At 60.2% G+C, this 57671-nt stretch carries 48 protein-coding genes (2 of these 48 only partly in view); 26 read left to right on the top strand and 22 right to left on the bottom strand.

Going from position 1 to position 57671, the window contains the following annotated elements; genetic code table 11:
- The 5 genes in view from DHV10_RS11665 to DHV10_RS11645 are tightly spaced (at most 60 nt apart) and all read right to left on the bottom strand, a layout consistent with a single transcriptional unit that may run on beyond the window.
- Positions 1 to 177, bottom strand: the start of a protein-coding gene (locus tag DHV10_RS11665; RefSeq protein ID WP_109486482.1) for a hypothetical protein. 552 nt of this gene lie to the left of the window's left edge; the window shows 177 of its 729 coding nt (coding positions 1-177); the start codon lies at positions 175 to 177; the stop codon falls past the left edge of the window.
- Positions 178 to 201: 24 nt separating this feature from the next.
- Entirely contained in the window at positions 202 to 1524 is a 1323-nt protein-coding gene (locus DHV10_RS11660) for an MFS transporter (RefSeq protein ID WP_109486481.1), read from the bottom strand.
- Between the two features lie 60 nt (positions 1525 to 1584).
- Positions 1585 to 2094, bottom strand: coding sequence for a DUF2062 domain-containing protein (locus tag DHV10_RS11655; protein ID WP_109486480.1), 510 nt, complete (start codon positions 2092 to 2094; stop codon positions 1585 to 1587).
- 59 nt (positions 2095 to 2153) lie between these two features.
- Positions 2154 to 2552, bottom strand: coding sequence for a hypothetical protein (locus tag DHV10_RS11650; protein WP_109486479.1), 399 nt, complete (start codon positions 2550 to 2552; stop codon positions 2154 to 2156).
- 3 nt (positions 2553 to 2555) lie between these two features.
- Positions 2556 to 3278, bottom strand: a complete 723-nt coding sequence (locus DHV10_RS11645; protein WP_109486478.1) for a hypothetical protein — start codon at positions 3276 to 3278, stop codon at positions 2556 to 2558.
- A 92-nt stretch (positions 3279 to 3370) separates the two neighbouring features.
- Here DHV10_RS11645 and DHV10_RS11640 point away from each other — a divergent pair, with 92 nt between their 5' ends.
- The 9 genes from DHV10_RS11640 to DHV10_RS11595 all read left to right on the top strand — a co-directional run bounded on the left by DHV10_RS11640 (position 3371) and on the right by DHV10_RS11595 (position 17076).
- Entirely contained in the window at positions 3371 to 4372 is a 1002-nt protein-coding gene (locus DHV10_RS11640; protein ID WP_162601449.1) for a LysR family transcriptional regulator, read from the top strand.
- A 166-nt stretch (positions 4373 to 4538) separates the two neighbouring features.
- On the top strand, positions 4539 to 5411 hold the full coding sequence (locus tag DHV10_RS11635; RefSeq protein ID WP_109486476.1) for an NmrA family NAD(P)-binding protein: 873 nt from the start codon (positions 4539 to 4541) through the stop codon (positions 5409 to 5411).
- Between the two features lie 33 nt (positions 5412 to 5444).
- Positions 5445 to 6353 carry an NADP-dependent oxidoreductase gene (locus tag DHV10_RS11630; RefSeq protein ID WP_109486475.1) on the top strand — a complete coding sequence of 303 codons (909 nt, stop codon included), beginning with the start codon at positions 5445 to 5447 and terminating at the stop codon, positions 6351 to 6353.
- Positions 6354 to 6416: 63 nt separating this feature from the next.
- Positions 6417 to 7646, top strand: a complete 1230-nt coding sequence (locus DHV10_RS11625) for an MFS transporter (protein WP_109486474.1) — start codon at positions 6417 to 6419, stop codon at positions 7644 to 7646.
- Between the two features lie 145 nt (positions 7647 to 7791).
- Complete coding sequence (locus DHV10_RS11620) at positions 7792 to 9441, top strand: DHA2 family efflux MFS transporter permease subunit (RefSeq protein WP_239461520.1); 1650 nt, start codon at positions 7792 to 7794, stop codon at positions 9439 to 9441.
- A gap of 199 nt (positions 9442 to 9640) precedes the next feature.
- The gene (locus DHV10_RS11615) at positions 9641 to 10669 is read left to right on the top strand and encodes a TolB-like translocation protein (protein ID WP_109486472.1); all 1029 of its coding nucleotides are present in this window, start codon (positions 9641 to 9643) and stop codon (positions 10667 to 10669) included.
- A gap of 347 nt (positions 10670 to 11016) precedes the next feature.
- A complete protein-coding gene (locus tag DHV10_RS11610) occupies positions 11017 to 13152 on the top strand; it encodes an alpha-galactosidase (RefSeq protein ID WP_109486471.1) in 2136 nt (711 codons plus the stop codon).
- Between the two features lie 1547 nt (positions 13153 to 14699).
- Positions 14700 to 15392 carry an RDD family protein gene (locus tag DHV10_RS11600; RefSeq protein WP_162601448.1) on the top strand — a complete coding sequence of 231 codons (693 nt, stop codon included), beginning with the start codon at positions 14700 to 14702 and terminating at the stop codon, positions 15390 to 15392.
- 103 nt (positions 15393 to 15495) lie between these two features.
- Positions 15496 to 17076 (top strand): PQQ-dependent sugar dehydrogenase, encoded by a 1581-nt coding sequence (locus tag DHV10_RS11595; protein WP_109486468.1) that lies wholly within the window; start codon positions 15496 to 15498, stop codon positions 17074 to 17076.
- Positions 17077 to 17165: 89 nt separating this feature from the next.
- On the opposite strand, the gene DHV10_RS11590 is transcribed toward DHV10_RS11595, so the two are convergent.
- From DHV10_RS11590 to DHV10_RS11575, 4 genes are all read right to left on the bottom strand, one after another.
- Positions 17166 to 17687 carry a hypothetical protein gene (locus tag DHV10_RS11590; protein WP_204101392.1) on the bottom strand — a complete coding sequence of 174 codons (522 nt, stop codon included), beginning with the start codon at positions 17685 to 17687 and terminating at the stop codon, positions 17166 to 17168.
- An 82-nt stretch (positions 17688 to 17769) separates the two neighbouring features.
- Positions 17770 to 18171, bottom strand: a complete 402-nt coding sequence (locus DHV10_RS11585) for a hypothetical protein (protein WP_204101391.1) — start codon at positions 18169 to 18171, stop codon at positions 17770 to 17772.
- An 84-nt stretch (positions 18172 to 18255) separates the two neighbouring features.
- A complete protein-coding gene (locus tag DHV10_RS11580) occupies positions 18256 to 18840 on the bottom strand; it encodes a TetR/AcrR family transcriptional regulator (RefSeq protein WP_109486467.1) in 585 nt (194 codons plus the stop codon).
- 81 nt (positions 18841 to 18921) lie between these two features.
- Positions 18922 to 19398, bottom strand: coding sequence for a hypothetical protein (locus DHV10_RS11575; RefSeq protein ID WP_109486466.1), 477 nt, complete (start codon positions 19396 to 19398; stop codon positions 18922 to 18924).
- Positions 19399 to 19418: 20 nt separating this feature from the next.
- Here DHV10_RS11575 and DHV10_RS11570 point away from each other — a divergent pair, with 20 nt between their 5' ends.
- Positions 19419 to 19712, top strand: coding sequence for a hypothetical protein (locus tag DHV10_RS11570; protein ID WP_162601447.1), 294 nt, complete (start codon positions 19419 to 19421; stop codon positions 19710 to 19712).
- 32 nt (positions 19713 to 19744) lie between these two features.
- Here the strand turns inward: DHV10_RS11570 and DHV10_RS11565 are convergent, their stop codons facing one another.
- The 3 genes from DHV10_RS11565 to DHV10_RS11555 all read right to left on the bottom strand — a co-directional run bounded on the left by DHV10_RS11565 (position 19745) and on the right by DHV10_RS11555 (position 24643).
- Positions 19745 to 22735, bottom strand: coding sequence for an FAD-binding and (Fe-S)-binding domain-containing protein (locus DHV10_RS11565; RefSeq protein ID WP_109486464.1), 2991 nt, complete (start codon positions 22733 to 22735; stop codon positions 19745 to 19747).
- A gap of 394 nt (positions 22736 to 23129) precedes the next feature.
- Complete coding sequence (locus DHV10_RS11560) at positions 23130 to 23702, bottom strand: hypothetical protein (protein WP_162601446.1); 573 nt, start codon at positions 23700 to 23702, stop codon at positions 23130 to 23132.
- Between the two features lie 152 nt (positions 23703 to 23854).
- Complete coding sequence (locus DHV10_RS11555) at positions 23855 to 24643, bottom strand: enoyl-CoA hydratase/isomerase family protein (protein ID WP_109486462.1); 789 nt, start codon at positions 24641 to 24643, stop codon at positions 23855 to 23857.
- A 76-nt stretch (positions 24644 to 24719) separates the two neighbouring features.
- Between DHV10_RS11555 and DHV10_RS11550 the strand changes: the two genes are divergently transcribed.
- A complete protein-coding gene (locus DHV10_RS11550) occupies positions 24720 to 25337 on the top strand; it encodes a cysteine hydrolase family protein (RefSeq protein WP_109486461.1) in 618 nt (205 codons plus the stop codon).
- Positions 25338 to 25446: 109 nt separating this feature from the next.
- On the top strand, positions 25447 to 27126 hold the full coding sequence (locus DHV10_RS11545; RefSeq protein ID WP_239461517.1) for a sensor histidine kinase: 1680 nt from the start codon (positions 25447 to 25449) through the stop codon (positions 27124 to 27126).
- A gap of 53 nt (positions 27127 to 27179) precedes the next feature.
- Here DHV10_RS11545 and DHV10_RS11540 read toward each other — a convergent pair whose 3' ends face one another.
- The 4 genes from DHV10_RS11540 to DHV10_RS11525 all read right to left on the bottom strand — a co-directional run bounded on the left by DHV10_RS11540 (position 27180) and on the right by DHV10_RS11525 (position 32868).
- Positions 27180 to 29741, bottom strand: coding sequence for an ABC transporter permease (locus tag DHV10_RS11540; RefSeq protein WP_109486460.1), 2562 nt, complete (start codon positions 29739 to 29741; stop codon positions 27180 to 27182).
- 627 nt (positions 29742 to 30368) lie between these two features.
- A complete protein-coding gene (locus DHV10_RS11535; protein WP_109486459.1) occupies positions 30369 to 31205 on the bottom strand; it encodes a hypothetical protein in 837 nt (278 codons plus the stop codon).
- Positions 31206 to 31468: 263 nt separating this feature from the next.
- Positions 31469 to 31924 carry a gamma-butyrobetaine hydroxylase-like domain-containing protein gene (locus DHV10_RS11530; RefSeq protein ID WP_109486458.1) on the bottom strand — a complete coding sequence of 152 codons (456 nt, stop codon included), beginning with the start codon at positions 31922 to 31924 and terminating at the stop codon, positions 31469 to 31471.
- Positions 31925 to 32052: 128 nt separating this feature from the next.
- Positions 32053 to 32868: a sulfite exporter TauE/SafE family protein gene (locus DHV10_RS11525; RefSeq protein ID WP_109486457.1), complete on the bottom strand. Its 816-nt coding sequence runs from the start codon at positions 32866 to 32868 to the stop codon at positions 32053 to 32055.
- A gap of 470 nt (positions 32869 to 33338) precedes the next feature.
- Between DHV10_RS11525 and DHV10_RS11520 the strand changes: the two genes are divergently transcribed.
- The 3 genes from DHV10_RS11520 (at position 33339) to DHV10_RS11510 (ending at position 39081) form a co-directional block, all read left to right on the top strand.
- Positions 33339 to 33836 carry an Hsp20/alpha crystallin family protein gene (locus DHV10_RS11520; RefSeq protein ID WP_109486456.1) on the top strand — a complete coding sequence of 166 codons (498 nt, stop codon included), beginning with the start codon at positions 33339 to 33341 and terminating at the stop codon, positions 33834 to 33836.
- Positions 33837 to 34042: 206 nt separating this feature from the next.
- Complete coding sequence (gene clpB / locus DHV10_RS11515; RefSeq protein WP_109486455.1) at positions 34043 to 36667, top strand: ATP-dependent chaperone ClpB; 2625 nt, start codon at positions 34043 to 34045, stop codon at positions 36665 to 36667.
- Between the two features lie 149 nt (positions 36668 to 36816).
- Positions 36817 to 39081, top strand: a complete 2265-nt coding sequence (locus DHV10_RS11510; RefSeq protein WP_204101390.1) for a carbohydrate binding family 9 domain-containing protein — start codon at positions 36817 to 36819, stop codon at positions 39079 to 39081.
- A 78-nt stretch (positions 39082 to 39159) separates the two neighbouring features.
- On the opposite strand, the gene DHV10_RS11505 is transcribed toward DHV10_RS11510, so the two are convergent.
- Positions 39160 to 39714 carry a glutathione peroxidase gene (locus tag DHV10_RS11505; RefSeq protein WP_420818743.1) on the bottom strand — a complete coding sequence of 185 codons (555 nt, stop codon included), beginning with the start codon at positions 39712 to 39714 and terminating at the stop codon, positions 39160 to 39162.
- Between the two features lie 148 nt (positions 39715 to 39862).
- The gene (locus DHV10_RS11500) at positions 39863 to 40486 is read right to left on the bottom strand and encodes a superoxide dismutase (protein WP_109486453.1); all 624 of its coding nucleotides are present in this window, start codon (positions 40484 to 40486) and stop codon (positions 39863 to 39865) included.
- Positions 40487 to 40768: 282 nt separating this feature from the next.
- Between DHV10_RS11500 and DHV10_RS11495 the strand changes: the two genes are divergently transcribed.
- The 4 genes from DHV10_RS11495 to DHV10_RS11480 all read left to right on the top strand — a co-directional run bounded on the left by DHV10_RS11495 (position 40769) and on the right by DHV10_RS11480 (position 46460).
- On the top strand, positions 40769 to 43216 hold the full coding sequence (locus tag DHV10_RS11495; protein ID WP_109486452.1) for a glycoside hydrolase family 15 protein: 2448 nt from the start codon (positions 40769 to 40771) through the stop codon (positions 43214 to 43216).
- 45 nt (positions 43217 to 43261) lie between these two features.
- On the top strand, positions 43262 to 45259 hold the full coding sequence (gene tkt / locus DHV10_RS11490) for a transketolase (protein ID WP_109486451.1): 1998 nt from the start codon (positions 43262 to 43264) through the stop codon (positions 45257 to 45259).
- An 18-nt stretch (positions 45260 to 45277) separates the two neighbouring features.
- Positions 45278 to 45772, top strand: coding sequence for a ribose 5-phosphate isomerase B (gene rpiB / locus DHV10_RS11485; protein ID WP_109486450.1), 495 nt, complete (start codon positions 45278 to 45280; stop codon positions 45770 to 45772).
- Between the two features lie 76 nt (positions 45773 to 45848).
- Entirely contained in the window at positions 45849 to 46460 is a 612-nt protein-coding gene (locus DHV10_RS11480) for an HAD-IA family hydrolase (RefSeq protein WP_162601444.1), read from the top strand.
- Positions 46461 to 46534: 74 nt separating this feature from the next.
- On the opposite strand, the gene gnd (DHV10_RS11475) is transcribed toward DHV10_RS11480, so the two are convergent.
- A complete protein-coding gene (gnd, locus tag DHV10_RS11475) occupies positions 46535 to 47995 on the bottom strand; it encodes a decarboxylating NADP(+)-dependent phosphogluconate dehydrogenase (RefSeq protein WP_109486448.1) in 1461 nt (486 codons plus the stop codon).
- A 179-nt stretch (positions 47996 to 48174) separates the two neighbouring features.
- On the opposite strand from gnd (DHV10_RS11475), the gene gnd (DHV10_RS11470) reads away from it, so the two are divergent.
- On the top strand, positions 48175 to 49080 hold the full coding sequence (gene gnd, locus DHV10_RS11470) for a phosphogluconate dehydrogenase (NAD(+)-dependent, decarboxylating) (RefSeq protein ID WP_109486447.1): 906 nt from the start codon (positions 48175 to 48177) through the stop codon (positions 49078 to 49080).
- 53 nt (positions 49081 to 49133) lie between these two features.
- The gene (gene zwf / locus DHV10_RS11465; RefSeq protein ID WP_109486446.1) at positions 49134 to 50693 is read left to right on the top strand and encodes a glucose-6-phosphate dehydrogenase; all 1560 of its coding nucleotides are present in this window, start codon (positions 49134 to 49136) and stop codon (positions 50691 to 50693) included.
- 73 nt (positions 50694 to 50766) lie between these two features.
- Here zwf and DHV10_RS11460 read toward each other — a convergent pair whose 3' ends face one another.
- Together DHV10_RS11460 and DHV10_RS11455 are read right to left on the bottom strand one after the other, a co-directional pair.
- Positions 50767 to 52215, bottom strand: coding sequence for a DUF4382 domain-containing protein (locus DHV10_RS11460; RefSeq protein WP_239461514.1), 1449 nt, complete (start codon positions 52213 to 52215; stop codon positions 50767 to 50769).
- Between the two features lie 144 nt (positions 52216 to 52359).
- Positions 52360 to 52989: a ribonuclease HI family protein gene (locus DHV10_RS11455; protein WP_109486565.1), complete on the bottom strand. Its 630-nt coding sequence runs from the start codon at positions 52987 to 52989 to the stop codon at positions 52360 to 52362.
- Positions 52990 to 53231: 242 nt separating this feature from the next.
- Here DHV10_RS11455 and DHV10_RS11450 point away from each other — a divergent pair, with 242 nt between their 5' ends.
- The 3 genes from DHV10_RS11450 to DHV10_RS11440 all read left to right on the top strand — a co-directional run bounded on the left by DHV10_RS11450 (position 53232) and on the right by DHV10_RS11440 (position 56122).
- Positions 53232 to 53861 carry a sigma-70 family RNA polymerase sigma factor gene (locus DHV10_RS11450; RefSeq protein WP_109486445.1) on the top strand — a complete coding sequence of 210 codons (630 nt, stop codon included), beginning with the start codon at positions 53232 to 53234 and terminating at the stop codon, positions 53859 to 53861.
- 60 nt (positions 53862 to 53921) lie between these two features.
- Complete coding sequence (locus DHV10_RS11445) at positions 53922 to 54902, top strand: anti-sigma factor family protein (RefSeq protein WP_109486444.1); 981 nt, start codon at positions 53922 to 53924, stop codon at positions 54900 to 54902.
- Positions 54903 to 55006: 104 nt separating this feature from the next.
- Positions 55007 to 56122, top strand: a complete 1116-nt coding sequence (locus DHV10_RS11440; RefSeq protein WP_162601443.1) for a PDZ domain-containing protein — start codon at positions 55007 to 55009, stop codon at positions 56120 to 56122.
- 98 nt (positions 56123 to 56220) lie between these two features.
- On the opposite strand, the gene DHV10_RS11435 is transcribed toward DHV10_RS11440, so the two are convergent.
- A complete protein-coding gene (locus DHV10_RS11435) occupies positions 56221 to 56568 on the bottom strand; it encodes a winged helix-turn-helix transcriptional regulator (RefSeq protein WP_109486442.1) in 348 nt (115 codons plus the stop codon).
- Positions 56569 to 56716: 148 nt separating this feature from the next.
- Between DHV10_RS11435 and DHV10_RS11430 the strand changes: the two genes are divergently transcribed.
- Both DHV10_RS11430 and DHV10_RS11425 read left to right on the top strand, forming a co-directional pair.
- A complete protein-coding gene (locus DHV10_RS11430) occupies positions 56717 to 57130 on the top strand; it encodes an ester cyclase (protein ID WP_109486441.1) in 414 nt (137 codons plus the stop codon).
- A protein-coding gene (locus DHV10_RS11425) for an NAD(P)H-binding protein (protein ID WP_109486440.1) crosses the window boundary here: on the top strand, positions 57127 to 57671 show its 5' portion. The gene runs 7 nt beyond the window's last position; 545 of the gene's 552 nt are visible here — the first part of the coding sequence; the start codon lies at positions 57127 to 57129; its stop codon lies off the right edge, out of view. The genes DHV10_RS11430 and DHV10_RS11425 overlap by 4 nt, the downstream gene beginning before the upstream one ends.

The raw sequence follows: 57671 nt of genomic DNA, 5'->3' as shown, positions 1-57671 counted from the left end.
GAAGTGCGCCGGAAACTCCATCCGCACCACGGCCACATCATCTTGGGTGAGCTTCTGCTCTTCTCCCTGCTTCACCACGCCGGGGTTCTTGCGCTTGCTCGAAACATGCCAGATATAGAAACCGGCGATCAACAGCATGATCGCCGTAGGTATCAAAACAATCTTCCAGGGCTTCATCCAACCTCCGTTGAGTCCGAGTAGCTAGCCGACAGCGCTAACGCCCTCCGGTCCCTTCTGCTTGGGACGCAGAGCCTCAGCCGTCAACTCATCAGCTTGGCGCAGATCCCGGAACGAACCGGCCCAGATTCCCGCGATTGCCAGGGAAGCAATCCCTCCCCAGACCGTCGCCCGCACCGCACCCAGCCACTGCGCAGTCAGCCCGCTTTCGAACTCGCCAAGTTCGTTGGATGCGCCAATGAACAAAGAGTTCACCGCGCTCACCCGCCCTCGCATCTCCGGCGGCGTCGCCAGCTGCAGCAGCGACCCCCGGATGATTACGCTGATGGAATCCGCAGCCCCGCTCACCGCCAGCACAGCCAGCGACAGCCACAGACTCCGCGACAACCCGAACACCACAATGCACGCGCCAAAGATGCCCACGCACACAAACATCAGCTTGCCGGCCTTCCGGCTGATCGGAAATCGCGCCATCGTCAGTGACATCCCCAGCGCTCCTATGGCCGGCGCAGCCCTCAGGGCCCCCAGCCCCCGCGGCCCTGTGTGCAGCACCTCGTTCGCGAAAATCGGCATCAGCGCAACCGCCCCGCCCAGCAGCACCACAAACAAATCCAGCGACATCGATCCCAGCAGCAGCGGCGAGTTCCGCACATACTTGAACCCGGCCAGCACGACCTCGAGCGATGCCGCGCGATGCTCCATCCTCCCCAGCCGCACGCTCAGGCTCAGAATCAGCACCAGGAACCACACCAGGCTCAGCAACGTGAACACATACACAATCCCTGCGCCTTCCAGCCCCACCGCAACCAGCCGCTTTCCCAGCGGCAGCGTAAACAGCAGCCCGCCCAGCGCCGGCCCTGTCACGTTCGACAACTGCCAGATCGCGCCGCCCCACGTCACCGCGTTTACAAAATGCTTCTCCGGCACCAGGTGTGGAATCAGCGCCGAGCTCGCCGGCGCGGAGAACGCCCTCCCCGTCCCGATCAGAAACAGCACTGCATAGACATACAGAATGTGCTGCGTCCCGCGGATTGCCAGCGCCAGCAGCGCTGCCGTGCAAAACACCTGCAGCGTGTAGCACCACAAAATCACATGCCTGCGGTCGAACCGGTCCGCCACATGCCCCGCCGGCAGCAGAAAGAACAGCCCCGGCAGAAACAGCGCCAGTCCCGTATACCCAAGATCAATCGCCCTGTGCGTGATCGAGTAGACCTGCCACGCCACCGCGACCGCCTGCGCCTCCGCGCCCAGGATCACGGCTACCCGTGCCAGCTGATACCGTGTAAAGTCGCGCGAGGCAAATGCCTCCATCCCTCGTCGTGGAGGCCTCGTGGCAGGGGAATCCATCTCTCCTTCAGGGTAAATCGCCGCGGCGCTCACGATACAGCCCCGCTCCAACAAAGACCCTCAGCTCGCGGGCGGTATCGAGCGCATCAGCGTTCGATTCCTTCGCAGCAGCACAATCAATGCCCGTCGCAGGTAGAGCGCCAGAACCGGCATCGCCACCGCCGCCACGATTCCCCAGATCACCAGCGCGTGCCACTCCCACTGCCAGATTTCGTGAAACAGACGAAAAGGATGGTGGCTCAGATGCTCGATCTGTTTGCGCGTCATCGGCAGCTTGCCGGTGTGAAACACATGCACACCTAAATCGATGAACGGGATGAACAGAAGCAGGTGCAGCGGCGCCACAACGTGCGAGCCGATCAGCGATGCGAACTTGCTCAGTCCGAAGACCCACGCCACAAAGACAACCAGCAGCGTCGTCAGCCCTACAGAAGGATTGATGCCCACTACCATGCCTAGCGCCAGGCTCCACGCCATCCGCCGCGGTGTCACGCCTCCGCGCAGTGCGTGCAACACCGGCCGCAGTACGTGACAACGAAACCACTCGCGAATGGGCCCCGGCACCAGCACATAAGGTTCGACGCGCCCTGCAAATCCGGAGGTTGCTGAGGACTATGAAGACCGCCCGTTCACTCCCCCGGCGAATCGGTCAGAATCTTCGTCTCCGATCCGAATCTGCGGTAATCGCTGAACACCACATCGTTCAGATACATCTTCGCACCGCCTTTGTAGTTCGACCGTGATTGCGCGCCGGTCTGCTGCGCGGTATGCGCCTTCAGCGTCGATACGCTTCGCACCGGACACAGATAGCTCCGGCCGCCAATCTCCTCCGGCGCATACTCCACTGCGATCCCGGCCCCCGAAACCAGTCCCCCCGACGGCAAATCCGCTTCCAGCGTCAGCAGCCTGATCGATCCATCCGTCGGCTCGAAGACGATGTCGCCGTGATACGCGGCGCGCTCGTTGTAGACCTTCATCTGCGCCAGGTTGTTGGCGTCATAGCTCCCCACCACGCAGCAGAACTGCACGTGTTAATCCGATTTCTTTTCGGGCACCTGGTAGTGGAAGACAGCCAGTGTTCCGTCAGCGCCCTTCTCCCATCGCGCCCAGCTGATCGTTCCCTTCAAAGCGTCGGCCATAACGGTAGAGAGAAAGGGCCCGAACTCGCCTCTTGTCGTCAACCCTCCGAAGCCGGCTCCCTTTTTCTCGGGCTTCCCGCTCTTGTCTTCCACCTCTTGCCGGTCGCGGTAGGTCACCTGCATCTTCATGCTGCCCACCCACTGCAAAGACAAAGGCGAGAGGCTCACAATTCCCGTACTCGTGAGCCTGTCCTCTCCCGGACGATCTTCGTATCCATTTGTAAAGCGAGTAGCCATCAGATTCGGCAGTTGGCGAACGGTGGTGTTCACGTAGTTCACGATCTTCACCAGCATCTGCCGTGTCGCCGCTGCATCCGGCACCGGCTGCTCGGGGACTTCGTCTGCAGGTGCCGCAAGAAACAGCGACTGATCTGCCAGCAGCACCAGTTCCGTGCGCGACTTTTCTCCCGGAGCCTTCTTCAGCAGCTCCGCCAGCCGCGCATCGCTCAGCCGATCCGTCAGCACCACCGCCTGCAGCCTCTGCGCCATGTCAGCATCAGGCACGCTTTGCGCAGCCGCGACCATCTGCATCAGCTGTTCCGCGCCCACCTTCTTCGCAGCGTCGGTCGCCCCAACCGGAGGCGCCACAAACGTCAGGTAAATCAGCACAGCCAAGAAACATCGATGCACCGAACACCTCGCCGATGAAATCTCGCGGATAAGTATATTCCCCATCTTGAAACGCGTGACAACCGCGGATCCGCAGAGTGCGCATCGGTCAGAAATCCCGACACTCACTGCCGCCGCCATCCGACATAATGAAGCTTTACGTCACGCCGCACCTGACCACAGGGAATAACCGCATGCGCTTCCTCGCCGACCTCGCGCTCTTTGTCGAAGTGGCCAACACTCGCAACTTCAGCCGCGCAGCAGCAGCGCTCGGCATTCCCACGTCCACCCTCTCCCGGCGCATCAGCGCGCTCGAGCGGGACCTTGGCTTCCCGCTCATCCATCGCTCCACACGCGCCTTCAAGCTGACAGACGCCGGGCAGGCCTGCTACGAGCAATCCAAAGCCCTCGTTGCCGAAGCCTCGCGCATTCAGGAGGATGTTGCAGGCATCGCCTCCAGAGCATCAGGCCGCATTCGCGTCGGCGTGCCCTTCGATCTCGCGCAGACCCTCTTCATTCCCCTTTTCGCGCGGCACATCTCCGAACAGCCTGGCACCTCCATCGAAGTCCTCTCCATCACCAGTCACCCCAATTTGCTCAATGACAGCCTCGACCTTGCCATCATGGTGAGCCATCAATTGCGCCTGCCTGACTCCTCCTTCTCCTCGCGCCGCATCGGCACCTTCGCGCGCCGCCTCTTCGCTTCCGAGAGATACTGCATCGTCCACAAACGTCTTCAGCATCCCGAAGAACTCACTGAACACTCCTGCCTGTGCCTCGTCCATGGCCAGCCGCTTAATCAGTGGGAACTGCGTCGCGACCGCGATCACAGAACCATCAAGGTGCAGGGCGCCGCTACGGCAAACTCGGTCGGCATGCTCGCGAAACTCGCGAGCGAGGCGATGGGCATCGCGCTCCTCCCCGACTTCCTCGCCGCCCACCCCGGCTTCGGCGCCGGACTCGTGCGACTGCTTCCCGAGTGGGAAGGCACACCGGCACACGTATTCGCAGTCACCCCTTCTGAAATGCAGGTCCCCCGCGTCCGCAAGCTCGTCACTTTTCTGAAGGAAAACTTCGACGCCGCGTTGAACGACCTCTGATCGGCGAACGCCCGCCAACGAAAACGGCCTACCTGAGACGGGCAAGCCCCTTTATTCCAAATCCGCAAATCTGATTTCCAGATCATGTTGACTCGCGCAACCACGCCCGGGAGTCTCTTCTGTCGTACCGGCCGCATACAACGGCGGCACGAAGGAGAGATTGAGTATGAAAATCCTGGTAACAGGCGCAACCGGCAACGTAGGCGGAGAGGTCGTAAGATGCCTCATTGAGCGTGGCATCGAAGTCCGCGCCCTGGCGCGCAAACCCGAGTCCGTCAAATTTCCCACCGGCGTCGAAGTCGTCCCCGGCGACCTCACTGATCCCGACTCCATTCGCGCAGCAATGAACGGCGTCGAGAAACTGTTCCTGCTGAACGCCGTCGTTGCCGATGAGCTCACGCAGGCACTCATCACCTACGGCATCGCAAAGCGGGCCGCCATCAAGCACGTAGCCTATGTCTCCGTTTACAAGGCTGACCGCTTCCTCGACGTGCCCCACTTCGCCTCGAAAGTTGCCGTCGAAAACGCGCTGAAAGAGTTTGGCATTCCTTACACCATCCTGCGCCCCGGCTACTTCTTCCAGAACGACCTTTCCCTCAAGCCGCTGCTCGAGAACGTTGGCATCTATCCCATGCCGATCGGCAATGCGGGCATCTCGGCCATCGACTCGCGCGACGTCGCCGGAGCGGCAGCAGTCACCCTCACGCAGCCCGGCCACGAAGGCCAGACCTACAACCTCGTCAGCTCCTCCCAGATCACCGGCCCCGGAAACGCCGCCCTGTGGAGCAAGGCTCTCGGCAAGCCGATCGCCTATACCGGCGAGGACTTCGACGGCTTTGAAAAGCAGATGAGTTCGCAGATGCCCGCATGGATGGCCTACGACATGCGCACCATGCTCGAAGGCTACGTCCAGCGCGGATTCGCCTCGACTCAGGCCGACGTAGACCGCGTGACCAAGCTTCTCGGTCGCGCACCCCGAACCTACGAAGCACTCGTGCAGGAAGCCGCGGGCGAGTGGTCCAAAGCCAACCAGCGCTAATCGACCCATCAAGAGATCCGAAGGAGAAATACCATGAAAGCACTACGCATCAGCGACTACGGAGCACCACTGCACATCGACGAAGTTCCCGTTCCTAAGCCTGGCCCCGGACAGGTCCTCGTTGAAAACCACTTCACCACCTTCAACGGCGTCGACCCCGGCCGCGGACAGGGCTATCTCCGCCAGGTCTTCGAGCTCAAGTTTCCCTGGACTCCCGGAGGCGATGTTGCCGGGTGCGTAGCCGCCGTCGGTGAGGGCGTCACGGACTTCAATGTTGGCGACGAAGTCTTCGGCTACACCCGCGAAGCCGGCGCATATGCCGAGTTCGTCGTCCTCCCCGCCACTGCTATCGCGCACCGGCCCGCCTCCATCAGTCGAGAAACCGCAGCCGCCGTCGCACTCGTCGGGCAGACTGCAACGCAGGCGCTCGCACTCACCAAGGCGAAGCCGGGACAAACCTTGCTGATCCTCGGGGCCGCCGGCGGCGTCGGATCTCTCGCCGTCCAACTCGCAAAGGAAGCCGGCACTCGCGTCATAGCCACGGCTCGCCACACCCAGGCAGCTGCCCTTCAGCAACTCGGAGCCGACCAGATCATCGACCTGGCCCAGCAGCGCCTGGAAGACTTCCCCAAGGTCGACGCGGTGCTCAATCTCATCGGCGGCGACACCATCATCCCGTCGTACGCGCTGGTTAAGAAAGGCGGCGTTGCCGTGACATCCAACCGGCCGCCCCTCGCGGAAGAAGCAGCGCGCCTCGGCATTCAGGCCGCGTTCGTCGAGACCAACGTGAGCACCGAAGGGCTCAATGCATTCGCGAAGCTAATCGCCGAAGGCAAAATCAAGCCGCAGATCGCCTCCATCCAGACGCTCTGGTCTCCCGAAACCCTCTGGGCCGAACACCACAACGAGAAGCTCGGAAAAGTCGTCTTCGCAATTCGATGATCGGCTGCAGGCATCAGACCGGAGACCCAACGGCCTCTGGTCTGTGTCCCTGTATTCTGATTCTTGGAGTCAGCCGCACAGCTCGATCCGCCCTCCACGAAAGCCGCCGCAGCCGTCACCCTGTGCGGGGTCTGCGCTTTTCTCGAGCTCTATTGCACGCAGCCGCTGCTCCCCCTTCTCGCCCACATATTTCACGCATCGAAAACCGGCGTCGGCATGACCGTCTCCGCCGCCACCCTCGGAGTCGCCATCGCCGCGCCCGTCTTCGGAGCGCTCACCGAACGCCTCCCGCGCAAACGCGTCATCGTCTTCTCCATCCTCGGCGTCTCCCTCCCCACGCTTCTCGCCGCCACCTCCACATCTCTCGCGCAACTCATCTTCTGGCGATTCCTCCAGGGCATCATGGTCCCCGGCATCATCGCCGTCGTCGTTACATATATTGGAGAGGAGTGGCCGCCCGAACGCGTCGCCCTCATCATGAGCTTCTATGTCAGCGGAACAGCGCTCGGCGGCTTCATCGGCCGCATCTCCGCAGGCATACTCGCCGATCACTTCAGCTGGCGCGCCAGCTTCCTCGCCCTTGGCATCGCCTCGCTCGTCGGAACCGCCGCCGTAGCCGCATGGCTACCAAACAGCCGCCGCCGAACACCCCACAACCCATCCGCAGTCCGGGCCGCCTTCGTCGTTCAGGTCCAGCAGATGTTCCGCAGCCGCCGTCTGGTCGCCACCTTCGCCGTCGGATTCAACGTCCTTTTCTCCCTCGTCGGCGTCTTTACCTGGATCACCTTCTACCTCGCAGTTCCTCCCTTCTCGCTCTCCACCACGGCGCTCAGCTCGCTCTTCTTCGTCTACCTCATCGGACTCATCGTCACCCCATTCGCCGGATACCTCATCACCCGCATCGGCCTCCGCGCCGGAATCGGCGGCGCCATCTCCTGCGCCATCGCCGGAGTCCTGCTTACCCTTGCCCACTCCCTGCCCATCGTCATCCTGGGGCTCGCTGCCCTCTCCAGCGGTGTCTTCATCGCCCAGACCGCCTCCCAAAGCCATCTCCGCGTCGCCTCCCCTCCCGAAGCCCGCGTCACCGCCGCTGGCATCTACATCACCTGCTATTACCTCGGGGGTACCGCCGCCGGCGTCGTTCCAGGAGCCTTCTGGGCCTGGGGCAAATGGCCTGCCTGCGTCGCCTTTATCGTCTTCATGCAGCTCATCGCCCTCACCATCGCCCTCCTCGGCTGGCGAACTCTCTCGCCCGTGCAATCTCCCGCGCCTTCCGCAAGTTCCGTAATATGAGGCGTTCTCCGATTCCCTGAACCTCCTCCTGCTTCGCCCACATCTATAGGTGAGTGGCTGGCCGGACGCGTCGTTCGCCTAAGCCTCGAAATCTCAAGTTCCCGCAACCAATCAGGATTCGCAAACCCGATTAGGAGAGAGTTTTTTGCCTGAGTTGCAGACAGAACCGCCGATGACCCAGAGAGGCGCCGCGGAGACCACCGTTCAAAATCCGAACGTCGACGCGCACGCGCAGTGGAAGCCCCGCGTTAACCCCTGGCTCATCGCAGCCACCGTCGCGCTTGCCGCATTCATGGAGGTCCTCGACACCTCCATCGCCAACGTCGCCCTTCCCCACATCGCCGGCAGCCTTGGTGCCTCCACCGACCAGAGCACCTGGGTCCTCACCAGCTATCTCGTCTCGAACGCCATCGTCCTCCCCCTCGGCGGATGGGCCTCAAGCCTCATGGGCCGCCGCAACTTCTTCGTCTTCTGCATCACCGTCTTCACCATCGCCAGCTTTCTCTGCGGTGCAGCCCCGACCCTCCCCATGCTCCTCGTTTTCCGCGTCATTCAAGGCGCAGGCGGCGGCGGCATGCAGCCCATGGCCCAGGCCATCATGGCCGACTCCTTTGAGCCGCACAAACGCGGACAGGCCTTCGCCCTCTACGGCCTCGTCGCAGTCCTCGCTCCCTCCATCGGCCCCACCCTCGGTGGCTGGATCACGGATAACTACACCTGGCGCTGGATCTTCTTCATCAACATCCCCGTCGGCATCCTCGCCTTCATCCTCGTCACGCGCCTCGTCGAAGATCCGCCGTGGATCAAGCCCGACAAGTCCAAGCTCCGCCACATGGACTACATGGGCCTGGCCTTCCTCACCATTGCCATGGGCGGCATGCAAATCATGCTGGACAAAGGCGAAGAGAACGACTGGTTCGCCTCGGGCTTCATCCGCTTCTTCGCCTTCCTCTTCGTCGCCGGCATCATCGGGCTCGTCGTCTGGGAATGGCGTCAGAAAGATCCTCTGATCAACCTGAAGCTCTTCCGCTTTAAAAACTTCGCCATATGTTGTCTCCTCATGATGCTGGTCGGCGGAGTCCTCAACGCCAATACCGTGCTCCAGCCGCAATTCATGCAGGAGCTCCTCGGCTACACCGCCACCACGGCCGGCCTCGCTCTCACCGCCGGCGGCATCGCGCTCGTAATCGTCATGCCCCTCGCCGGATTTGCAACCGGCAAAATATCCGCGCGCACGCTCGCCGTCGTCGGTTTCATCATGTTCATCGTGACGTTCCGCTACGCCGCCTACGTCAGCAACCTGCAGATGAGCTTCTCGCAGGCCTCATGGTTGCGCGTCATCCAAATGCTGCCTCTCCCCTTCTGCTTCATCTCCATCACCAACGCCGCGTACGTCGGCATGCCGAAGGAAGAGAGCAACCAGGTCGCCGGACTCATCAACTTCGTCCGTAACCTCGGCGGCAGTATTCTCATCGCCATCACCAGCGCCCAGGTCACCAGCCGCGCCATGTGGCATCAGCAGCATCTGCAGAGTGCCATGCAATCCGGATCGAACGCCTTCACGCAGCACCAGCAGGCGCTCACCGGGTTCTTCAGCGGATCCGTGGGAGCCGCCAACGGCGCGACCATGGCCATCGCGTCCATTTACAACCAGCTCAACCAGCAGGCCCAGATGCAGGGCTACCAGGACGTTTACATGGAACTCTCATGGATGTCCTTCGGCCTCGTCTTCCTCGCCTTCCTGCTCAGCAAGAACCGCCCCGGCCAGGGCCCCGGCGCCGGCGCCATGCACTAAACGAATCGCCGTGTCACGGGTGCCCCGTCCAAGCTTCGCTTGGGCGGGAATCGAAGACCTCCGCAGATCGATGAACGCGGGTGCCCCATGTCTCCCGCTTTTGGAGCATGAGATACGACAACTCAACTGAAGACGACTCATCAGCGATCCGTATGCGCATTGCAAGCTGCGTTCGACGCCTCTATCATTGCGCTCGACAATGAAGGCCCTCATCTTCCTCTCCGTCTTCCTCATCGCCTCGGCCGCACCCGACCACAGAAGACAAACTAGTCCGTTAGATCAGCTTCCCCCCAACGAAGAACTCCTCACCCACTTCGGTGAGCGCGCCGACTTCTCCCCCGATAACCAGACCATCGCGTTCATGGACAAAAGCTTTGGCGACGCCTTCGTCATCGATCTCAAGACGCGCATCATTCACTGCCTCACGTGCAAAATCCCCGCCGCCGCATTCCTGCGCGTCATGCACCTCTCCAACGGTGACTACATCCTCATCGGCCCCGAAAAGTTCACTGACGTCAGCACCAGCCGCGACCGCGACAACGAGCTCTGGTATCTCAGCCGCCAACCCGGATCGAAACCGCAGCGCCTCAACGAGCACATGCACGAGGGCGCGGCAATCTCCAAAACCGGGATGCTCATCGCCTTCTCCGAAACCCGCGGCGATCACCCCGAGTTCCCGAAGAACTACTCGCGGTTGATGGTCGCCAACGTCGACTCTTCGAATGGAACCCCTCGTCTCACCAACGTTCACAAGGTGTACGAGAGTCTCGACGACAGCTGCAGCCTTGAAGCGCAGGACTTCTACGACAACAACTCCAAAATGACGTTCACCTGCTACGTGAACGAACACAAGCCAACCGATCCCATGGCCAAAGTGATGGGTATCGATCTCGCGACTGGCAAAGTCACCGATCTGTCAAAAGCACCCGGCTTCTATAACGAATGCGAAGGCATCTTCCCAGACGGCAGATACACCGCCGTCGAATCGGATCGCCAAGTCTCAGAATTGGGCGGCGACCACGGAATGCACAACATCGACATCTGGAAACTCAGGCTCGATGGCACCGGGCAAGACTTCACGCGCCTCACGCACTTCAACGACTACGAAGGCTGGAAGGCCTCCAACCCCGTCATCTCCACCGATGGCAAGCTCATGGCGTTCCAGGTGGCCCGCACCACCGACCGCGCCGGCGTCGGCTACGGCATCGTCCTGCATCACCTCGAATAACTCAATCCGACGAAGTACCCCACCACCGAGGAACGGGTGCTCCATCCTAAACGCGCTTTTGCGTTTAGGGTGGGAAGCGACAAAACCGCCCCCAATAGGAACGTGGGTGCCCCAGGTCTCGATTCTGAGACCTGGGAGACCACACAGCCACCGCAGATTCTAAGCTGGGGACCGGGGTGAGATCCACGCCTCCAACACTTGCAATACAACAGTCGTACCCAGGCCCGGATGGGCGCAGGAACCGTCGGAATACAGGAACGACCGCAAGGCCACCACTGCTTGCCCCCCCATCCACACGCCGCGTGATAGCATTGCGCGAAATCCTCCTGAAAGAACGAGAGAACGCGATGGCAGTAAGCAGAAGACACGTCCTCAAATCAGGCGCCGCAATCGCTGCCTCAATCGCCCGGTGCCCTCAATCCCTCGCATTTGGGGACCGGGAAAATGACGCTTCCGACACACCGGACAGTCAATCCTGGATCCTCGAAAACGATCTCATCCGCCGCACCATCAGCTTCCATCCCAGCCACGGACTCCTCACATCCCAACTCTTCGATAAAGCCACCAGCACCGACCTTCTTCTCCCCGGCAGAGACATCGCGAAAGCCCGCCCCGAGTTCTCCTTCAACTGCAACGGCACGCCCTGCGCCGGCAATACCGGCGACTTCGAACTCATCGACACAACACCCGCACGCACAGCAACCAGCAGCTCCTTCTCCGTACGCCTGGAGCACAAATCCCTCCCGATTGAAGTCACATCGATCTACACCCTCTACGCCGCCCAATGCGCCTGCCGAAAATCGCTCCGCTTCAAAAACACCGGAGCCGCCCCGCTGCGCATCACCCACCTCGCCATCGAAACACTGGAATTCGCTCTCGGCCCCGAGAACGAGCTGACTCTCTTCGCCCAATACGGCGCAGTGCCGCGCGAAATCTTCTACACCGGCCGCTCCGAAGATGCCGGCCTCATGATCCAGAACGCCCGCACTGGCCGCGGCCTTGCCATCCTCAACGAAGTCCCCGGCTACATGAAGCGCACCGAAGTCGCCGGCTGGGACGCGGATAACACCGCCCGCGTTAGCGCCATGTACGACACCGACATCATGTCCTTCGAGCGCCGCCTCGCTCCCGGCGAAGAATTCACCACCGCCTCCATCTCCATCCTCCCCTTCCGCCGCGACGACGGTTTGAATGACCCCCGCTGGCGCGTCCCCAGCTACACCTCCGCGATCCTCGAGCGCCGCATCAACAAGCAAGGCCCACCCTGGATCTACAACACGTGGGAGCCATTCGAGCGCGGCATCAACCAGCAAATCTCCATGGAACTCATCGACGCCGCCGGCACGATGGGCATCGACATTTTCACCATCGACGACGGCTGGCAGCAGGAGTACGGCGACAACGCCGTCAACCTCACCGCATTCCCCAGCGGCCTCGATCCCATCATCAAAGCTATCGAGTCCAAAGGCATGCGCCTGGGCCTCTGGATTCCGCCCGCCGCCATCGGCATGTCCACCGACGTCTACAAAGCCCACCCCGACTGGGCCGCGCTCGACCTCGAAGGCAACACCAAGACCACATGGACCATGGCCGGACAGAAAGCCGTCATGTGCATGGCCTCTCCCTTTCGCCACACCGCAGCCGCGCGCATCAACGACGCCATCGAGCGCTTCCGCCTCGCCTACGCCAAGCTCGACCTCACCACCATCTTCAATGCCTACGGAGAAGCACCGGGCTGCTGGGCCAAGGGCCACGACCACGGCGACTGGGCCGAATCTTTGATCAGAATCTACGAAGGGATCAAGGAGATGACCGCCGAGGTCTACGCCAAACACCCCGACGTGCTTCTCGATCTCACCTTCGAGCTGTGGGGACAGAAGCACATCATCGACGCAGGCCTTCTCGCCGCCGGCGATCTCGACTGGATGAGCAACGTCGACGACACCAAGCCCGACTCAGCCGGCCCGCTCCAGGTTCGCCAGCTCCTCTACGCCCGCGCCGGCTCCATGCCCGTGGAAGCCATGCTCATTGGCAATCTCCACGCCGAGCTGCCCACCATTCAGGAAAGCTTTGCCACGACCATCGGCTCCGCGCCGCTCCTCCTCGGAGACCTCCGCAAGCTCACCGCCTCCGACCGCAAGTGGTACGGGGAAAAGATCGCCTGGTTCAAACAGCTCAGAAGACGAGTCAACATCGCCGAGAGCTTTTTCCCCCTCGGCAGTTGGCGTCAGACATCCCCTACCGCATGGGACGGCTTCGCCCGTCTCGCAAAAACCGGCGAGGGCGTCATCGCTCTCTTCCGCAACAAATCCGGCGCAGCCGAAGCCCGCGTCCAACTTCCACTCATCCCCGAAGGCCGCTACCGCGCCCACTCCGTGATCACCGGCAAAGACTCCGGCACATTCGATCGCGCCGCATGGAACGTCGGCGTCCGCATCCCCTTCCCAGGCCAGGTCGAAATTCTCGAACTCCAGAGAATCTAATCCAACCCAACACTGTCATCCTGAGCGCACGGGGCCCCGCGTAGTCTTTCCGGGGTCCCCAACGACAGGTCTTCGTCGTTGGGGTGGAGGGTGGGGGTGGTAAGCGAAGGATCTGCTTCTGTTTGAATGTCCGCGTCTCTAAGCAAAACCATCCCCAAAAAGCGAAAACGCCAGAAACCTTGCGGCCTCTGGCGTCTTCTTGTCAGTAACCTGTAGCACTTCGGATCATCTATCGACCTGTCTAGCCTGTCGATCAAGCAGCGGGTTGGCCGCATTCTCTTGATCTTCCCGCTCCGCCCGGGTCTCGGTTCCAGGTTGCCCCTTCCCCGCTCCCTTTCTGCTGAGCCGGCGTCCGAGCTCCGATGGTTTGCGCCATCTTCCTCGTCCCTTCGGCTGTGCCGGCGATCTCCGCTTGGGTTTCCCCGCGCTTCTGATGCCTTTGGCGCCGCCGGTTTCCGCAGGGTTCCGGGTTTCCCCAGTTGCGCCTGCTTCCTCCTGCCTCGCCTCTGATACGAACCTCAGGTTGCCCCTCGTTTCGTACCTCCGGCTTTACCGGTGATCGATCGTCGAGTCGCCTCGATTCTCTCTCTTTCGGCGGTGCCGGTTGTGAAAGCTCCAGGTTGCCCCTTCGCTTCGCGCCCCCGGTATCGCCGACGATCAGCTTCTGAGTCGCCCCAGATGCTCATCCTCCGGTCCCGGCTGACTTCCGTTCCGAGTCGCCTCGGAGTTCCGTGCCATCCGGTCGCCCTTTTCGAATCTACGGATTGCTCCGTCCACTCGCTTCGGGCTTCATCGCTCGATCTGTACCCAAGTCGCCCTGGTTCCTTCTCGCTCGATGTCGCCGATTCCGTCCGCCTCAGGTTGCCCCGAAACTTCCTTCCTCGGCTGATCCGCATTTGCTTCCGCAGGTTGCGCCTGCTTCCGCATCTACGGCTGGGTCGATGATTACTCCCTGGCTGATTCGAACTTTGCATCCTCGGCTTGCGCCGCGGATGAATCTTCGGTACCAATCAGGTACCAGCATTCCTGGTCCGGCTTCCAGCGCAATCTTAATCTCAATCCACAGTCCGCAATCGGCCGATCACGAACTCCAAACTAAAACCGTTGTCTGCGCCTTTCACTAGGCCGGAGCTGCTGTTCCAATCAGCTACAGAGTCACCAGCTAGTTAGAGACAGTAGGCCCGATCGATCTGTGGATGCAAGTGCAAAACCCTAGTAGATTCTGTGGATATCACCATTCATAGTGCATTCACATACAAATTGTGCGTAGCCAGGCCTCACCCTTACTTACTAAGTCAGAACTCAGCACTGATCGCAACTTATTGCCAACCTATTTGCACTTGTAAGTGTGCCCGTTCACATCTAAGTGTGCCTTTCGCCACCAATCGCAACTTCTTCCTGAATCGCCGCGCACGCCAAACCTGAGTGTCATTCCGAGCGACCAACGGGAGCCGAGGAACCCGCAGTTGCTACTGGCATTCCGGCTTCATCGATGCAGCATACCGTCCAACACTCGTATTCTCTTCAGTCGATTAGCATTGGTGCACATGAAAGTTCAATCACTGCGATGGCCTCTGCTCTCGTACCTCATCCTGCTCCTCTCAGTGATCGCCATCAATTCCACCTCCGATGAACTTGGAGTCGGCGTCAGCATGAACTGGACGTCCGACGATTATTCATTTTCGGCCGGTGCACCTCCCTGGGTAGTCGCATTCGCCTTCGTCGGTATATGCCTGTGCGTACTCCTGTATCGATGCCAGATCCCCGTCCCGACAGAACCAATGCCTCATCTGATCCGCAGATATTTGGCTGGCCTCGCCGATTGGGCCATCGCTCTGATGCTTGCCGCATCCGTCGTTGGCTTGCTCAATGTACTCGTCGAGTATGCGCAGACTGGCAACTTGGAGTGGGTGATTGATCGCCAAGAGCATCGTCCATGGGACGCATTACGAGCTTTTGGAGGAGTTTTGTCGATGTTCGCCGTCATGCCTCTTTTCGTGGCGGTCCCAATGGCAACGGGAAGACCCACACCCGGCGCGTGCATTTTCGGTTATTGCGTAAGGCCAGACACCGGATCGAGATTGACACTCTGGTCCGCATTTCTGCGCGCACTTTTGGGAGCATTCGCCCTTTTTGCCTGGCCCTGCTGGATCATGGCCTACTTCTTCAAGCGAGAAAAGAATCTCGGGAAATTTTGGCTGGATGCTGTCTTCGAGACACACGCCGAGTTCCTGAAGTAAACGCAGCCATCCTTGCCCGTTATTCTGATCTCAGCACCACACCCAGCACTGCGTTCCCGTTCCTCGACCAAATCCCTGTCCGTTCGTAAAGGAAGTCTCCCTGATGATGCATCGCTACATCGCCGCCTGGTTTCTCGCCCTCATCGCCGCCTGCGCATCCGCACAAATAAACGCGGGAAACCAGCCATCGAGCACGAACGTTCCCTTCACCATCACGCAGGTCGCGTCTTTGCGCCTCCCCTGGAGAATCGCCTTTCTCCCCGACGGCCGCATGCTTGTCACCGAAAAGGTCGGCGGCCTCGTACTCGTTACTCCTCAGGGGGACAAGACTGCCGTCGCCAACGTCCCTGCCGTTCTCTGGGAAGGCCAGGGCGGCATGCTCGGTGTCTTCACCTCGCCGCACTACGCGCAAGACCACAGCATCTACCTCACCTATGCCGAGCCCGGCGTCGACGTCAACAACGACGGCTCCAGCCTCGCCCTCGCCCGCGCCCAACTCAAGATCTCCGCCGCCACCGCTAGCCTCGAAAACCTGAAGGTCATCTGGCGCGATGGCGAGCGCGGCCTTGGCGGCCAGTTCGGCGCAGCCATCGCCTTCTCTCCCGACAGCAAGTACCTCTATCTCGCCGTCGGCGAACGCCAGCGCATGACGCCCGCGCAGGATCCCAACCAGCCCCTCGGCAAAATCCTCCGCCTCACACTTGACGGCAAACCCGCACCCGGCAATCCCATGGCCGGCAAGCTCGGAGCTTCACAGGTTCCCATCATCGACCCGCCCGGCGATACCGAAGCCGCCAAAACCGCGCCCGTCGTGCGCACCTACACGTTCCCCGGCCCGAACCTCACGCCTTCTGAAACATGGGCCACCGGCTTCCGCACTCCATACGGACTCGCCTTCGCGCCCGACGGCCGTCTCTGGGAACTCGAGCACGGCCCGCGCGGCGGCGACGAACTCAACCTTATCGAGCCCGGCAAGAACTACGGCTGGCCGCTCGTCTCCTACGGCATCAACTACAACGGCGTCCCCATCCCCAGCCACGACACCCGCTCCGACCTCGCCAAGCCCGTGATCTACTGGGCGCCCGTCATCGCGCCAGGCAATCTGATGTTCTATCACGGCTCCATGTTCCCGCAGTGGAAGGGCTCAGGCTTCGCCAGCGGGCTCGGCTCCCAAGCCATCATCCGCATGACGTTCGACAGCAACGGCGGCGCCAAAGCGGTCGACCGCTGGGATGTGAAATGCCGCGTCCGCGACATCGAAGAAGCCCCGGACGGCTCACTCTGGATGGTCGAAGACGCCAACCCCGGCGGACTCTTCCGCCTCACGCCGATCGGTATGGCCGTCTCTGCTCCAACGCCAAAATCCGATGCTCTCGCCACCAAACCCGCAAGTTCGCTCCCCGCAAACGCCACCCCGGCGCAGCGCGTGCAAAGCATCATCCAGAACAACAACTGCCTCTCCTGCCATCGCATCGGAAAGACCGGCGGCGACCTCGCTCCGTCTCTCAACGGCATCGGTTCGAAACGAACGCCCGACCAAATCCGCGCCGCAATCGTCAGTCCAGTCCCGTCCGTAGGTGCCAACTACAAGAACCCCATGCCCTCGTACAAGAACTCCATCACCGGGCGAGATCTGAATCTCCTCATCCAATACCTACGCATGTTGCCCGCCAAGCCTCAGTAGCGGAGATCAAACCGAGCGGCCGGGAGGGAAGAGCCAGTGTTGGCTTGTTCCCCGCTTCGGCCGCCGCGAGACCGTCGGGTTAGATCGACTCAACCAAGCCCAATGCGCGCTGTTCGCGGTCGCACCCAGACTTCGCGCTGATGACGCGCCAGAATCCTGAACGCCACCACGTGCGTAATCATCAGCAGCGGCACGATCACCGTCGGCAGAAAGTACGCTGCACCCATCTGCCCCGCCAGCAACCCCGCCCGATTCGCCTGATAAAACGCATTCAGCAGATCCGCAAGGCCCCAAACGTTGAACACCCACGCAGCCGCCATTCCCGCTGCGCTTGGCAGCAACATCAGAGTCACCAACGCCAGCACCGCCGCTACAATGTCTCCGTAAGCCGCCGCACGCGCAAAAGCGCTCGGCAGCTCAGCCGAGACCACTCCCGGCACTAGAAACGCCAGCCCGATATACCGGAAGCTGTGCAGCACCAGGATCGGCCGCAGAGCCTCCAACGGCGCGCGATCGCGAAGTAGCGGCCAAACGTAGCGAGCCGTCACCACGCTCCACGCGATCAGGCCAAAAGCCACACTCGTAAAGAACCAGATCATTTGCTGCGGCATAAACAATCCTCCGTAGATTCTCGCTGGGTGCCCCGTCCAAGCTCTGCTTGGGCGGGATCCCAACACTTGGCTATGCAAACCATCACTGAAATGCCGCCGGGTTCAACGCCCGCAGCGGCATCAGCGGACCCACCGGCACATACTGGTGATCCATCAGCTGCGCCTTTGCCAGCGGGAGCGAATCCATCAGCTCACGCGCCTCGCCCTCCGTCTTGACATCGAGCAGAAACACGACACCCTTGCCATCGCCGCGCGAATACCACTCGCGGATCTTGCCATCGAGATACAACCTCGCGGTTGCCTGAATTTCATCGGGGATGATCGTCATCACCTGTTGCGCGGTGACACCCTGCTTCACGGTCTCGATCACCAGCACCGCTGTAGTTTTTGGAATCGCCGCGCTCGGCACGCCCGAACCGCCGCCCGGTGATTGCGCCAGCGACGCAGGAAGCGCCGCCAGAAGTAAAGGCATGAGGTATTTCATTTGTCTCTCCTCTCGAGGATGGAACTTGGCCCATTCGCTTGCATGTACATTAGAGTACGTTCGTACTCTTTTGCTTCAAAAAAATCACTCCTCCCCGAAACACTTCAAAAACATCTTTTGCGCCTCTACCAGCGTATGCTCTCGCCGCTCGCCATCTGTCATCACCCGCACCATCATCAGCACGCCGGCCATGCCCGAAAACAGCAGACCGCAATTCTCAACCCGCTTCTCCAGCGTCTTTCCCGGCATGAATGGAGCCAGCCGCTCCCGATACGCTCGCAGCAGCACCTCAATCCTCCGCCGCACCACAACCGGCTTTCGCGCGATCTCCGCCCCCAGCGCCGCTCGCACGCAGCCCGATCCAGGCGAGTTCGCATGACCCACGCTCAGATAGCGTTCGATGATCGCCCGTAGCGCCTGCCCCTGCGGCGCAGACTTCGCATGCTCCTCCATGCTCCGCCCCGTCTCCTCCAGTGCCCGCGCCACAGCCTCGACAAAGAGGTCGTCCTTGCTCTCAAAATGCCGGTAGAAACCACCTTTCTGCAGGCCCACCTTGCTCATGACCGTCCCAATGCCGCTCGTATCTCCGCCATGCTCCCGAAATGAACGTGCCGCCGTCGAGAGTATCCGTTCGTGGTTTTTCGCCTTGTGCTCCGCTGAGTACCGCATCTCGAAAGAGTACGATCGTACGCAATCAAAGTCAAGTCGACTTCCCCGCTGCGGTGCAAGTCCTGTGTTACTTAGTCCGGACTACTTGTCGTCCGCCCGGTGATCCGCGACCGTATACCCCGCCGGAATCTCAAACAGCGCAGCATCCGGTTCCGAAGTCACAAGATCCGTCACCATGAATTCCTGGTGTCCTGAAAACGGATTATCCACAATCGAGGTCAGATTAAACGCAAGCCGCGCCGAGTAGCAGAACTCACGCATACTCACCATCGGCTGATCGTTGCCGGTCACTCCCGGATTCACCGTGCGCGTCTCCCGATAGCAGTGCGTGTCCTCGCCCAGCGTACTGGACACGCCGAGATCTTCATCCTGGCTGCTTCCGCCCTCGTACACAAGATTCCCGTCGCGCAGCGGCCCGAACTTGTCCGTAGTGCTCAGCCGGTATTGATACAGATCGCACACCTTGCTCGCAACGATGCAGTTGTACCAGGTGTGCTGCGCAGGATCCGTGATCTGAATCGTCGTTACAAAGCTCTTCACATTCGTGTTCTTCGGCACCAGCGCGGCGCTCCTGGAAGATGCGCCCCCTGCTGTCGCGGATGATCCGGCGCTCATTCGTGAAGGTAATTGACCCGCCGTTCCCGATCGGCCGCTTCCATTCTGCGTGCAGAGTCAGGCTGAACGGCGCACCCGCTTTTGGCGGCACAAAGATGCTCTCCATCGCGCCGCTCTGCCCGCCATCCGGCACGCGCACAACCCGCTGGCCGCCCTGCTGCTGCGCAAAGCAGATCACGGAAACAGCCGCCACCATGAAAAGGGCAACCACCCGCCAGATGCGCATCTGCACTCTCCCGCCGGCCGCCCCAGTCTAGCACCCTCGTCCCTAGTCCCTAGTCCCTTAAAGCTATCCCCCGCATCCGCATCCTCTCGCCAGCACTTCCGCGAAGTGCACCGCCTGCTTATGTCCCAGTTGCTCGATCTGCTCCCTGCAGCTGAACCCATCCGCCACCAGCACTGTCATTGGACCGGCACCATCCACTGCCGGCATCAGGCCATCCTGCGCAATGCGTTTCGATACCTCATACTTCTCCGCCTCAAATCCAAACGGCCCCGCCATGCCGCAGCACCCTGCCTTGATCGCCTCCACCTTCGCACCCGCCTTTTTCAGCAGCGCGATCTCGCTCGCCGGTCCACCGAACACCGCCTTGTGATGGCAATGTCCATGCACCAGCACCTGCGCGCCCTCGAGGCCTGCAGGCCGCCACTCCGGCGCCTTCTCCGCCAACCAGTCCGCCAGCAGCCACGTCTGCCTGCTCAGCTTCTGCGCCCTCGCATCGTTCGGGAAGAACTCCAGCAACTCGTCCTTGAAGACACTCGCGCAACTCGGCTCCAGGAAAATGAACGGCAACCCCGCCTCGACCTCCGCGCCCACCTTCTCCATCACGCGTTCGAGATAAGCTCGCGCCTGATCCAGAAATCCAAAATCGTACAGCGGTCTTCCGCAGCACACGTGCTCTCGCGGGCACTCCACGCGAAAACCCGCCGCCTCCAGCACCGTCTCGGCCGCTTCCAGCGACCGTGGATGGTAGTAGTTGTTCCACGTATCCGGCCACAGCACGACAGGCTTAGCAGCCCCCGCCCCATGTGCAACCTCAGAGTTGCCTTTTACGCGAGCCTTCTGAAAAGACTTCCGCGCCAGCGACGGCAGCTTTCTTTCCCTGGCCATTCCTGCCAATCGCTTCACGAGGCCGCTGGTCAGCCCTCCCGTCAACACTGCATTCGCCAACCCCGGCGCAGTCGACCCAAATCTTGCCAGCTTGTCCGCAAACCCGAACACATAATGTTGCAGCGGATGCATCTTCGTCTTGTAGTGCTGCGCCAAAAACTCCGCCTTGTACGCAGCCATGTCCACCTGCACCGGGCACTCGGTCTTGCACGCCTTGCAACTCAAACAGAGATCCAGCGACTCCAGCACCGCCTCGCTCTGGAACCCCTCCGGCCGCAGCGATCCCGCCAGCATCTCCCACAGCAGATGCGCGCGCCCTCTTGTCGAATGCTTCTCCTCGCCTGTCCCGCGATAGCTCGGGCACATCACCCCGCCTTCGGTCTTGCGGCATGCCCCCACGCCAACGCATCGTTCCGTTGCGCGCTCCAGCGACCCACCATCTTTCGCAAACGCAAGGTACGGCTCAAATTCAACAACAGACTTCGCTCCCGCGCCTTCTTCCTGGCGCGGGTCTGCCGAAGGCGATTGGCCCCACCGCAGGTGGCGCAGGTTCTCTACAGGGTCATACACCCTTACCGCATCCACCAGCTTTCCCGGATTCATCCGGTTATCCGGATCCCACAACCGCTTGAACTCCCGGAACGCCTCCATCAGCTCCGGCCCGAACATCTTCGGCAGCAGCGCCGCGCGCGACTGTCCATCGCCATGCTCGCCGCTTAGCGACCCACCGAATCGCAACACCACATCCGTCGCGCGCTCCATGAACTCGCGAAATTTCGTGAGGCCCTCCACGCTTCGGTAGTCGAAGTTCACCCGCATATGCACACATCCCTGCCCGTAGTGCCCATAAAGCGGCGTGCTGTATCCGTACTCGCTCATCAGCTCTTTGATCGCGCGCAGATAATCTCCCAGCCTCTCTGGCGGCACTGCAGAATCCTCCCAACCCTCGCACCGATCCGGCTCGCCCGGCACAAACACCACCGCGCCCAGCGCCGACTCGCGCACATACCAAACGCTCTCCGCCTCCTCCGGCGAACAAATATGTGCTACCGGCTTCACCGGCCACTTCTGCGATCCCTCCGCGATCCTGCGCGACTTCTCCTGCGCCTCCTCCTCCGAATCCGCCCCCATCTCCACCAGCAGAAAATTCTGTCCCGGCGGCAGCTTCTGCAACTGCGCAGATGCCAATCCCTTCCGCCGCATGAAGTCGACCAGCATCTGGTCGAACCCCTCGAGCCCGATCGGCTTGTGCTCCAGCGCCGCAGGCACCGCATCCGCCGCCGCAAACGCATCTGGAAACGCCAGCACCGTCAGCACACGATGCTGCGGGCTCTTCGTCAAATTCAGTTTTGCCTCGAGCACCGTGACGCAGGTCCCCTCCGTCCCCACCAGCGCCCGCGCCACATTGAATCCGTTCTCCGGCAGCAGCTCATCCAGGTTGTATCCCGAAACTCTCCGCGGAATCTTCGGAAACTTTGCCCGCACCAGATCCGCATAGCGATCACGAATGCCTTTCAGCCCCGCATAGATCTCGCCGCGCCGTCCGCCCTCGCGAATAATCCTTTCCAGTTCCGCATTGCTCGTCCTGCCCACCGTCATCCGCGTGCCATCGTAGAGCGCCACATGCAGGCACTCCACGTTATCGACCACTTTCCCGGCCATCAGCCCATGCACGCCGCAGCTGTTGTTTCCGATCATCCCGCCCAGCGTGCACCGCGAATGCGTCGCCGGGTCCGGCCCATACGTCAGCTCGTATTTCTCCGCGGCATTGCGCAGCGTGTCCAACACAATGCCCGGCTGCACCACGGCCAACTTCGCCGCGGCATCGATCGACACCAGCCCCGTCATATATCGCGAGAAATCAAAGACTACGGCGACGTTCGCGCACTGCCCCGCCAGGCTTGTTCCGCCGCCGCGCGGCAACACCGCCGCCCCCAGCGCGCGGCACTCTGCGAGCGCCATCTCCACATCCGCCGCATCCCGCGGCAGAATCACCCCAACCGGCAGCTGTCTGTAATTCGAAGCATCCGTCGCGTACAGCGCGCGCGAACCCGCGTCGAACTGCACATCGCCGCGCAGCTTCACCTTCAGCCGCGCCTCCAGCTCCCGATGTGCGCTGAACTTCTCATGTTCCAGAGAAGGCTGATTCAGAATCTTGAAAACATCCACGCTGTGATCTTAGCGCTGATCTCTCAACAAAGTTCGGGTGCCCCATGTCTCCTGAAGTTGGAGACATGGGAAACAAGACACAAGATATAAGTATGGGTGCCCCATTTTAAGTTGGTCGTGGGACCAATTTAGGGCGGGATACAAACTACGGAATGCTGCCGATCTCGCGAGGCAAACACGGGAGGCGATAAAAGGCTACCCGATGTTTCAGTAGCGCCCACAGAATCTCGGCCGCTCGAACAACCTGCGCCGTCAGGCGCAGCGTTCGTTAGCCCCACGCTTTAGCGTGGGGAAACTTCAATCAAAAATATTCCAAGTCCCGTTAGGGACGATGGAACACCTGAATTCCACTAAGACCTGAATACTGAGGCTAAAACGCCTCGATCGTGCGCCCCTACCGTCCCGGCCACTCCTCCACAACAATCCCTAGATCATTCAACTGCTGGATCGCGCTCTCCACATTCCGCCGCATCTTCGCGCGATCCTTCGCCGCCCCACCCGGCATCTCCGCCACCGCCACCACGCGCCCGTACTTCCACGCGTTCGCCGGAACCGCCACCATCGCCTCCGCAAGATCCTGCGGCCTGATCTGGATCTCCTGCCGCCGCGCCCCTTCCGGCCGCAGCATCGTCCCTTTGCCTACATCGCTCGTGTTCGCATCCGCGTTGATGATCCGCAGCGTGATCGTCTCCGGCCCGACCGCCAGAAACGGATTCGCCCACGCCGCCGGCTCGTGCACATCCACGTACATGCTCTTCGTCGGCAGCGAAATCTTCGCCAGCTCCGCCCGCTGCTCGTCGCGCTTGGTCGCCCGCGCCTCCGCGGCAGCCCGCGCCTGCTGCTCCGCGCTCACAGCGCTCTTCGCCGCTCCTACAACCGCCTGTTCCTGCTTATGGCAGGCAACCAGCCCCGCCGCAACCAGCCCGGCTACCACCCAATACCGCACACTCACAAAAGGGGAATTCACTCTTCTAGAATACCGTCCCACCGCACGAGAACCCTGGTGCCCCATAGCCTGCCCTGAGCTTGTCGAAGGATCTCCGGTCTTTGGAGACATGGGAAACAAAAAGGCCCGACGGGTGCCCCATATCTCGCTTTTGAGATGTGGGAGAGAAGTAACTAACCTCGCCCCTTCCCCCACTCCGCCTTCCGTTTCTCTAGAAACGCCTTCGTCCCCTCCGCCTTATCCGCCGAATCGCACAACTTTCCAAACGCGGCAGCCTCCAACCGCAGCCCCTCTTCCAGCGGCAGATCCAACCCCTGATCCACCACTCGAATCACCTCCGCAACCGCCCCCGGAGCCTGCGCCGCAATCTCCTCCGCCAGCGACTCTGCCCGCGTCATCAACTCCGAGGCCGGCACCACCTCATCCACCAATCCAATCCGCAACGCCTCCCGCGCATCGATCACCGCGCCAGTCATCAACAGCTTCAGCGCCGCACCGCGCCCCACCAGCCTCGGCAGCCTCTGCGATCCCCCATACCCCGGAATCACTCCCAGCTTCACCTCCGGCTGTCCAAACTTCGCATCCTCCGCCGCCAGCCGGAACGAACACGCCATCGCCAGCTCGCATCCCCCGCCCAGCGCAAATCCGCGCACGCACGCAATCACCGGCTTCCCCAGCGTCTCAATCTTCCGGAACACCGCCTGCCCCTGCAGCGCGAACGCCTCTCCCTCTCCCCGCCCCACAGCATCCAGTTCGCGAATGTCCGCCCCCGCAGCGAATGCCCGCTCCCCCGCGCCCGCCAGCAGGACGACCCGCACCGCATCATCCGCGCCCAACTCGCCAAAGGCCGCATCCAGCTCCGCGAACATCGCCGCATTCAGCGCGTTCAAAGCCTTCGCGCGATCCATCGTGACCGTAGCGATCGCGCCCCTCTTCTCCACCCGAATCGTTTCGTAACTCATAACCACCCGAGCCTAGCACTCTCCTCCTTCTTCCATCCAAACTTACCCGCCCCGGTCGCACCGCATCACACATCCCATGCGGTCCCGCAAGCACGCGCAAACCAGCCCCTCTCCCGTCCCCGTCGCTCTGCTCATCATCGACGTCCTCACCACCTTCCACTTCCCCGACGGCGACGCCATCCTCCAGGGCGCACTCAAAATTCGCAATCCCCTCGTCAAACTCAAAGCCCGTGCGCGCCAGGCATCCATCCCCGTCCTCTACGTCAACGACAACTACGGCGACTGGCGCAGCGAAAAAGAAGTCCTCATCGGCCGCTGCCTCGAAGCCAAAGGCGCCTCCTTCGTCCGCCCGCTTCTCCCCGACAGCGAAGACTACTTTGTCCTCAAACCCATGCACTCCGCCTTCTACATGACTCCGCTGGAAGTCCTGCTCCAGCATCTTCAGGTCGAGACCCTCATCCTCACCGGCCTCACCTCGAACAGCTGCATCACCGCCACAACCCACGACGCCAACATGCGCGGATTCGATATCTACATCCCGCCCGACTGCTCCTGTGCCCGCAACCCTGAAGAACACACCCAGGCTCTGGCACAGCTCGAAGCCATGGCCGGCGCAAACCTCAAACGCTCCGCCTCGCTGAACCTGCCCAACCTCATTCGTGCAGCCCGCGCCTCCCAGCGTGGCGGCCGCTAACCGACTCCAACCGCCCCTTCTACAATCTGGAATCGAAAGAGCCCCACGCGGCTACTTTCTCCGCATCTCTTCCCAATTTCATGCGTTTTTTGCCATCCAACGTACTGAGATGGATCCGTCCCCCGAAGAGCAGATCGCACAACTGCGCCGCGAACTCGAGCTGATGCACGAGCGAGAGGCCCTGTTGGCCCGCATCGAAGCTGTTTCCCGCACCGCCATCGACCCGGTTCAGATCACCTCCAATGCCGTCGAGTTGCTCGGCCGCCACATCCGCGTCAATCGCTGCGCCTACGCCGAGGTCGACGCCGATCAGGACACCGCCTCTGTCATCGGCAACTTCGTCGATGGCCTTCCTTCCATGATCGGCACCTATAGTCTCCGCCGCTTTTCAACCTCGCTGCACGATCTCCTTGTCGCCGGCAGCCCCTTCGTCGTCGACGATGTCGAGGCCGACCCTCGCTGTGCCGACGTGCTTCAGAGTTTCCGCGAAACGAGCATCCGCGCAACCATCTCCTACCCGTTGATGAAAGACAGCCACCTCACCTCCATCCTCGCCGTCCACACCACCGAGCCCCGACACTGGACGGAGAAGGAAGTGAATCTCGTCGGCACCGTCGCCGCTCGCTGCTGGGAGTCAATCGAACGCGCCCGCGTCCGGCGCGCCCTCGAGATTGATCGCGAAGAGCTCCGCCGCAAATCTGAAGAGAGCGAACGCCAGCACGCCGAACTCAAAACCATATACGACACCGCCCCCATCGGCCTCGCCTACTTCGACCTCGACGACTACCACTACCTCCGTCTCAACCACCGCCAGGCCGCCTTCTTCGGACTCACACCCGATCAGGTCCTCGGCAGAACCCTCACCGAGATGGCGCCCATCCCTGGCCTTCGCGAACTCTTCGACCAGGTCGCCCGCGGCGAACCAGTTGTCAATTACCCGCTCGAAGGCACTCTAGTCACTGACCCCACCGAATACCGCTATTGGACCGTCAGCTACTTCCCCGTCTATGGTCCCGATGCCAAGATTCAAGGCATCACCGCGGCATCCCTCGAGATCACGCAGCAGAAGAAAGCCGAAAAGGCCCTCATCCAGGCGGATAAGCTCGCTGCCGTCGGACGCCTCGCCGCTTCCATCGCGCACGAGATCAACAATCCGCTCGAAGCCATCACAAATCTCCTCTTTCTCGCACGCTCCACCGACAATCAAGAACAGCTCCGCATTTTCCTCGACAGTGCCGATGCAGAACTACGCCGCGTCTCCGCCATCACCGCGCAGACTCTGCGCTTCCACCGCCAGTCCACCAGCCCCCAGCAGGTCGACACCGCCGCCCTCGTCAACGAGATCCTCAACGTCTACCAGGGCCGTCTGCGCAACTCACAGACCCAGCTCTCGACGCGCCTCACAGCCCAACGCACCGTCCGCTGTTTCGATGGCGAAATCCGCCAGGTGCTCGCCAACTTCATCGCCAACGCGCTCGACGCCATGAACTCCGGGCCGCGAAAACTCACCGTTCGCACGCGCGAGGCCACCCGCTGGTCAACCGGACAGCAAGGCGTAGTCTTCACCGTTGCCGATACCGGATCCGGCATCGATAAAAGCGCAACCATTCGGTTGTTCGAGCCCTTCTACACCACCAAGGGAACCATCGGAACCGGCCTCGGCCTCTGGGTCAGCAAAGAAATCATCAACCGCCACCACGGCTCCATCTTCTTCCGCTCCAGTCGATCTCCCCGCCGTCACGGCACCGTCTTCGCCTTCTTCCTCCCCTTCGACTCCGAAATCGGCTGAAACTCCGAGCTGAGGACTGACAACTGAAGACTGAAAACTGAGAACTGCTTTTCTTACTCCACCCGCAACGCCCTCACCGGATTCACCGCCGCCGCTCTCCGCGCCGGCACAACGCTCGCCACCAGTGCACACACCGCCAGAGCCGCCACCGCCCCGCCCAGCACCAGCGGATCCCAGCCCTTCACCTGGTAGAGCTTCGCCGCAATCAGCCGCGCGCACGCGATCGAAGCCGGCACACCGATCGCCAGCCCAATCACAATCTGCACGAACGCGCCCTTCAGCACCATCTCCACCACGCTCGCCCGATTCGCTCCGAGCGCAATCCGTACGCCGATCTCCGCTGTCCTCCGCTCCACGCTGTACGCCGTCACGCCGTACAGTCCCACCGCCGCCAGCACCAGCGCCAGCAATCCGAACAATCCCGTCAGCTGCGCCACCGTCCTGTCCTGATCCAGCCTGTCCGCAACCTGCTGCTCCATCGGCCGAATCGTCACCAGCGTCAGGTTCGGATCGACCTCCGAAAACGCGCGCTTCACCTGCGCCTCGAGCCCTTCCATGCCGCCCTGCACCTCCAGCACAGCAGCCTCCATGATGTGGCTGCGGTCGTCGATCATCTGCACCATCTGCTTGTCGAACGTCCCGTGCTGTGCCAGCGGCACAAAGAACAGCGGCGGCCTCCAGTGCCCGCTCGGATCCGTGTAGTTCGCCGTGTGCACCACGCCCACAATCTCGTACATCTTCGCGAATCTCGGGTCATCAATCCCGAACACCTGCCCGATCGGATCCTCACCCGGCTTGAAGTACTTCTTCACCAGAGCCTCATCCACCACCGCCACATTGCGCGTCGCCGCCGTATCCTGCTCCGTCAGCGTGCGTCCGCGCACCACCTTCTGCCCCATCGTCTCCAGATATCCAGGGCTCACGCGATCCCACGACACCATCACGCTCGAGATATCGCTCATGTTCGGCGGCTCCGATCCCGGCCGCATAAAAAGCTCTCCCCAGTTATTCGTGAATGGTGTATACAACGCCAGCGCTGCTCGCTTCACTCCTGGAATCCGCTCGAGCCGCTGCCGCAGGTTCTTGTACGTCACGTCCAGCTTCTCCCGCGAGTAGCCCGCGAACGGCGCATACATGCTGATGCTAACGCGATGATCGGTCGTGAACCCGAAGTCCTGCTGCTGCATCTTCTGCATACTGCGCGTCAGCAGTCCCGCCCCGCTCAGCAGCACAACCGAGAGCGTCGCCTGCACAATCACGAGCCCCTTTTGCCAGAAACCGCTCCGGTCCCGCGTCGTCCGGTTCGCTCCGTGCAGCGCCGTCGCCGGATTCGCCCTCGTCGAGATCCACGCCGGCGCCGTCCCGAACAGCAGCCCTGTCATCAGCGCTACTCCAAACGCAAACCCCAGCACCGGCAGCGACGGCATCGCGCTGATCGGCACATACTCCGCATGACGAAACGCCAGCGCCAGAATCACCCGCACGCCGGCAAACGCCACCACCAGTCCGGCGGCACCGCCCGCAACGGCCAGCACCAGGCTCTCCGTCATCCACTGTCTGATCAGCCTTCGCCGCGATGCACCAAGCGCCAGCCGTATCGCCGTCTGCGTGCTTCGTGCCGACCCGCGCGCCAGCAGCAGGTTCGCGATGTTCGCGCACGCAATCAGCAGCACCAGTCCGCACACCGCCAGCAGAATTTTCAGGCTCTCTTCGTAGTCCGCCTTCATCGTCGCAATTCCGGCGCCGCCCGGCGTCAGCTTCACAAACTGCTTGGGCAGCACCTCCTTCACCTGCGGCGCAAACTGCGGAAACAGCGGCCCGAAATCGTTCACAAACCAGTTGCGCAAGATCGTTGTAAACCGCGGCCCCAGCGACTCGGGATTAACGCCCGGCTTCACCCTACCGATAATCCGCAGCCACGACATCGGCTGATTCATCAGCGTATTGGCGCCCGCAATCAGCGGCTCCTGCTCGATCGGCACAAACAGTTCCGGCGGATCGCTCTCCAGTCTCTCGCCATCAAACCCGCGCGGCGCAATTCCCACAACCGTGAACGGATTCCCATTGATCAGAAACGTTGCGCCTAACACCTTGGGATCGGCGCCATACTTCTGCTGCCAGGCTTTGTGTGTCAGCATCGCCGCGGGCGGCGCTCCGCGCTTGTCGTCGGCAGGTGCCAGCGTCCGTCCCGCATGTGCTTGAATTCCGAAAGTCGCAAAGTAGTTTCCTGACACGTACTCCGCGCGCAACGGCTTCGCCAGTTGATCGGTCTCTCCACGCCGCACGCTGAACAGTTCGCGCCCCGCCTGGAACGCCGCCATCTGCTCAAACTCCGGCGCCGCATCCCGAAAACGCTGGTACACCACGTACGGAAACAGTCCCCAGCTTCCCTCCGGCCCCATGTTCACGCAACAGTCGTTCCCCTCCCCCACGCGATACAGCGTCGCCGGATCCGTCACCGGCAGCGACTTCAACATCACCGTATGAATGAGCGAAAAGATTGCCGTCGTTGCGCCGATCCCCAGCGCCAGGGTCAACATCGCTGTCAACGTAAACACCGGTGAGTGCCGCATCTGCCGCAGCGCGTACACCACATCCTGCCCGAGCTTTCGCATGAAGTTGTCCTTGCCAGTCCATACGAAGCATCGTTCGCGTCAGTTCTCAGATGTGTGACCCGCAGCACACCCCGATGTTCATCGACTTCTCCGTGAAGGCTGCCCCATCCATTCGGCGCTCTCGTCGATGCCACACCGGCAGCTGTGCCCATCCATTCGGCGCTTTTGCCGAATGGGTTGAAGCACGATCTGCACCTTCAGCACAGAGGCCAACACATTGGCACCGCCACAACCAGCCCCGGAGGGGCGAAGGACGTTAGCCCAGGAGAAGCCGCGCCAGCGGCGCACCCCTGGGAAAGACACGCAAAAGCGCTCAGAGCCCCGGAGGGGCGAAGGAACTCCACTACGTAAGCGGACCTGAACCAGCGTGCAAAAAACTTCAGCCGACTTTGCAGTCAATTATCCCTCATTCAGGCACAATGGATTCAAAGAGGAAAACACCACCGCTCGTCGACCCGTTCGTGAAGGTATTCACGCTACGATCGACGACATCTTTTTTCGGAGTACCGATGAGCAACCGCACCCAATCCGGATTGATCTTGCCCTAAATTAAGTTCGCTGAGGATTTTGACAAAAAGCAGGTACTAAATAAATTCCCAACATGGGGACGGGTCTCCCCCACAGCTCTCACCGAATGCGAAACGTATACGTCACGCCGCCCTGCACGATCGGATAGATGTGGAACGGAGCGGCGTCGCTGTTCCACGTCGACAACTGTTGTGCCAACGCATTCGCAAACCCTGGGTACGTCGCAGCCGGCTGGCAGTTCAGCCCCTGCACCGTGCAGATCTGCCCGAACAGGTTCAACGTCACCACCGGTCTGTTGATAAACGCGACACCCGCCTCGAAAGGAAAACTGAAATGCTTCTCGCTGCGCGACACCATCCTGCCGTAACCCGTCGTCAGCACGAATCCGTTGCCGCCCAGCGTCAGCCTGCCCGTTCCATGCACAGGATCTGCATTATCTGAAATCCAGTCCGTGTCATTGATCGTGAACACGGAGTTCTGCTTTGCATGCAGGTCCGCGCGCACGCGATCTCCGTTGTAAAACAGGTATCCGCCGCTGAACCGGAACGGCAGGTGAAACGGATAGCTGTCCGCCATCGCGCCCATGTTCGCAAACCCCGCGTTCACGCCGATGCTGAAATCGTTTTGCGACCAGTGGTGTGTCGTGATCGACGCTCGATTGCCGAACACGCGCACATCGAGGTGAGGCGAAACATTCGTCGAAAGCTGTCCGCCGATCCCAAGCGACGAAACCGAGAGGAACAAACTCGCCCGCGTAAATCGCTCGATGCGATAAGCCGACGGCTCCGTCTCGCTCGCGTCGCGCCGTATGCGCACACTCTGTTCACCCGCGGCGGCGCTCTGCTGAGCAAGGAGAGAGAATCCGGAATACAGGAGCGCAAACAGCAGAGATGCGCCTCGAACGGATAGGAAATTGCGAGTGTCTGGTCTGCCCACCGGGACATCCCCTGTTCGCGAATTGCTCCGACGTGCGCACCCTTAGATCTCGGAGTGTTCTAGATCAGACGCCTCGAGCCGTCACCCGGCAGCCCAGATAGTTGTAAAAAGATTGTCACGTTCCAGATGCCGAAACCGCCTCGCCCCGACGAGCAACACGCAAATGCAAAGAAGGAATGCGCTTACGAATCCGGCCAGTTACTCACTATCACTATTCACTACCGACCAGCCTTGTTCCCTTGTTCCCTCGTCCCCTGCTCTTCTCAATTCGGCGTCCCGCTACTCTCCGTCGTCTCAAACCGGCACTCCGCGCACTGGCAATGCCGCCGCAGATAATCCCAAGAGTAGATTCCGCCCGAGTGCCCATCCTGCCAGTTGAACTGGATCGCATACCGCCCGACGCCATGCGCGCTCGCCGGCTTGGCCGGAGGCGTATACATCGGCAGCAGCGCCGCAGCCTTTGCCTTCGGCTGTCCCGCCTTCCGCCCCTGCGCCTTCCGCTCGTCAATGCACGTCGCGCACGGACACGCATCCCGCAGCCACGCGAAGCTCCACACGCTCTTGTGCCCGTCCTGCCAGTCGATCTCGAGCCCCGTCCCCTCCGTGAGCTTCACGCGCACCTTGTCCGGCGTGACCGCAATCCGTGGAAGCGGCCGGTCCTCCAGGCTCTCGCGTGCTTGTTCCTCTTTGCTGACGAACCGAATTCCCTCATGACTCATAAGGACAGTTTACAGAGATCAGAGATCAGTCGTCAGCGAGGCCTCTCCCGCCAGTCGCGGCCAAATCTCACGCTTGGTTCTACCTCGACGAACACTGACCGTTGTTCTTCACTGAACCTGACCACTGATCACTGACCACTGTTTCTCCAGAAAAACCACGCCGCCATGCCCAACCCGATGCACACCACCGTCCCGCGCAGCACGCTCTGCGGAATGCGCCTCGCCAGACTCGCCGACGTATATCCGCCCACCGCGCACGTCACCATCGCCACCAGGCAATACCGCCACACCACCTGCCCATTGATCACGAATAGGAGAAACGCAATGCCGTTCGCCATCGTGGTCGACACCACCTTCAGCGCGTTGATCTCGTTGAGGTCCTGATATCCGAACAGAGACAACAGCGTAATGATCAAAAATCCCGCTCCCGCCCCGAAGTAGCCGATGTAGAAACAAACCACCGCAGTCGCAACGAAGACCGGCACCATTCGTGGCTTATGAACGCCGCCCTGCGCGTGGCTCCGCGTGAATTTCCGGTGCTCCAGCCATCGCGATACCGGCCCGCTCAGCGCGAAGATCGCCGCCGCCACCAGCAGCAGCCATGGAACCAAATGCAGAAACGTCGTCTGCGGCGTCCGCAACAGCACAATTGCCCCGCACGTGCCCCCGATCAGCCCCGCAACCGCCATCGGGATCGCCACCCGCAGATTCCGCCGGACATCGTTCCGGTACGCCGCGACCGATGTCAGTTGCCCCGGCCACAACGCTACAGTATTGGTCGCGTTCGCCTGCACAGGCAGAACCTTCATGCCCAGGATCGCGGGAAACAGCAGAAACGACCCTCCGCCGGCCACCGCGTTCAGCACACCGCCCAGGAAGGCAGCTACCGTCAGCCACGCCCAGCGCCAGCCGATGTACGAGGGAAACTCCGCCGCAAGCGTCATCTTCTCTAGATTCTATGAGCCGGCTCGCCCCGCCTCCCCGCGCCTCCCCAGCCCCACCCTTCTAAAACCTGCCCGTCCGAATCTGCCGCCCGGTTTGCAGTCAATTAACTGCGTTTCCGGCACAATAGAAGTAGTTCCAGACCACCCATCCGTCCCGCTGCCCCCCCCGGCCACCCATCCTTTCTCGGACCACTTTTTCAGCCCTCCCCTGCCATCCCGACATGGACGGCCAGCCTACCCCGGCCTGGGTAGCCCTGAGATCTGCGAAATTCCCGGTGTGCAGCCCCTTTTCCCATTTCAGAACTCCTCCCACGTAGCTCATTCTTAATGACATATATCAATTTCTATAATATGAGCGCAAAATACTCATATTTTGTGAATCACTTGTGCTATATTGTCATCAGATTGAATGAGCGGTTGGGCAAAGCCCTAACCCACAATCACCAAATCAGTTGGAGGAACACAAAATCATGGCAATCAATCGTTGGGATCCCTTTCGCGAAGTCGTAGCTCTTCAGAACCGCATGAACTCCCTGTTCCGCGAGATGAACGAGACCGACAATCCCTTGACCACTGCCAGCTTTGTGCCGGCTGTCGACATCTACGAGGACCCGAGGAAAGTCGTCCTCAAGCTCGAAGTCCCAGGCATGGAAGAGAAGGACCTCGACATCCGCGTTGAGAACAACACCCTCACCGTGAAGGGCGAACGCAAGTTCGAAAAGGACGAGAAGGAAGAGAACTTCCACCGCATCGAGCGCCGCTACGGCACCTTCTATCGCTCCTTCACGCTTCCGTCGACAGTTGACACCGAGAACGTCAACGCCAGCTATAACGCAGGCATTCTCAAGCTGGAACTCAACAAGAAGCCCGAAGCGCAGCCCAAGCAGATCAAGGTCAACTTCGGCACCCAGTCCAAGTTCGAGAACAAGAAAGAAGAGCACGAACACGAGCTGGTTGGCGCACGGTAAGAGGAGCAGCTTTCAGCCGTCAGCTCTCAGTTCGATCCTGCACACGCTGGCGGCGACGCAATTGAGCGCCGGGTGCACCCTCAAGGTGTCCCGGCGCATTTATATGTGCAACGCAAGACCCTAAATTCAAATCAGTGCAAGTAAGCTTCGCCTGGCCTAAGCTGCAAAGCTGAAGGCTGAGAGCTGAAAGCTAGGAGCTAAACAAAATGGCTATTCGTTGGGACAAACTCACAGTCAAATCGCAGGAGGCAATGCAGCAGGCGCAGGGACGCGCGGCGGAATACGGCAATCCCGAGATCCAGCCCGTCCACCTGTTGCTTGCCCTCATTGCCGATCGCGAAGGTGTTATTCCCGCGGTGCTGGAGAAAATTGGTGTCCCGACAGAACGCCTCGAGACCAGCCTGCACCAGATCGAGGAGAAGCTACCCCGCGTTCAGGGCGGATCCGCTCAGCCGGGCCCGAGCAACACCCTGACCAAAGCGCTCGACCAGGCCTTCAAAGAAGCGGCAAACTTCAAAGACGAGTACATCTCCACCGAGCATCTGCTGCTTGGCATCGCTCACCAGAAAGGCGACGCCGCACGCGACGCTCTGGTTGCGGTCGGCGCAACGCACGAAGCAATCCTTCAAGCTCTCACCGCGGTCCGCGGATCGCAGCGCGTCACCGATCAAAACCCGGAAGGCAAGTTCCAGGCGCTCGAGAAATACGCGAAAGACCTCACCGATCTCGCTCGACGCGGCAAGCTCGACCCCGTCATTGGCCGCGACGAAGAGATCCGCCGTGTCGTCCAGGTCCTGAGCCGCCGCACCAAGAACAATCCCGTGCTCATCGGCGAACCCGGCGTCGGCAAAACCGCCATCGTCGAAGGCCTCGCCCGCCGCATCGTCTACGGCGATGTGCCCGATGGCCTTCGCGACAAGCGCGTTATCTCTCTCGACCTCGGCTCCATGCTCGCCGGCGCCAAGTACCGCGGCGAGTTCGAAGACCGGCTCAAAGCTGTTCTCAAAGAAATCGAAGAGTCCAACGGCCAGATCGTGCTCTTCATCGACGAACTCCACACGCTTGTCGGCGCGGGAGCAGCGGAAGGCGCCATCGACGCCAGCAACATGCTCAAGCCGGCTCTGGCCCGCGGCGAACTCCGTGCCATCGGCGCAACCACGCTGAACGAGTACCGCAAGTACATTGAGAAGGACGCCGCGCTCGAGCGCCGCTTCCAGATCGTCTACGTCGGCGAGCCGAACGTCGAAGACACCATCGCCATTCTCCGCGGCCTCAAAGATCGCTATGAGTCGCACCACAAGGTCCGCATTAAGGACTCCGCCATCGTCGCAGCAGCCACGCTCTCGCATCGCTACATCAGTGACCGCTTCCTTCCCGACAAGGCCATCGACCTCGTCGACGAAGCAGCCGCATCGCTGGCTATCCAAATCGGCTCTGTCCCTACGGAGATCGATCAGCTCGAGCGTCAGGCGACCTCGCTCGAAATCGAACGCGCCGCGCTCAAGCGCGAAACTGACCAGAACAGCAAGCAGCGCATGCAGGAAGTCGAGCGCGAACTCGCCGCCATCAAAGAGCAATCCACCGCTCTGCGCGCCCGCTGGACCAAAGAACGCGATGCCATCACCCGCATCAGTGAGTTGAAGCAGAAGATCGAAGCCCTGCGTTTCGAAGCCGAAGAGAACACCCGCAAGGGCCAGCTCGATCGCGCCGCGCAGATTCAGTACGGCGAACTGCCCAAAGCCGATGCCGAACTGCGCGAACTCAACGCTATCCAGGACGGATCAGCTGGCAGCACGCGCATGCTCAAGGAAGAAGTCGACGAGGAAGACATCGCCAGGATCGTCAGCAAGTGGACCGGAATCCCCGTCTCCAAAATGCTCGAAGGCGAGGTCAAGAAGCTCGTCAAGATGGAAGACCGGCTGCGCGAACGCGTTGTCGGACAGGATGCCGCGCTCAGCGTAGTTGCGAACGCCATCCGCCGTTCGCGCGCCGGCCTCAGCGATCCCAAGCGTCCCATCGGCTCGTTCATCTTCCTGGGTCCCACCGGCGTGGGCAAAACCGAAACCGCCCGTGCTCTCGCCGAGTTCCTCTTCGACGACGAGCAGGCCATGGTCCGCATCGACATGAGCGAGTACATGGAGAAGCACGCCGTGGCTCGCCTCATCGGCGCACCTCCAGGATACGTAGGCTACGACGAAGGCGGTCAGCTGACCGAAGCTGTCCGTCGCCGCCCATACGCGGTGATCCTCTTCGACGAGATCGAGAAGGCGCACCCCGACGTCTTCAACGTGTTGCTGCAGATCATGGACGACGGCCGTCTCACCGACTCGAAAGGCCGCACGGTGGACTTCAAGAACACGGTGCTGATTATGACTTCAAACCTCGGCGCGGCGTTCCTTGCTACGGAGTCGCTCAAAACAGAACACGACTTCGACATGGCGCGAGAGAGCGTAATGCGTACGTTGCGCGAGCACTTCCGGCCGGAGTTCTTGAACCGCGTCGATGACATGGTCATCTTCCGTCCGCTGGGACACGCACAGCTCGAGGCCATCCTCGAACTGCGCCTCAACGAGATCCGCAAGCTGCTCGAAGATCGCGCAATCTCCATCGAGCTCACGCCTGCGGCGCAGGAACTGGTGCTCGCATCAGGATCCGACCTGGCCTACGGCGCGCGTCCGCTCAAGCGCGCACTCCAGCGCATGGTGCAGGACCCGCTCGCCATGAAGATCCTCGACGGCGAGATCCTCCACGGCGCGCACGTCCGCATCGACGCCGATCGCAACTCAAACCAGTTGCGATTCGAGCCGATGGGCCGAGAAGCCATGGCCTGAAATCCTTGTAAGCGATCAATCCAAAGGCTCCGGATGCCCTCCGGAGCCTTTTTCTTTTCCGTGACTGCCCCCTGTGATCTGTGCACGTGGCAGCCACCCGCTTCACCAGTAAACTGAGCAGATCAACCAGCAAACCTCGGAGAAGTCTAGTGGCACAGCCCTCTCACGCTCGCACATCTTGCGCCTTGCGGATCGGTTTGCGGGTTGTTGTATTCCTCTTCGGCTTCGGTCTCATTACAGTCGCCTCAGCCGAACCTGGACCGCTCAGCATCCCTCGCGTGCACCGTGCGCCCAAACTCTCCGACTTCCTCAATGGCACTCCTCGCGAAGCCGAAGCAGTCGTCACCACCTTCTGGCAATTCGATCCGCACGATGGCGAGCCCATCAGCCAGCCGACTACCGCCTATCTCTCTTACGACAGCGAGAACCTCTACGTCGGATGGATCTGCAAAGATGATCCCGCCAAGATCCACGCCCGCGTTGCTCCGCGCAAGCAGATCGACCTAGACGATCGCGTCACCATCAACATTGATACCTTCCAGGACCACAAGCACGCTTACTGGTTCGACGTGAACCCCTACGGTATCCAGTACGACGGCCGCACCACAGACGGCATCGGCGACGATCCCACATGGGAAGGCCTCTGGTACTCCGAAGGCCGCATCACCGACTTCGGCTATGTCGTCCTCGAGACCATTCCATTTCGCACTCTGCGCTTTCCAGCCGGCTCAAAGCAGGTGTGGAACATTTGCCTCGCGCGTGCAATTCAGCGCAATAGCGAGTTCTCGATGTGGCCCTTCATCTCTCACAAGAAGCTGCCCCAATTCGTAGGGCAATTCGCGCCCATGGAGATCAACGACGACATCTCTCCGGGCCGCAACATGCAGTTCATTCCCTACGCAATGTACTCGCATGACAGTTACCTCGATCCGGCGGCCGGCCCGCAGAAGGAGATCGAAAAGCAGTTGGGACTCGATGCTAAGTTTGTCATCCACGATGCGCTCACGCTCGATGCGGCGCTCAATCCCGACTTCAGTGAAATCGGAACAGACGATCCCAAGGTCCAGGTCAACCAGCGGTTCGAGGTCGTGTTCCCCGAACGCCGCCCGTTCTTCCTCGAGAACGCCTCGATCTTCGTCATGCCCGAGCAGCTCTTCTTTTCGCGCCGGATTGTCAACCCGCAGTACGGCGCGAAGCTCACCGGCTCTCTCGGCCGATGGAGCATCGGCGCACTGGCGAGCGATGATCGCGCTCCCGGACAGGTTCTCGCGCAAGGACAGGTCGGTCACGGTGACCGCGCGATCGACGGCATCTTCCGGGTCGAGCGCGAATTCGGCCACCAGTCGCACGTCGGACTCTTCCTCGGCGGCACAAAGTTCAACGACACTTCGAACAAAGTCGCCTCCCTCGACCTGCGCTATGTGACAAAGGACAACTGGACCCTCGCGGGACAAGCCACGGCCACCCAGAGCGATTCAGCCGACAGCCATTCATCAGGTCCCGGTTACTACCTCAGGCTCAGAAAAGCCGACAACCACCTCTCGTTCACGAATACCTATACCGATCGGAGCGCTGCAATGGCCTCAACCCTCGGCTATATCAACCGCACCGACATACGCAGACTGGAGAACTACACGAGCTATCTTTGGAAGCCGCCTGCCGGACACTCCATCATGTCTTACGGGCCCAACCTCGACGGCACGATCATCTACGATCACAAGGGCACGCTGCAGAACTGGTGGATCGAGCCAGGCTTCACCGTGGGACTGCCTCGCCTGACCTGGCTCTCTTTACTTTTTGAGCGATCATACGAGTTGTATAAAGCTCAGGGATTCGATGCAAACGGTGTAGCCGCCTCCCTCACGACCTCATGGTTCAAGTGGCTCGATCTGAGCACAGGCTTCGCTCATGGTGCGGAACCCAATTACTATCCCGCCGGCGGTATCACGCCCTTCCTTGGCACGGGGACGAACGCATCGGCGACCGTGACGCTTCATCCGCAGTCGCACCTTCGGCTCGACGAGATCTACTACTACACGCGCCTCGCAACCTCGACCGATTCCGTTTTGCCCGACTCCGCTCCGAGAGGCGTGATCTTCACCAACCACCTCATCCGCTCGAAGTTCAACTATCAGTTCACGCCCAGCTACTCGTTCAATGCCATCCTCGACTACAACACCTTGCTTCCGAACAACGCTCTAGTCTCGAGTACCTACTCCAAGCAGGCCGACACGACTCTTCTCTTCACCTACCTCCCGCACCCCGGCACCGCCTTCTACGCCGGCTACGCAAACACCTTTCAGAACGTAGACTTCAATGCGATCACCGCGCCAAACTTCGCACTGACAAGGCTCCCAGGTACCTCAACCGATCGCCAGATCTTCGTAAAGTTCAATTACCTCCTCCGATTCTGAAAAGCGAGGGTATACGTCACAAAACGACAAAGACCTCGGCGAACAGTGCCGAGGCCTCGCTCATCTTATCGCTCGCAGTTACTTGCCCAGCGCCGATTCCACCGCAGATTGCACCTCGGCTGAATCCGGCGTCACGGCCGGCTCAAACCGCGCGACAGGGTTTCCGTTGCGATCGAACAGGAACTTCGTGAAGTTCCACTTGATGTCTCCGCCAAACTTCGGATCCGTGTTCTTGTCCGTGAGATAGCTATACAGCGGAGTCTTGTCTTCGCCCAGAACCGACACCTTGCTCATCATCGGAAAGCTCACGTTGTACTTGCGGGAACAGAACGTCTTGATCTCCTCGTTCGTTCCGGGCTCCTGCTGCGCGAAGTTGTTCGCCGGCACGCCGACGATGACGAAACCCCGGTCCTTGTACTTCTCGTAGAGCTTCTCGAGCCCGGCATACTGCGGCGTAAAGCCGCACTTGCTGGCCAGGTTCACCAGCAAAACGACCTTGCCTTTGTAGCTCTTCAGGCTCACAGGCTGCCCATCGATCGATTTCATTGTGAAGTCATAGATGCTCTTCGCATCCGCAGCGCTGAGCACGCTCGCCGCTAGAAGGAACGCCAGAGAGAGAATGAATTTTCGCACACGATCCTCCGGGAATCGGAACTGGGAGGATCATACCGGGTCAACCCGGCAAGATTGTCAGCAGATCGTCACTGGATTTGGACCATACCAAAGAACAACGGGACCGAACTCACGTCCGATCCCGCTCCAAAGCGCTGGCCAGATAGGTCTACTTCTTGGCCTTCTCGAACCGCTTGTTGACCTCTGCCCAGTTCACCACGTTCCACCAGGCCGCCAGATAGTCAGGGCGCTTGTTCTGGTACTTCAGGTAGTACGCATGCTCCCAGACGTCATTGCCCAGAACTGGATAGAGACCCTGGCTGAGTGGAGAGTCCTGATTGGCAGTCGTGATCACCTTCAGCTTGCCGCCCTGGAACACCAGCCAGCCCCATCCGGAGCCGAACTGCTTGGCCGTGGTTTCATTGAAGGTCTTCTTGAACGCCTCAAAGTCACCGAAGTCAGCCTTGATCTGGTCGGCAATCGCGCCCGTCGGGTTACCGCCCACGCCAGACGCATTCGCAGGTCCCATGATCGTCCAGAACATGCTGTGATTCGAGTGGCCGCCGCCGTTGTTCCGGACCACAGTTCGGATATCTTCCGGCACGGCGTTCAGGTCGCTGATGAGGTCATCCACTGATTTCGCGGCCAGGTTCTGATGATTGGCCAACGCGGCATTCACGTTTGTGATGTAGGTCTGGTGGTGCTTGTCGTGATGCAGTTGCATGGTCTGCGCGTCGATAAAAGGTTCGAGCGCGGCGTAATCATAGGGAAGCGGTGCAAGTTCGTATGCCATCGGGGAAATCTCCTCATTTCGGATTGTACTGGTTGAGTTTCGGGCTTAGGCACAGACGCTGTGCGCAGCGTAAACGGCGAAATTGACGAGAGTAAAAGCGGTCCGGCTGCAACAGTTCATTCACATTCCCGGGCGATACTCTGTGTTTCGATGGATGCAGCAGCACCCCGGCAGGGTTCGAAGAGAGCGCGGAAAATGGTAACTTTGAGGTCGCGAAAGCATCAGTAGTTCAGTTGGTTGTTCCGCGGAGTGTAACTTCCCCATCGCAACCGGTGAGAACGAATGAGTGATCAGACCCTGTACCGCTGGCTTGACCAGCAGGGCGAGGCATTTGGCGCGCCAGGCCTTCAAGCGCGCTGGACCTCCAGTGTAAAAGACGCAATCGGAACAGCCTACTCGGCCTCGAGCCGTGTCTGGTTCACCTGCTCGCACGGCGTTCTCAACGAGATCTACCACCCCACTATCGACAGCGCCCAGGTGCGCGACATGGGATTTCTCGTCACCGACGGCGAGACATTCGTCCACGAAGAGAAGCGCGACCTGCTCACCACATTCGAGTACATCCACCCCGAAGCGCTAGGCGTCCGTTACACAAACACTGACCCCAACAGCCGGTACACGCTGATCAAGGAAATCATCACCGACCCGCACCACAGCGTCATCCTGCAGCGGGTCCGTCTGGAAGGGCACGACGATCTGATCCCTCGTCTGAAGGTCTATGCGCTGCTGGCACCACACCTCGACGGCGGCGGCGCGGGAAACACCGGCCGGGCCATCGACATCGCCGGCCACAAGATGCTCCTGGCCTTCAAGAATCAGTGGTCGATGGCCATGGGCGCGAGCTGCGGCTTTTCGCGTGTCAGCTGCGGATTCGTCGGTGCAAGCGATGGCTGGCGCGACCTGATGGACAAATACCGAATGGATTGGGAGTTTGGTTCAGCAACCGGCGGCAACATCGCCCTGTTTGGCGAGCTGAACCTCGGCGCCGCAGGCACGGACGGCGCGCGCGAATTCACAGTGGCCATCGGCCTCGGCGAGGGCAACCACACCGCCCTACAGAAGACGGTTAGCGCCCTCGCCATCTCCTTCGACGAACATCGAGAGCGGTTCATCGGCCAGTGGCATCGGGTCGCAAACCCTGAGTGGCTCGCCGCCAAGTCCTGCGATGGCGGCAAGCTCATGCGAGCCAGTCACAACGTCCTGCTGGCCCATGAAGACAAGACCTTCGCTGGCGCGTTTGTCGCTTCTGCCTCCATCCCTTGGGGCCAGGCGCACGGTGACGACGACCTCGGCGGCTACCACCTCGTTTGGACGCGCGACATGGTGCAGACCGCTACAGCCCTGCTCGCCTGCGGCCGAGCAGAAACGGCCCGCCGCGCCCTCGTCTACCTCGCCTGCACCCAGAAACCGGACGGCGGATTCGCCCAGAACTTCTGGGTCGACGGACGCCCTTACTGGTCCGGCGTCCAGCTCGATGAAGTCGCCTTCCCTATCATCCTGGCTTGGCGGCTCTGGAAGGCAGGCGCCGTTGGCGAGATCGACATCTTCCCGTTCGTCGAGCGCGCCGCGGCCTTCTTGATCCAGCACGCGCCTATAACGCATCAGGAGCGCTGGGAAGAGAACGCCGGCTACTCCCCTTCCACGTTGGCGGCCGTCATCGGCGGTCTGATCTGTGCGGCTGACATGGCCCGGGCGCACGATTCGATGGAGATGGCCGCATTCCTGGAGGAGTTCGCCGATTGGATCGAGCGGCACCTTGAGGACTGGACGGTCACCAACAACGGCGTGCTTCATCCCGAAATCAAGCGCCACTACATGCGCATCCGGCCACCCGAGAAGGGCGAAGCCTACGCCTGCGAGAGTTGCGGCACGGAGATCATCCACATCAACAACCGTCCTCCAGGCGAGCAGACGGAATTCGAAGCCCGCCAGATCATCGACGGCGGGTTCCTCGAGCTAGTGCGCTATGGCGTACGCCGTGCCGACGACCCGCTCATCATCGACTCGCTCAAGGTTGTGGACGCCATCCTCAAGACCGATCTACCCCAGGGCCCTGGGTGGCACCGCTACAACTACGACGGCTACGGCCAGCGCCCCGACGGCGGTCCGTTTCAGGGCTGGGGACAAGGCCGCGTATGGCCCCTGTTCACCGGAGAGCGCGCTCATTACGAACTCGCAGCAGGCAACGACCCATCTTCCTTAATCCAGACCTACGAACGTTTCGCCACCCCCGGCCAGATGATGCCCGAGCAGGTCTGGGACGAAGCCAACCGTCCGCATCAGGGGCTCGTCACGGGACAACCTGCAGGCTCTGCCGTGCCTCTGGTCTGGGCGCACGCCGAATACTTGAAACTTCTTCGTTCCGCAACAGACGGAAAGGTCTTCGATCGCATCGATTGTGTTTACGACCGCTACTGCGAGCCAAGCGGCAGGAAGAACATACGTGCAGACCTCGAGTTCTACAGCAGCCGACGGCCTATCCAGAAAATCTCCGCAGGTGAAACTCTGCGCATCCTTGACGCCACGCACTTCGAGGTCGTCTGGACGAGCGACAACTGGCAAACGATGCAATCAACTCCGAGCCGCAGTTTGGGCAACGCAGGCTACTGCGCGGATCTTTCCGCCGCACAGCACCCTGAAAGCAGTGGTCTATCATGGACTGTTCACTGGCCCGAGCAAAATCGCTGGCTCGGCCACAACGTAGACATACAGATCGAGAGCCGGAAATAGCACAGTTTCCGCTGCAATTTTTGAAAGGGATTGGAACAGCGCTTTATGGCAACTCTTGCGGATCTTTCACTCGACCAGCTTTCCATTGATACCCTCCGTCTTCTTGCTGTCGACGAGGTAGAGAAGGCCAAAAGTGGCCATCCCGGAGCGCCGCTGGGCTGCGCTCCGATCGCCTACCTGCTGTTCCACAAGATCATGAAGCACAATCCGGCCCACTTCAAATGGCCGGATCGTGATCGCTTCGTCCTTTCCAATGGACACGCGTCAGCTCTCCTGTACGCAACGCTTCATCTGTCTGGCTACAAGGTCACCCTCGATGATCTGAAGTCTTTCCGCCAGTGGCACTCCAAGACGCCCGGCCACCCGGAATCAGGCGAGACCGAAGGCGTAGAAGTCACCACCGGCCCACTCGGGCAAGGTTTCGGAATGGCTGTTGGCATGGCTATCGCGGAGAAGCACCTCGCCGCCGTGTACAACAAACCTGGCCACGAGATCGTCGACCACCACACTTACGTTCTCTGCGGCGATGGCGATCTCATGGAAGGCATCTCGCACGAAGCCGCCTCGCTTGCGGGAACGCTCGGGCTCGGCAAGCTGATCGTTCTCTACGACGACAACCTCATCTCTCTCGACGGACCCACCGAGTGGAGCTATACCGAAGACGTGCTGAAGCGCTTCGAAGCGTATCACTGGCACACGCAGCGCGTCGGCGACGGCAACGACCTGAATGCAATTGAAGCCGCCATCGAAGCTGCAAAAGCCGAAACCGGCAAGCCGTCTCTCATCGCCGTTCGCACTGTCATCGGATTCGGCAGCCCCAAGGCCGGCACAAACAAGGTTCATGGCGAAGCACTCGGCGCAGCCGATGCTGCAGCCACCAAGAAGTACTTCGGATTCCCTGAAGACCAGAGCTTCTACGTTCCCGAAGATGCGCTGAAGAACTGGCGTCAGGCCGTTGACCGCGGCCAGCAGGCAGAGAACGAGTGGAAAAAGCGATTTGACGCCTATGCGGCCCAAAATCCTGAACTCGCCGCTCAGTTCCAGCGCGCAGTTAAGAATCAGCGCAAAGCAGGATGGGAGAAGTCGCTGCCCTCATTCCCTGCCGGAAAGCCAGTCGCCACCCGTAACGCCGGCCAGACCGTCATGAACGCAATCGCGGACGTCGTCCCCGAGTTGTTCGGCGGCGCTGCCGACCTCACCGCATCCACGAAGACCATCTTCAAGAACAGCCCTCATTTCGCAGCCGATCCGGCTGGCCGCAACGTCTTTTTCGGTGTGCGTGAATTCGGCATGTGCGCTGCCGTCAATGGGATGGCCGCGCACGAGGGTCTGGTTCCATACGGCTCCACGTTCTTCACATTCTCTGACTACTGCAAGCCCGCCATTCGACTGGCGGCACTATCTCGCGCGCACTCGATCTTCGTGTTTACGCATGACTCAATCGGCCTTGGTGAAGATGGTCCGACGCATCAACCTATCGAGCAGCTCATGATGCTCCGAACTGTCCCTGATCTGACCGACTACCGGCCTGCAGACGCCAACGAGACAGCGGCGTGCTGGCGTCTCGCTCTCGAGCGCAATGGCGCCGCCTTCTTCGCTCTGAGCCGTCAGGATTTGCCCATCATTGATCCGGCAACTCATGACGTATACGGCGGCGTCAGCAAGGGAGCATACATCCTTGAGGACGCGGAAAACCCACAAGTGATCCTCATCGGCACCGGCTCGGAAGTCTGGCCCTGCGTCGAAGCTAAGAAACTCCTCGAAGTAGAGGGCATTCAGACTCGCGTCGTCAGCATGCCCAGCTGGGAGATCTACGACGAACAATCATCTGTCTACAAGCAGAGCGTTCTGCCCGATGGCGTGCCGAAGCTGGCGGTCGAAGCAGGCTCTCCGCTTGGATGGTGGAAGTACGTCGGCAAAGATGGAGGTGTGATCGGTCTTGATCGCTACGGCGCTTCCGCTCCCGGTCCCACCGTGCTCGAGAAGCTCGGATTCACAGCGCAAAATGTTGCGTCACGCGCCAAGGACCTGTTGCACAAGTAACATTAGAAAGGGTTCGAAGTGAAGTTAGTCATCGCATCCGATCACGCGGGGTTTTCTCTTAAGGAGGAAGTCCGCGCATATCTCACAAAGGGCGGCCACGAGGTGGTCGACCTCGGTGCCTTCAAGTGCGAGCCGCAGGATGATTACCCTGACTTTGCGCAGCGTGTGGGCGAAGCCATCATCGCTGGCGAAGCGCCCCGAGGCATTCTCATCTGCGGATCAGGCGTCGGGGTGAGCATCGCCGCCAATAAGATTCCCGGCATCCGGGCCGCCATGTGCCACGACACCTACTCCGCACACCAAGGCGTAGAACACGATGACATGAACGTGCTGGTCATGGGCGCGCGCATCATCGGCTCTGCACTTGCCTACGAACTGGCGGATGCATTCCTCAAGGCGAAGTTCATCTCAAACGAAGAACGATTCACGCGGCGCTTCAAGAAAGTCCTCGCCATCGAGGCGAAGTATCAGCGAGGCAGCAGTCAGTCCGGTCAGTCCAACCCGCCCGCATAGATCATACGCAACTAACTTCGCCGCGGTTGCACTGCTCCTTCGCGCGGCGCCAACCCCTAAGAAGACCAGAGCGCCGATGTTCCCCTTCGACGTAATCCTCTTCGATATCGGTGGTGTCCTGCTCACAAACGGCTGGGATCATCACGAGCGCTCGGTTGTGGCCGGGCAACTCAACCTCGATCGCGACATCCTGGAATCGCGACACGCAAAAGCATTCGAGCCGTGGGAACGTGGTGAACTTACGCTGAGCGAGTATCTGGATGCCGTAGTGTTCTATGAGCCTCGGGCCTTCTCGCGCGACGAGTTCTTCTCCTCAATCTGTTCGCAATCGAAGGAGTTGCCCTCCGGCGCACTGTGCATCCTCAAAGAACTTGCGGCATCAGATAAGTGCAGGATCGGCGCATTGAACAACGAAGCACGCGAAACACATGAATTTCGCATGAAGAAGTTCGGGCTTCACGACCTCTTCAAATACACTTTCACTTCTTGCTACATGGGGCTGCGCAAGCCGGATCCCAAAATATACGTGAGAGCTTTAGGCATCCTCGGTGACACACCTGAACGCGCGCTGTTCATCGACGATCGGCTGGAGAATGTTGCAGCAGCTGCTGCTGTGGGGATGAAAGCCATTCAATTTACTGGCGAGACTGAATTGCGGCAGCAACTGGGCGAGTTGGCCGTGCTCTGAAACGGATGAATGGAAAACGCCCGATCCTTCGGGCGAAAGGACCGGGCGGGTTGAGGACGATGCGACGAGAGGCGCTAGACGTTATAGGTCGTGGACGACACGCGTCCGCCATGCCCGGTCCAGTTCGTATGGAAGAACTCTCCGCGAGGCTTGTCGACCCGTTCGTACGTGTGTGCACCGAAGTAGTCGCGTTGCGCCTGCAAGAGATTCGCCGGCAGTCGGCCCGCACGGTATCCGTCATAGAAGGCAAGTGCTGTGGAGAACGCAGGCGTCGGAATCCCCAGTTCGATCGCGCTCACAACAGCCTGTCTCCAAGCTTCCTGGTACTGGTTCAGAACACCCGAGAAGAAGCCGTCGAGAAGAAGATTGGTCAGCTTAGGGTCGGTCTCGAACGCGTCCTTGATCTTGCTCAGGAAACGGCTGCGGATAATACATCCGCCTCGCCACATCAGCGCAATACCGCCCATGTTCAGATTCCAGCCGTTCTCCTTCGCCGTAGCCCGCAGCAGCATGTAGCCCTGCGCATACGAGATGATCTTCGAGCAGTAGAGAGCGCGGCGGACACTTTCGATGAATGCCGTGCGATCGCCGGAAAAGGTCTTCTCCGCAGGTCCCTTCAAAACCCCGGACGCGGCGACGCGCTCATCCTTCAGCGCAGAAAGGCACCGGCTGAATACCGACTCTCCGATCAGCGTAACCGGCTGGCCAAGATCGAGCGCGCTAATAACCGTCCACTTCCCGGTTCCCTTCTGCCCGGCAGTATCGAGAATCTTGTCGACGAGTGGCGTTCCGTCTTCGTCCTTAGAAGCAAAGATATGGCTCGAAATCTCGATCAGGTAGCTGTCCAGTTCCCCCTTGTTCCAATCGGTAAATACCGCGTGCAACTCATCCGCACCGAGTCCGAGCCCGCGATGAAGCAGATCATAGGCCTCGCAGATCAGTTGCATATCGCCGTATTCGATCCCGTTGTGCACCATCTTCACGTAGTGCCCGGCTCCGTCCTCGCCAACCCAGTCGCAACACGGCGTTCCATCGTCAACCTTGGCAGCGATGGATTGAAAAATTTCCTTCACGTGCGGCCATGCCGCCGGATTCCCGCCCGGCATGATCGACGGACCGCGGCGGGCGCCCTCTTCGCCGCCGGAAACTCCAGTTCCGACAAACAGAATGCCTTTGCCTGCAAGATCCCGTGCGCGGCGTGTCGAGTCCGTAAAGAGCGAATTGCCTCCATCGATCACGATGTCTCCAGCTTCGAGATAAGGCAAAAGCGTGGCGATCGTCTCATCGACGGAGGCTCCCGCCTTCACCATCAGCATGATGCGGCGCGGTCGTTTGAGCAGAGCCGCCAGTTCAGCGACACTGTGCGCGCCGACCACGGCAGTTCCCTTCGCTTCATCTGCGATGAAGTCGTCAACCTTGGAAACCGTCCGGTTGAAAACAGCCACCTTGAAGCCATGGTCGTTCATGTTGAGGACAAGGTTCTGTCCCATGACAGCAAGGCCGATGAGGCCGATGTCGCACGATGCTTCCGGCATGGACGTTCTCCGATGAATTCTGGACTTCGGTTAAATTTCGCCCCAATTATAACTGCGCAATATCAATCACCATTCATCGTGAACGGCGGGCTGAGCTCTCGGTTTGTGTCCTCTTTTTCCCGCGTCGGCAATACAAGTCTTCTGCAAATTCGCATTTCAAAGCAAAGTGAGGTCGGTATATGCAACTAGGTTTGATCGGTTTAGGAAAGATGGGCGGCAACATGGCGGAGCGTCTTCGCCTCGGTGGCCACCAGGTTATCGGCTTCGACTTCAGCACGGAAGCCGTGCAGAAGCTTACCGCGAGCGGCAACGTCGGCGTCTCGTCGCTCGAGGAAATGGCGCAAAAGTTCACCGGCCGGAAAGCGATCTGGATCATGGTTCCCCAGGGCAAACCCGTCGACGATACGATCGCGAAGCTTGAGCCTCTGCTCAACAAGTGCGACATTCTCATCGATGGCGGAAACTCGAACTACAAAGACACGATGCGCCACTATCAGGAAGTCTCCGCGAAGGGCTTCCAGTTCGTCGACGTGGGAACCTCTGGCGGCGTCTGGGGACTGAAAGAGGGCTACAGCATGATGGTCGGCGGCGACAAAGAAGCCGTCGACTATCTCCGACCGATCCTGGAGACACTAGCTCCGGCCAAAGACAAAGGCTGGGGGCACGTGGGTCCAGCGGGCTCGGGGCATTTCGTGAAGATGGTGCACAACGGCATCGAATACGGCATGATGCAGGCCTACGCCGAGGGATTTACGATCCTCGAGAAGAAGGAAGAGTTCCACCTCGACCTGGAGCAGGTTGCGCAAATCTGGCGCTATGGCAGCGTTGTGCGCAGCTGGCTGCTCGATTTGACTGCCGAGGCACTTGCAGGAAATCCTGACCTGGATGGCCTGGAGGCGTACGTGGCCGATTCAGGAGAAGGGCGGTGGACCGTGTTCGAGGCTATAGATCTCAACGTCTCTGCGCCGGTCATCACAGAGTCTCTCATCCGCCGTATCCGTTCGCGCGAAGAGAACAATTTCACCGATCGTATGCTGGCGATCATGCGCAATGCGTTCGGTGGCCACGCAGTAAAAAAGGGCTGATCTGTTCAACCTTGCAGTTTAAGTGAAGTACAAAGAAGAGCGGAGGTCGTGAAATGGCAAGTGCTACTGTGCAGCTGAAGGTTCGACCAGAGGATCTATCGCAGGTGCCAAAGGCGGGCGAGCGGATCCCAGACCCGGGGATCATGGTCATCTTCGGAGCGTCCGGCGATTTGACGAAGCGGAAGCTGCTCCCTTCGCTCTTCCACCTCGAACAGGACAACCTGCTGCCAAAGAACTTCGCCATCGTCGGCGTAGCGCGTCGCCCGCTTGGCAATGAGTTCGCTGAAGACATGCGGCAGGGCATCGTCGAGTTCGGAGGCGTCAAAGCGGACGATCCAAAGCTCGATGAATTCATCCAGAAAGTCAGCTACTACGCGCTCAGCTTCGACGACGCTTCGCACTACGCGGGCCTGAAAGCCGAGCTCGATCGGATTGCGCAAGAGAAGAACATCGGGCCTGACCGGCTCTTTTATCTCGCGACCGCCCCCGAATACTTCACGCCCATCGTTGAGAATCTCGGCGCACAGGGCATGGCTCAGCCTGAAAAAGGACGGGTCGGCGTGGTGATTGAAAAGCCATTCGGCCACGACCTCGATTCCGCTCGCGAACTCAATCACCAGGTCAATGCCGTCTTCCATGAGAACCAGGTCTTCCGCATCGACCATTACCTTGGCAAAGAAACCGTGCAGAACATCCTGGTCTTCCGCTTCGGCAACGGCATCTTCGAGCCGATCTGGAATCGCAACTATATCGATCACGTGCAGATCACCGCAGCCGAAACTCTGGGCGTGGAAGGCCGCGGGCCCTTCTACGAGAAGGCCGGCGCGCTCCGTGACGTCGTTCAAAACCACGTCATGGAGCTGCTGAGCTTTGTGGGAATGGAGCCGCCTTCGAGCTTCGAATCCGAAGCAGTTCGGCGCGAAAAAGTGAAGGTCTGGCGCGCCATTCCCAACATCCCCATCCTGAACGCTGTACGCGGACAGTATGGCCCGGGCGTTATCGACGGAAAGAAAGTAGCTGGATATCGCGACGAGGAGCGAGTGAATCCGGAGTCTGGCACAGAGACCTATGCTGCTGTGCGCCTTGAGATCGAAAACTGGCGCTGGGCTGGCGTGCCGTTCTATCTGCGGGCCGGCAAGCGCCTCAAAAAGCGCGCCACAGAAATCAGCATCCAGTTCAAGCAGCCGCCGCTGCTCATCTTCAACCGGATGCAATCAAGCGGCCCCTGCACAGAGATTCAGCCAAACCTTCTGACTATCCGTATTCAGCCAAACGAAGGCATTGCCCTGCGTTTCGGCGCCAAGGTGCCGAACACTCCCAACATGTCGGTGTGCCCCGTAAACATGGACTTCGACTATGCCTCGGCGTTCGGGACGTCCGCGGCAACCGGATACGAGCGACTACTGCTCGATGCCATGCTCGGCGATCAGACGCTGTTCTCGCATCGCGATGGCGTCGAAACCACATGGGCTTTGTACACACCAATCCTCGAGGCCTGGGCCGCAAAGAACCCAGAAGTGTTTCCAAACTACTTCGCTGGTTCGTGGGGCCCGGATTGCGGCAATCGCCTGCTCGAGCGCGATGGCCGCTCATGGCGCAACAACATAGGCTGACCAAGCATATTTAGTGGAACAAGAAGGGCCGGAGCGGATCGCTCCGGCCCTTCATTTTTGGTCCAGGTATCCTCTACTGACAGCCGGTAAACGCCAGGTTCGATGTAATTGCCACGCTGGTAAATGGCCCCGTCCCGGCCAGCGCCAGCGGTGGATTCGAATTGACATCCGCTGCCGAGCAGCTGCTGGTTGTAAAGCCATCGACCGCGTAGCTGGGTAGCGGAGCAGGTTGCGCTAGCGTTACACCAGCTGCGGACCATGCACCGATGTAAGCGCCCGTCGAAGGCACGCGAAGCGAATAGTTGATGCAGTCCGTACCGCTGGGACATGCAACCGGTGGGTTGCCTACCGGACCGGTTACCGTGGTGACGACCTGTGAAACCCCATAAAACGGAGTCGTCAGCGGCTGCTGCGGTATGGTGTAGACCTTGCCACTCACCGTAGCAAGGGCCGTGAGCGTCACGTCGATGGCGATGGGAGCCTTCGAGGCATTCGCCGAAGTGACGAGCCCCGTCAAGTTGGCGAACGAACTGCCCGGCGCAAGCGTGGGCGCATTCAGCTTCACCGCACCCGTGGTGTCGCCGACAGCCACGCCGGTGATGATCGTCGGTGCGTAGAGCGCGCCGTCAGAGCCGCGAACCCCGGAAATCACCACGTCGTAGTTCCCGGCCGGAAGTGGGCAAAAGACGAACGTTCCATCCGTGTTCGCGATTGTCGACTGCACCACGCGATCGACGCCGCCTGCATCCGGCTGTTCGATCGAAACCCATGCCGTCCCAGCTACAGCCTTGCCCGTCGAAGCGTCGATCACGCTGCCGTTGATCGATGCCGAAACCGTGCTAACCTCTCCCGCATGCAGCACCGGCTTAAGACGATACTGCCCGTTGCCCTCCTGCACGATGGATTGGCAGGTCAGAAAATCGATGTCCAGGTCTGTTGTCTTCCCGGCTGCAACTGTCAGTCCGCCGCTCGCGATTTGGCTACCCGGAATCTTGATGCCGGTTTGAGCCTCGCTCGAAAGATTCAAAGTATGAAAGCTCGAGTCCTTCGAGAGTTGCACGCAGTTCGCCGCTCCATTTCCGCAACCGTTGCTGGTAATGCTGGCGCTGTCACTGGCGAGAATCACTCGGATCTGCTGATAGGTGCCAGCCTGCAACTGCTGAGAGTCGCCGAGCGTCGCCAGAAAGCACTGGTTGTTCGCGAGTCCGAGCAGGTCAACTTGCTTGGGCGCGTTCTTCAGATTAGGCGTCAGGTCGGTCCAGCCGCTGTCATTCGGACCCGCAGAACCGTTGATATTGGCCTGCACATCGGTGATGGTCACGAAGACATGCGAAAACGGCCCGTTCGGCGTAGCGCAGGTTGCCGGGTCGCTCACCATCACGCTAACCTTGCCCATGCCATTCGTGACAGTTCCGTTCATGCTGCTGCAGGCCGCGATGAACAGAGCGGCAGCAGTGATACCACAGGCTGCAATTGCGAGTGGGAAGAGCTTGCGCAATAAAACAGCTTGCTTTAATTCCATTTTTCCTCCATGTTTTTCTCTCAACGTACGAGGGGCCAAGGCTTACCGATCAGACCCGGGGGAGGAATAAGGACAACAATGGCGCAGAGTACTCACGGAATTAAAACATCTCGGACCCGCTCGAAGCGCTGAAGGAGAGCAATGCTACTTCCGGATGACCTTGACGAAAGTACCGTCCGGCAGGTGCCCTTCGAGCAGATGGACCACGCCGTCTTTCACGTAACCTTCAAGTGCGGTGGAACTTGCGTTGGGTTTCGCCAATGGTGACGACAATCTATTGACCGAACTGGGGTTGCTGGTTCCTGACTCCGGTCTTCCTCCGACTTGCCTCCCCATCCCTTTGTCCATCGCCTCGTTGGCCAGTCGGTCCGCCTCCTTGTTTCCTCCGCGAAGCGTATGGCTGATCTCAAACTTCTCCAGCGAGCGCGCCAATCGTCTGGCTTCTTCCCAAAGAGGCCGCAGTACCGGGCTGGCCACCTTGTACTGCCCCTTCATCTGTTTCACCATCAGCTCAGAGTCTGAAACCACCCGAAGCTGTCGCGCGTCATTCTGCCCTGCCCACGTCAGCACCGCGAGAAGCCCTTTATACTCAGCGTAGTTGTTGGTGTGGATGCCGAGAAATTCGCTCAGACGCGCCGCAATCCTACCCTGAGGATCTTCGATCACGGCGCCGTAACCCGCTGGACCCGGGTTACCGCGCGATCCGCCGTCGCAGTGGGCGGTGAACCAGCCGGAGGGGGAAGGGGTGCTATCGGGAAAGAGGGAGGAATGCATGTGTACCCAGTTTAGGGGAACGACGAGCATCGGGCACCCGCCCTAACCCGGATGGTGCCTTGAGGTGCAAGTGCGGCTCACAAATACGGTTGAGGATCGTCTACACACATGCGAGTACGTCTCTAACCACCGGAGAATAACCCTCGATGGCAACTGATGCTCTGAGCTATCCTTCCACGCCAAATCCAGTCACCGGAGCATTGCCATGGCCGGCCAAAAGACCTGTACAATCTTCGGCAGGTATGGCGTCAAGAGCAATGGACGGACCGGATCGCGCCCAGGAGCGCCTGCAGGCGAGGGCCCCGGAGATGGAACTGATCCGCGAAGCCCAGGCCGGTTCGCGAGCGGCGTTCGATGCCCTGGTCCGCCAATATGAGCAGCAGGTTCTCCGTCTGGCGCTGCACCTCACCGGTTCCGAGCACGATGCCGAAGATATCTATCAGGAAGCCTTCCTGAAAGCCTTCCGCTACATCGGCAATTTCCGTTTCGAGTGCTCGTTTTACACCTGGATCTATCGGATCGTGACGAATCTCTGCCTCGACCAGCTGCGCCGGAAGAAAACGCGCCGCGAGGACCAGGCTGTCGTCGTAGACCAGTCAGGGGATGAGATCGACGTGCTCTCCTCCGTTTCAGATAATCGATCGTTCTCGAACCCCGGCAAAGAGCTGGATCGCAAAGTTCTGGGAGAGCGCATCCAGGCCGCTTTAGGCAAGCTGACCCCGCGCGAGCGAATGGTTTTCGAGTTGAAGCACTATCAAGGACTCCGGTTGCGGACGATCGGAGAGATGTTGAACACAACAGAAGAAACCGCCAAAAATACGCTCTTTAGAGCGACTAAAAAGTTGAGAACTCAACTGGCGGGATTGCGGTAAAAGCGCATCGGCAAAGCCGGAGCGCGGCAGTAATCTTTGAGGCTTGAAGGACGTAACGAGATGAACTGCGAACTTGCACACGAGCGGATCGTGCTGGCGGCGTACGGCGAACTACCGGACGAACAGGTACATGAGCTCGATCGGCACCTCGCCGCATGCAACGACTGCAACCAGGAGCGGGAACAGCTGCGCGCATTAAAGACTCTGGCGGCGGCGTACCCCGTAACCGAGCTTGATCCCAACCTGGTAGCGCGATCGCGCATGCGGCTTGAAGAGGCCCTCGATGCGGTCCCCCCAAAGCGCTGGTACGAGCGGGTAGGCCAGCGCATACTCAACAACTTCGCCAGCTTGCAGGCCGCGCCGGTCGCTGCCTTGCTGCTGTTAATTGTTGGCGGGGGAGCGGGCACCCTCGGGGGATACGAATACGCCGCAGCTCGTGCGGCCCACAACGGCGGCCGGGTGATCGAGGCGCCCGTGAAGGCAGAGATTCAGCCGGTGGAGTCGGCACCTGCTGAGATTGCCAATATCTCCAGCATCGAACGGGAACCGAACAGCGAGATCGTCCACGTCACCTACAACACCGTTATCCCGCAGCACATCCAGGGATCGCTGGACGACCCTTCCATCCGGCAGCTGCTCATGCTTGCCTCTGAAAACGCCACTTCCGCCGGGGTCCGCGACGATTCGGTCGGGCTGCTCGCGGCTGAGTGCCGGGCCGGACATGGCTGCCAGGGCGAGGGTATCCGCGACGCTCTGATGCAGGCACTGCGCTACGACAAAAGCGTGGCAGTCCGCGAGAAGGCTCTCGAGGGCTTGCAGCCCTACGTTGCGGAGGACATGCGCGTTCGAGACGCTGTGCTCGAAGCACTGCTCAATGACAGCGATCCCCGAATCCGCACCGACGCGATCTCAATTCTGGAGCCGGTGGAGGCGGATACAAGCGTAAGACAAGTGTTGTCTACGGTAGCGAATTCAGACCATAATCCCCATATCCGGACCGTTTCGCGGCAGGTACTGAGCCGGGCTCCGGTGATTCAGTAACACGGCAGTGCTTTGTACTGCTGGTACGGCCCTTACTTTCAGGCCACCGCACCGTCCATTACAGAGTGTGGACCTGGATGAAGGAGAACGAAGGAAGAACACTTATGAGGCCTAACATCCAAGTCGGAGTCGCGCTGCTGGGAGCCGCAATCATCCTCGCGCCGCAATTAGGGCGCGGGCAACTGACGCGCATCACACAAATCTTTGAAGAACCCAATCCACTGCTGCATTCCGCAGGGCCCGCACAAGGCTATCTCGGAGTACTGGTAGGGGACATCGATAACGATTCTGCAACCAGGTTGAAGTTGAAAGATGTTCGCGGAGCGGTGATCACACTGATCGATCACGACGCACCCGCAGCCCAGGTCGGCCTGCGCGTGAATGATGTCCTGCTCGAGGTCAACGGCCAGCCTGTGGAGGGAGCAGAGGCCTTCGGGCGCATGATGCGCGAAATCCCTCCCGGCCGGAAGATCACCATTGTCGTCAGCCGCGATGGCGCCACGCAGACCTTGAATGTTCAACTCGTGGACCGCAAGAAGCTCGATACAGACATCTGGAACAAGCTGAATAGCGGAAGCGACATCAGCTCTCCAGTAACAGGTCTCGGCATCTTCGGGTCCGGCGCTAGCGGCGATGCTCCTCTGCCGGGCGGCTTCCACATGCCATTCGTTGGCAATAGTACTTTGAAGCTCGGGGCTCTTGTGGAACCTTTGACCGCGCAAATGGCGGACTATCTCGGCATTGCGAATGGCCTGATGGTGAAGCAGGTGGCGCGAAAGAGTCAGGCTGCCGCAGCCGGGATGAAGCCGTTCGACGTGATCCTGAAGGTCGGGGCGGACAACATTGCCACCGTTTCAGACTGGGACCGCGCCGTGCGGGCAAATCAGGGTAAGACTGTCGTTGTGACGATCCTTCGCGACAAGAAACAGCAGACAGTAAACCTGCTGGTCGACTCGAAGAAGAAGAGCGACGCTCAGCACGACAGTATCTTCGGGGACGAGAGCTGCCCCTTGATTGCGCTTGCCGATCCCGATGCGGCCCGGCTCTTCCCGAATGATCAAAGCGCCTTCGATTTGGACTCCGTTGTTACGAGCCAGGTGGACGACTTCCGCAATGAGCTGCGGGAATTCGAGAAACAACTCGACAATCAGAATCAGCTGGACGACCTGAGCAAGCAGGTGGAGCATTTGCAGAGTCTGACCTTTGGCGACATGATCTAGACATATCGCAACGCGACACTGAGAGGGCGCTGCCGCTAAATGGTGGCGCCCTTCGTGTTTGAATCCCAAGCATCGCGAGAGCCAATTCAACTGGAGAATCAGGACGCCTTCTGCTCAAGCCGCGGCAGATTCGGTGTGAGCCCGAAGTGCTTCGATGCCCAGTCGCACATCGCTTGCATCACGGGAATCAGATCCTGACCGGGCTCCGTCAACGCGTAATCCACGCGAGGCGGTGAGGTCCTCGTTGAGGTCCGGCGCACGACTCCGTCCATCTCCAGTTGCTTCAACTGTGCCGCCAGCACCTTCTCACTGACGCCGGGCAGCAGCCCGCGTAGCTCAGCAAAACGGCGCATGCCAAACGACAGATGCCACACGATCAGCACCTTCCATTTGCCGGCGATTACGTTTGAGGTGGCCTTCACCGGACATCCGTAGTGATCCTTCATCTTTCTCAACCTCTTTTCCAGCCGATGAAACTTACAAAATTGTGCGTACTTCCTTCAAATCTTGAAGCGCATTACTTTGTAGCGATGTCCTTCCCTGAACCACCGTATAGCGCGGAATCGAATTCACTGTAGAACGAGGAGTCGATCGATGGCAACGCACCTGAGCCCGGCGGAGATGAAGCGAAAGGTACGGGATCATTTTGAAGACTTCGTGAATCGCCGAAAACCCGAAGTAATCCGGACAAACATGACTCCTGACTTCTTCGACCACGACGGCCCGGGTGGCAGACCGACGGGCATCGAAGGCGATGAAACGATGATGCGCGGGATGTACGGCGCAATGCCCGACCTCCACCTCACCATCGAGGAGATGGTCGCCGAAAGTGACAAGGTGGTGTGCCGCAACATCTGGCGCTGGACCGACAAGGCATCGGGGAGAAAAATGCAGTTTCACGGCTTCGTGATGTGGCGCTTCGAGGGACACAAAATCGCGGAGCGCTGGGCGACTGTGACTCCGCCACAGGAAGGTACGGAGTGGGGGCCTGACGGGAGAACGCAATGATTCTAATCACGGGTGCAAGCGGAAATGTCGGGAGAGAGGTTCTGAAGCAAGCAGTTTCAGCGGGGCTGCCGGTTCGCGCCGCATTCCAGAACCTCGCGAAAGCGAATACGCCCGCCGGCGTGGAAGCCGTCCGCGTTGATTTCAATGAACCGCAAACGCTCAAAGCGGCACTCAACGGAGTCGAAACAGTCTTCCTGGTCGGACCTCCGACAGAAGAGCTCGTTCCACTGGAACGGAAGGCAGCGGAGGTCATCGCGCAATCCAGCGTCAGGCGTCTGGTAAAGCTCTCGGCCATGGGCGGTCGCGAGGCAACATTTCCCCGGCAACACGCCGACTCCGAAGACTTCATCCGCAGCACGGGTGTGCCGTTCACATTTCTGAGGCCGAACGGATTCATGCAGAATCTCGTCCACTACAGCGCGCCCACCATTAAGACCATCGACAAATTCTACGGAAGTGAGGGTGGCGGAAGGATCAGCTTCATCGATATCCGCGACATCGCAGCCGTGGCGGTTGGGGTGCTGAGCAACGAAGGACACGC

It is taken from the genome of Occallatibacter savannae (assembly GCF_003131205.1).
GTDB lineage: Bacteria > Acidobacteriota > Terriglobia > Terriglobales > Acidobacteriaceae > Telmatobacter > Telmatobacter savannae.
This window is presented reverse-complemented; position numbering and strand designations above follow the sequence as displayed.

What these genes read in the sequence shown, in the direction of transcription:
- DHV10_RS11660 (WP_109486481.1), bottom strand. Translation starts at nt 1,524, where the DNA reads ATGGATTCCCCTGCCACGAGGCCTCCACGACGAGGGATGGAGGCATTT.
- DHV10_RS11635 (WP_109486476.1), top strand. Translation starts at nt 4,539, where the DNA reads ATGAAAATCCTGGTAACAGGCGCAACCGGCAACGTAGGCGGAGAGGTC.
- DHV10_RS11630 (WP_109486475.1), top strand. Translation starts at nt 5,445, where the DNA reads ATGAAAGCACTACGCATCAGCGACTACGGAGCACCACTGCACATCGAC.
- DHV10_RS11615 (WP_109486472.1), top strand. Translation starts at nt 9,641, where the DNA reads ATGAAGGCCCTCATCTTCCTCTCCGTCTTCCTCATCGCCTCGGCCGCA.
- DHV10_RS11610 (WP_109486471.1), top strand. Translation starts at nt 11,017, where the DNA reads ATGGCAGTAAGCAGAAGACACGTCCTCAAATCAGGCGCCGCAATCGCT.
- DHV10_RS11600 (WP_162601448.1), top strand. Translation starts at nt 14,700, where the DNA reads ATGAAAGTTCAATCACTGCGATGGCCTCTGCTCTCGTACCTCATCCTG.
- DHV10_RS11595 (WP_109486468.1), top strand. Translation starts at nt 15,496, where the DNA reads ATGATGCATCGCTACATCGCCGCCTGGTTTCTCGCCCTCATCGCCGCC.
- DHV10_RS11590 (WP_204101392.1), bottom strand. Translation starts at nt 17,687, where the DNA reads ATGCCGCAGCAAATGATCTGGTTCTTTACGAGTGTGGCTTTTGGCCTG.
- DHV10_RS11585 (WP_204101391.1), bottom strand. Translation starts at nt 18,171, where the DNA reads ATGAAATACCTCATGCCTTTACTTCTGGCGGCGCTTCCTGCGTCGCTG.
- DHV10_RS11580 (WP_109486467.1), bottom strand. Translation starts at nt 18,840, where the DNA reads ATGCGGTACTCAGCGGAGCACAAGGCGAAAAACCACGAACGGATACTC.
- DHV10_RS11570 (WP_162601447.1), top strand. Translation starts at nt 19,419, where the DNA reads ATGCGCCCCCTGCTGTCGCGGATGATCCGGCGCTCATTCGTGAAGGTA.
- DHV10_RS11555 (WP_109486462.1), bottom strand. Translation starts at nt 24,643, where the DNA reads ATGAGTTACGAAACGATTCGGGTGGAGAAGAGGGGCGCGATCGCTACG.
- DHV10_RS11550 (WP_109486461.1), top strand. Translation starts at nt 24,720, where the DNA reads ATGCGGTCCCGCAAGCACGCGCAAACCAGCCCCTCTCCCGTCCCCGTC.
- DHV10_RS11545 (WP_239461517.1), top strand. Translation starts at nt 25,447, where the DNA reads ATGGATCCGTCCCCCGAAGAGCAGATCGCACAACTGCGCCGCGAACTC.
- DHV10_RS11540 (WP_109486460.1), bottom strand. Translation starts at nt 29,741, where the DNA reads ATGCGAAAGCTCGGGCAGGATGTGGTGTACGCGCTGCGGCAGATGCGG.
- DHV10_RS11530 (WP_109486458.1), bottom strand. Translation starts at nt 31,924, where the DNA reads ATGAGTCATGAGGGAATTCGGTTCGTCAGCAAAGAGGAACAAGCACGC.
- DHV10_RS11525 (WP_109486457.1), bottom strand. Translation starts at nt 32,868, where the DNA reads ATGACGCTTGCGGCGGAGTTTCCCTCGTACATCGGCTGGCGCTGGGCG.
- DHV10_RS11520 (WP_109486456.1), top strand. Translation starts at nt 33,339, where the DNA reads ATGGCAATCAATCGTTGGGATCCCTTTCGCGAAGTCGTAGCTCTTCAG.
- clpB (WP_109486455.1), top strand. Translation starts at nt 34,043, where the DNA reads ATGGCTATTCGTTGGGACAAACTCACAGTCAAATCGCAGGAGGCAATG.
- DHV10_RS11500 (WP_109486453.1), bottom strand. Translation starts at nt 40,486, where the DNA reads ATGGCATACGAACTTGCACCGCTTCCCTATGATTACGCCGCGCTCGAA.
- DHV10_RS11495 (WP_109486452.1), top strand. Translation starts at nt 40,769, where the DNA reads ATGAGTGATCAGACCCTGTACCGCTGGCTTGACCAGCAGGGCGAGGCA.
- tkt (WP_109486451.1), top strand. Translation starts at nt 43,262, where the DNA reads ATGGCAACTCTTGCGGATCTTTCACTCGACCAGCTTTCCATTGATACC.
- DHV10_RS11480 (WP_162601444.1), top strand. Translation starts at nt 45,849, where the DNA reads ATGTTCCCCTTCGACGTAATCCTCTTCGATATCGGTGGTGTCCTGCTC.
- gnd (WP_109486448.1), bottom strand. Translation starts at nt 47,995, where the DNA reads ATGCCGGAAGCATCGTGCGACATCGGCCTCATCGGCCTTGCTGTCATG.
- gnd (WP_109486447.1), top strand. Translation starts at nt 48,175, where the DNA reads ATGCAACTAGGTTTGATCGGTTTAGGAAAGATGGGCGGCAACATGGCG.
- zwf (WP_109486446.1), top strand. Translation starts at nt 49,134, where the DNA reads ATGGCAAGTGCTACTGTGCAGCTGAAGGTTCGACCAGAGGATCTATCG.
- DHV10_RS11460 (WP_239461514.1), bottom strand. Translation starts at nt 52,215, where the DNA reads ATGGAATTAAAGCAAGCTGTTTTATTGCGCAAGCTCTTCCCACTCGCA.
- DHV10_RS11455 (WP_109486565.1), bottom strand. Translation starts at nt 52,989, where the DNA reads ATGCATTCCTCCCTCTTTCCCGATAGCACCCCTTCCCCCTCCGGCTGG.
- DHV10_RS11450 (WP_109486445.1), top strand. Translation starts at nt 53,232, where the DNA reads ATGGCGTCAAGAGCAATGGACGGACCGGATCGCGCCCAGGAGCGCCTG.
- DHV10_RS11445 (WP_109486444.1), top strand. Translation starts at nt 53,922, where the DNA reads ATGAACTGCGAACTTGCACACGAGCGGATCGTGCTGGCGGCGTACGGC.
- DHV10_RS11440 (WP_162601443.1), top strand. Translation starts at nt 55,007, where the DNA reads ATGAGGCCTAACATCCAAGTCGGAGTCGCGCTGCTGGGAGCCGCAATC.
- DHV10_RS11435 (WP_109486442.1), bottom strand. Translation starts at nt 56,568, where the DNA reads ATGAAGGATCACTACGGATGTCCGGTGAAGGCCACCTCAAACGTAATC.
- DHV10_RS11430 (WP_109486441.1), top strand. Translation starts at nt 56,717, where the DNA reads ATGGCAACGCACCTGAGCCCGGCGGAGATGAAGCGAAAGGTACGGGAT.